Genomic DNA, 56,733 nt, shown 5'->3' on the forward strand with positions numbered 1-56,733 from the left:
GGTGGGCGGGGGTGGTGGGCGGGGGGATATATCTGGGCGCGCGCCTCGTAGCCCGGTACGGGTGTGTGGCACAAGCGAACCCGTAGCACCGTCCCGCCCTCCTGACGACGTGTCGGATCGGAGCAGACACGGGCCACACGCTCGCCGAGCGCAGGGCGTGTTTCACGTGAAACACCCTGCTCAGCCCGAGAGTTGACGGCGAGGGAGCGGATCACCCCGGCCGGCCGTTGCGGACCGCCTGCAGCACCAGCACCGACAGATCGTCTTCCACCGGCCCCGTACCGAAGTCGTGCGCCGCGCGCCGTACGTGCTCCGCGAGCGCCTTGGCGCCCAGCCCCATTCCGTCCCGGAGGATTCCGGCGAGGCCGTCGTTGTCGTCCAGCTGCCAGTTGCCGCAGCGGCGTTCGGTGACGCCGTCGGTGACACAGAGCAGGCTTTCGCCGGGGGCGAGGTCGAAGGCGCTGGCCTGGAATTCCGTGCCCTCGTCGATGCCGAGGAGCATCTGGGGTTCGGAGGCGGGCTCGACCGCGCCGTCGGCGAAGAGGTGCAGGGGCGGCGGATGGCCGGCGGTGGCGACCGTGCAGTGGGCGCCGGACATACCGGGGTCGACCTCGAGCTCACCGTAGAGCAGGCTCAGAAAGCGGGAGCTGGCCTGTTCGCCGCTGAGTTCCACGGCCTCGGCGCTGTCCTCCGCCATCGCGACGTTCAGCTTGCCGAGCACCGACTCGACGCCGTGCCCCTCGCGGGCCAGCAGCCGTACCAGATGACGGGCGAGCCCGGTGACCGACATCGCCTCCGGGTCCTTGCCCTGGACGTCGCCGAGCAGGAAGCACCAGCGGTGCTCGCCCGTCGGGAAGATGTCGTAGAAGTCGCCGCCCACGGTCAGCCCCTCGCCGTGCGGCTCGTAGACGATGGCCGTGTCGACGCCCTCGATACTGGCCAGCGACGTGGGCAGCTGGCGGCGCTGCAGTGCCTGGCTGATGGTGGTCTGGCGGGTGTACTGGCGGGCGGTGAACACGGCCTGGGCGACCCGCCGGGCCACGTCCTCCACCATCCGTACGACGGTGTCGGTCATCTGCAGATGCCCCGCCCGGCCGAGCAGCAGGACGCCCTGCTCGGTGTCCCGCGTCATCAGGGGGAACGCCAGCGCCGAGCCGCCCGTGCGCTGCGCACCCGCGCTCTCCGGCCAGGGCCAGGGGGTGCCCGCGGTGCGCAGGCCGAGGGACGGGTTCTCCCGCTCCAGCTCCGCGCGCAGCGGCGGGATCCGCCGCTCGTCGACATGCCAGACCCGGGACAGCCTCATACCGGTGCCCTCGGTGTTCAGCCAGATGGCACACCAGTCGGCGAGGCGGGGGACGAGCAGCTGTGCGGCCAGCGCGGTGACCATTTCCTGGTCGAGCTGCCCGGCCAGGAGGTCGCTGGTCTCGGCCAGAAAGGAGGGTCCGCCGCGGTCGGCCCATTCGGCGGCGTGCGCATGGGCGAGGGCACCCGGGTGGGCCTGCGGGGCATGGACGGGGGGCTCGGCGACGCGCGTCCGGGCGGGCGGCGGCGGGCCCGGGACCTCGGGCTCGCCCTCCCTCGCCACCAGGCGGAACCACACCGTCTTCTCGGACTGCCGGTAGGTCACGCCCCAGGACTCGGCCACCGCGCTCACCAGCTGGAGGCCGTAGCCGGGCTCACCGCTGCGTGCGTCCACCCCGCCGTGCACACCCCGGGAGGGATGGCGGTCGGCCACCTCCACTACGACGCCCATGGTGGCGGGGCCGTCGTCCGGGCCATCGGCCGCTTCCTCATCCGAGCCGTTGCCGTCTCCGCCTTCCCCGCCCCCCTTCCCGCCGTTCCGCTCCCGGCCCGGCTCCAGGCGGCAGGTCACATCGATCTCCGTACCGGCATACATGACGGCGTTGGTCACGAGTTCGCTGACCAGGAGGAGGACGTCGTCGATGAACCGGTCGGTGAGGGCGGCCGACCCGGGGGTCGCCGGGCGCCGCCGGGCCCGTTCGGTCAGCACCGTACGGACGAATTTCCGGGCACCGGCGGGCGCGAGCTGATTTGCCGGGAGTCCCCTCCGGGACACGGCTTCCGTCGCGGGTGCGGACAACGGCCCCACTGCGCCCCCTGGGTGCGCCTGGGAAGAAGTAATTGCGAGCGCTTTATACTATGACATATCTGCCCAAATGGATCACTGGATCACTGGGGGGATGGCACGCCATGGCCCGCGACCCGACCCCGCCCGACGCTGCTTCTCCTGCTTCTCCGCCGCACTCCGGAACTTCCCCATCCCCTGCCCGCACCGGCCTCGCGTCCGATGGGCAGGCGGTGCGTACGGGTGCCCCGCAGCAGGTGCCGGATGACGTCCAGCAGATCCGTACGGCGGATCTGCGGCAGCTGCTGGCGGCGATGAACGCCCTGTGCGAGGGGGATTTCACGGCCCACGCGGACGGCGTCCAGAACGGTGTGCTGGCCGATATCGCGGGGGTCTTCCACCAGATCGTGGCCCGTAACGCGCATCTGGCCGGTGAGCTGCAACGCATCCGCCGCGAGATCGTCCGGCAGGGCCGGCTGGACGAACGGATCACGGCGAGCCCCGGCCAGGGCGGCTGGACGACCAATGTGGACGCGGCCAATACGGTCCTCGAGGCGCTGGTCGTCCCGGTCTCGAAGGCCACCCGGGTGCTGGACGCGGTGGCCGACGGCGATCTGACCCAGCACGTCGATCTGCACGACGGCAACCGCCAGCTCCGCGGCGACCTGCGCCGCCTGGGCAGCGGAGTCAACCGCATGGTGGACCAGCTGTCGCTGTTCACCGGCGAGGTGACCCGGGTGGCCCGGGAGGTCGGCACCGAGGGACGGCTGGGCGGCCGGGCCAAGGCCCAGGGCCTCTCCGGTGACTGGCTGCATGTGACCGAGGCGGTCAACACCATGGCGTCGCGGCTGACGGCGCAGGTGCGGGACATCGCGGTGGTCACCACGGCGGTGGCACGCGGCGATCTGACCCAGCAGGTGACGGTCGAGGCCACCGGTGAGCTGCTCGAGCTGAAGCTGACCGTGAACACGATGGTCGACCAGCTGCGGGCGTTCGCGGACGAGGTCACCCGCGTGGCCCGCGAGGTCGGCACCGAAGGCCAGCTGGGCGGCCGCGCCCAGGTCAGGGGCGTATCCGGGGTCTGGAAGGACCTCACCGACAACGTCAACTTCATGGCGTCCAACCTGACCTGGCAGGTGCGCAACATCGCCCAGGTGACCACGGCGGTGGCCAACGGCGACCTGAGCCAGAAGATCACGGTGGACGCCCGGGGCGAGATCCTGGAGCTGAAGTCGACGATCAACACCATGGTGGACCAGCTCTCCGCCTTCGCCGACGAGGTCACCCGCGTCGCCCGCGAGGTCGGCACCGAAGGGCGAGATCCTGGAGCTGAAGTCGACGATCAACACCATGGTGGACCAGCTCTCCGCCTTCGCCGACGAGGTCACCCGCGTCGCCCGCGAGGTCGGCACGCGACCTGTCGAAGAAGATCGACGTGGACGCCCGGGGCGAGATCCTGGAGCTCAAGGACACCGTCAACACCATGGTCCAGCAGCTGCGGGCGTTCGCCGACGAGGTCACCCGGGTGGCCCGCGAGGTCGGCACCGAGGGCCGGCTGGGCGGCCGGGCTCAGGTCCACGGCGTCTCCGGGGTCTGGAAGAACCTCACCGACAACGTCAACTCGATGGCCGACAACCTGACCTCCCAGGTCCGCAACATCGCCCAGGTCGCCACCGCCGTGGCCAAGGGCGACCTGTCGAAGAAGATCGACGTGGACGCGCGCGGCGAGATCCTGGAGCTCAAGACCACCATCAACACCATGGTCGACACCCTGTCGTCGTTCTCCTCCGAGGTGACGCGGGTGGCGCGCGAGGTGGGCAGCGAGGGCCAGCTGGGCGGCCAGGCCCGGGTCGAGGGCGTCTACGGGACCTGGAAGAAGCTCACCACCAGCGTGAACGAGCTGGCGCTGAACCTGACCACGCAGGTGCGGGCGATCGCCGAGGTCGCCAGCGCGGTCACCCAGGGCGATATGTCCGGCTCCATCTCCGTGGAGGCCCAGGGCGAGGTCGCCGCGCTGAAGAACAACGTCAACCTGATGGTGGCGAACCTGCGCGAGACCACCCGCGCCAAGGACTGGCTGGAGTCCAACCTGACCCGTATCGCGGGACTCATGCAGGGCCACCGCGATCTGGTCGAGGTCGCCGATCTGATCCTGCGCGAGCTGACACCGCTGGTGAACGCGCAGTTCGGCGCGTTCTTCCTGGCCGAGGCGGGCGCCGAGCCGGGCGAAGGGCTGGAGCTGATCGCCGGTTACGGCACCGGCCAGCCCGAAGGCCGCCACTCGCTGCCCCGGCTCCGCATGGGCACCCCCGGGTGGGGGCTGATCACCCAGGCCGCCATCGAGAAGAAGCGCATCCTCGTCGACGCCGTCCCCCCGGACTACATCACCATCAGCTCCGGCCTCGGCGCCTCGGCCCCCGTGAGCATCGTCATCCTGCCCGTCCTCTTCGAGGACCAGGTGCTGGGCGTCATCGAACTGGCGTCGTTCAGCAGGTTCAGCGAAGTGCACCTCGCCTTCATCGACCAGTTCGTGAACACCATCGGCGTCTCCATCAACACCATCATCGCCAACTCCCGTACCGAGTCGCTCCTTTCGGAATCCCAGCGGCTGACCGCGGAGCTGCGCCAGCGCTCCGACGAGCTCCAGCTCACCAACGCCGAGCTGGAGGAGAAGGCGGCACTCCTGGCCACCTCCTCGCAGTACAAGTCCGAGTTCCTGGCCAATATGTCGCACGAGCTGCGCACCCCCCTCAATTCCCTGCTCGTGCTCTCCCGCCTGCTCGCCGACAACCCCGACGGCCGGCTCTCCGCACAGGAAGTGGAGTTCGCGGTCACCATCCACCGCGCGGGCTCCGACCTCCTCCAGCTCATCAACGACATCCTCGACCTGTCGAAGATCGAGGCGGGCCGGATGGACGTCCACCCCAAGGCCCTCCCCCTGGACAAGCTCCTCGACTACGTCCGGGCGACCTTCCGGCCGCTCACCGTCGACCGCGGCCTCTCCTTCGACGTCAAGGTCGGCGAGCAGGTCCCCCGAGAGCTGTTCTCCGACGAACAGCGCCTCCAGCAGATCCTGCGCAACCTCCTTTCCAACGCCGTGAAGTTCACCGCGACCGGCGGCGTCGAGCTCAGCGTCGAACGCGCCCCCGCCACCGGCTTCACGGAGGAGTCCCTGCGCAACGCCGATGTCGTCATCGCCTTCGCGGTCAAGGACACCGGGATCGGCATCCCCGCGGAGAAACTCGACGGCATCTTCGAGGCGTTCCAGCAGTCCGACGGCACCACCAACCGCAAGTACGGCGGCACCGGCCTCGGCCTCTCCATCAGCCGCGACATGGCCTCCCTGCTCGGCGGCCGGATCACCGCCGAGAGCGAGCCCGGCGTCGGCTCGACCTTCACCCTCTACGTCCCCGCCCGCTACACCGGCGCCACCCCCCTCTCCGGCCCCCCGACCCCGACGACCGCACCGTCGCCCACTCTTCGTGAGAACGTGCCCACCGTCGGTGAAGTTCCCGTCGCCCCGGCCGGACGCGTCCCCCAGCTCCGCGCCGAAACGGCCGCGCCCGCCGCCCCCGCGACCGGCACCGAAGCGGGCCCCGAACCCGCGCCCGAACCGGACACCGACATCTACGCCGAGCTGTCCGGCGACGTCTTCGACACCCCGCAGGCCCCGGCCCGTACGGGCGACCACTCCGCCTTCCGGTCCGACGGCTCGGACGTCACCTGGCCGGAGACCACCCGGCTCCGCGAATGGCTCAGCGGGCGCCCCGGCCGGGTGCTGGCAAACCGCCGCATCCTCATCGTCGACGACGACATCCGCAACGTCTTCGCCCTCACCCATGTCCTGGGCCGGGTCGGCATCAGCGTGAAGTACGCGGAGAACGGCCGCGAGGGCCTCGAGGTCCTGGACCGGACACCCGATGTGTCGCTGGTCCTGATGGACATCATGATGCCTGAAATGGATGGTTACGAGATGATCAGGGCGATCCGTCATGCACCCCGCTTCGCGGACCTGCCGGTCATCGCGCTCACCGCGAAGGCCATGCCGGGCGACCGCGAGAAGGCGATCGAGAGCGGGGCCGACGACTACATCCCCAAGCCGGTCGACGTCGACCAGCTGCTGGCGGTGATCTGCCGCCTCCTGGATCCCCAGGACCGTGCGGGGGGCGCACGGCCCGAGCCCCGCGGGGACGACACGGCCGCCGGGGCGGCAGCCTCGCCGGGCGCCGGCCCGGCACCCGGCGCGGACGACACCCGCGGCACCCCGCCCGACGGAGATCCGCCCGGCGACACGACGGGGGAGGCCACATGACCGCCACACCCGACAGCACCGCGAGCATCCTCATCGTCGACGACATGGAGGAGAACCTCGTCGCCCTCGAGGCCGTCCTCGGCTCGCTCAGCCAGCACGTCGTCCGCGCCCGCTCCGGCGAGGAAGCGCTGAAGGCGATGCTGCGCGAGGAGTTCGCCGTCGTCCTCATCGACGTCCTGATGCCGGGCATGAACGGCTTCGAGACCGCCGCCAACATCAAGGGCCTCGACCAGACCAAGGACGTCCCGGTCATCCTCCTGACCGGCGCCTCCGTGGATCCCAACTACGCCTACCGCGGCTACACGGTCGGCGCGGCCGACTTCCTCATCAAGCCCTTCGATCCCTGGCTGCTGCGCACCAAGGTCAATGTCTTCCTGGAGCTGCACCGCAAGAATCGCCAACTGGCCGCCCAGGCAGAGCAGTTGAAACGGCTGCTGACCTCGGAGGAGGTCATGGGGGAGGTGGCCACGGCCACCGCGGAACCGCCGGAGCATGCCGGGCCGCCGGCCCCCGAGACCGCAGAACTCCCGGAGGCTCCCCTGCCACCGAAGCCGCCGGAGCACCCGGCGCCCCCGAAACCTCCCGTGCTCTCAGAGGTCGCGGCGGCCTCCGAGCCCATGCCGCCGCCGGTCACGGACCTCCCCCGCGACCAGAACGCCCTGCTCACCACGGGCCCCGGCGAGGCCGCCCGCCTCGCCGAGATCGTCGGCCAACTCACCGAGATCGAGGTCCTGTTGCGCGATGCGGAGGGCAGCCAGGCCACCGGCCTCGCCGACCGCATCGCAGGACTGGAGCAGGCCGTGGGCAGACTCCTGGTGAGCCGGGGCACATAAGCCGGGAACGGACGCCGGGGAACGGAACCAGCGGAACCAGCGTGGTAGTGCCGTTCGGGATGCGAGTCCGGCAGGCCCAGGTGCAGGTCTGCGCTCAGCGACAGCAGGCCATGACCGGCGAAGTACACCAGGAAGGCGTCCGTGGCCTCGGCCGCGGCGGTGTGCACCACGTCGAGGACGTCGCCGGGGGATCCGGGGTCGGACAGGACCACTGGACTACGGCCGACTGCGGCACGAGCTGGTGCATGTGTGCCCGGCCGTCAGCCGGCTGGTCATCCTGGACTGCTGCTACAGCGGACGCGCCTTCAGGGGGCATCTGGGTGCGCTCCGCCACCATCTGCTGGACGAGGGGCGCGGCGACCGGGAGCAGGAGGTGTTCCTGCGCGAGTGGACCGCGGCCCGCCGTCCTCCTGCACGGCTTCCACCGCCGTCCGCTCGGCAGCAGCAAACGGACGCCGTTCCCGGCGGCCGGGATCGAGCGCGCGCCGCGCTCCGCTAGCCGATCATCGCCAGCTCCGGATCCTCCCGGAGCTTGGCCAGGGCACGGGACACGGCGCTCTTGACCGTGCCGACCGAGACCTCCATGATCTCGGCGGTCTGCGCCTCGCTGAGGTCCTCGTAATAGCGCAGCACGACCATGGCCCGCTGCCGGGCGGGCAGCCGCATCACCGCGCGCCACATCGCATCCCGCAGGCCCTGGAGCTCGGCGGGGTCGGGGACCGGCGTGGGATCCGGCTCGGGGAGCTCGTCGCAGGCGAACTCCTCGACCTTGCGCTTGCGCCACTGGGAGGTGCGGGTGTTGATCAGCGCGCGGCGGACATAGCCGTCCAGGGCGCGGTGGTCCTCGATCCGCTCCCAGGCCACGAAGGTCTTGGTGAGCGCGGTCTGGAGCAGGTCCTCGGCGTCGTTCGGGTTGGCGGACAGCGACCGCGCGGCGCGCAGCAGGACCGGCCCCCGGGCCCGTACATAGGACGAGAACGTCGGGAACACAGCGGCGGTCGAAGCGCCCTTGCACACTGGCGTGGTCATGTGTTCCACGCTAGAAGCGGAGCCGCGTCCAGGGATCGGCCCCAGGTGCCGAAGACCCCTCCCTCTCAAGTTGTACGGACGGTGCGGGCTCCACCTCCTTAGGGGGGACGGGGCGGCCGGTTCCCCTGGGGGATCTCAGGGATGGCAGGGACCGCCGTCGCCCGGGCACCCGCGCACGGCGGCCGTCAGCCGTCCCGGCCCAGCACCAGCCCCGACGTCGGCACCCCGGTGCCCGCCGTCACCACCACCCGCCCCGCCTCCGGGACTTGGTTCACGGAGGTGCCGCGGATCTGCCGCACCGCCTCCGCGATGCCGTTCATGCCGTGCAGATACGCCTCGCCGAGCTGCCCGCCGTGGGTGTTGAGCGGCAGCGCGTCCGCGGCGACGAAATCCGCCGCCTCGCCCGGTCCGCAGAAGCCGAATTCCTCCAGCTGCATCAGGACGAAGGGCGTGAAGTGGTCGTAGAGGATCGCGACGTCGATATCGGCCGGGGTGAGTCCGGAGGTGCGCCACAGCTGCCGGGCGACGACGTTCGTTTCGGGCAGGCCGGTCAGATCGTCCCGGTAGAAGCTGGTCATCTGTTCCTGGGCGCGGCCGGCGCCCTGCGCCGCGGCCGTGATCAGCGCGGGCGGTTGCCGCAGATCGCGGGCCCGTTCCGGCGAGGTCACCACGATCGCCTGGCCGCCGTCCGTCTCCTGGCAGCAGTCCAGCAGCCGCAGCGGCTCCACGATCCACCGGGAGGCGGCATGGTCGGCGAGCGTGATGGGCCTGCCGTGGAAGTGGGCGGCCGGGTTGCGGGCCGCATGCCGGCGGCCGGTGACGGCGACATGGCCGAAGGCGTCCGGCGTCAGTCCGTAGGTGTGGAGATAGCGCTGGGCGGCCATGGCGACCCAGGAGGCGGGGGTGAGCAGGCCGAAGGGGAGGTTCCAGCCGAGCGCCGTGCCCTCGGCGGACGGTTCGCGCCGCTGGACGCCGGAACCGAACCGGCGGCCCGAACGTTCATTGAACGCGCGGTAGCAGACGACGACCTCGGCGATGCCGGTGGCGACGGCCATGGCCGCCTGCTGGACAGTGGCGCAGGCCGCACCGCCCCCGTAGTGGATGCGGGAGAAGAAGGACAGCTCGCCGATGCCGGCCGCCTGCGCCAGGGTGATTTCGGGGGTGGTGTCCATGGTGAAGGTGACCAGCCCGTCGACGTCAGCCAGGGCCAGCCCGGCGTCGTCGAGGGCGGCGTGGACGGCCTCGACGGCGAGCTTGAGTTCGCTGCGGCCGGAGTCCTTGGAGAATGCGGTGGCGCCGATACCGGCGATGGCGGCGCGGCCGGAGAGGGCGTCGGGGCGGCGAAGGCTCATCGGGCGGCCCCCAGGTGGACGGTGACCGTGCCGGTGACGTGGTTGCCGAGCCCGTTCGCGCCGGTGACCCGTATCCGGGCCGTTGTGCCGTCGACGGCGGTGACCGTACCGCTCAGCACCATGGTGTCTCCGGGGTAGTTGGGTGCCCCGAGCCGTATCGCCACCTTGCGGAGCACGGCGGTGGGCCCGAAGTGGTCGGTGATGTACCGGCCGACCAGGCCGTTGGTGGTGAGGATGTTCATGAAGATGTCCGGCGCGCCCTTCTGCCTGGCGAGCTCGGCGTCGTGGTGCACGTCCTGGTAGTCGCGGGAGGCGAGGGCGCCGGCGACGATCAGGGTGCGGGTGATGGGGATGGTGAGCTTTGGCAGCTCGTCGCCGGCCCGCACGTCCGGACCGCTGTCGCCGGCTTTCATACCTGGCCCTCCTTGGTCAGCAACTCCCCCAGTTCTTCGAGGAGTTGGGCTCCAGATCCCAGATACGCGGCCAGCTGACGGCCCCAGAGGAAGTGGCGGTGGACGGGATGGTCGACGTCGGCGCCGATTCCGCCGTGCAGATGCTGGCCCGCGTGCACCACGCGGGTGCCCGCCTCACCGGCCCACCAGGCGGCGGTCAGCGCATGCGGGGCGGCGTCCAGCCCCTCGTCGCGCCGCCAGGCCGCCTCGTAGACGGTGACCCGGATCGCCTCGGTGTCCATATGGGCGTCGGCGGCGCGCAGCAGCACGCCCTGGTTGGTGGAGAGGGGACGCCCGAACTGCTCGCGGGTGGTGGTGTGGCCGACCGCGCGGGCCAGGGAGCCCGCGCACACTCCGGCCTGAAGGGCGGCGAAGGCGGTACGGGCGGCGGCCAGGACGTCGGCGTACGCACCGGAGGGGCCGTCGTACGCACCGGAGGGGCCGCCCGCCCCGCCCAGCCGCTCGCCGGGCGCCCCGTCCAGGCGGAGCCGCCCCGCCGCCCACGGTGCGGTGGTCTCCACCGGATCCCGCCGCACCCCGGGCCCGTCGGTCCGTACGAGCCACAGCGCCCGCCGGGCGTCCGGCACCAGGACATGGGTGGCGTCGCGCAGCCACGGCACCACCGGGACCACCCCGGTCAGCCGCCCCGCCCCGCCCGGCCGCTCCTCGGCCCGTACCCCGGCGTGCGCCGGAAACGCCCCGGTCGCCACGTGGCCGCCGTCCCGCAGGCCGGGCAGCAGCCGCGCCCGCTGCTCGTCCGTACCGTGCCGGACGACGGCCAGCACGCCGTACACACAGCTCGCGGCGAACGGCACCTGTGCCGTCGTGCGCCCCTGCTCCTCCAGCAGCAGGACGAGCCCCAGCAGCCCGGTCTCCTCGACCGCACCCGGCAGCCCGGCCGCACACAGCGCCTTCCACAGCTCGGCGTCCGTGCCGGTGCCGGCCGCGGCAAGCCGTTCGTGCGTGGCGAGATCGCCGAAGATCCGCGCCGCCAGCCCTTGGGCCGCGGTCTGCTCCTCCGTGGGGGTGAAGTCCATCAGCCGCCGCTCCCCGTCAGCCCGTTGCCTGCCTGCCGCCCGTTGCTCGCCGGCCCTGCGTGGAACACCGGCAGCTCCCACTCCTCGTCCACCCGCAGGAATTCCAGCCGCACCGGCATCCCGATCCGCACCTCGTCGTACGGCACCCCGACCACATTGCTGACCATCCGCACCCCTTCGGCGAGCTCGAGCAGAGCGACGGCATAGGGCGGGGCGAAGGCCGGGAAGGGCGGATGGTGCATCACCACGTACGAGAAGACGGTGGCCGCACCGCTCGCCTCCACCGTGTCCCACTTTGCCGATCCGCAGGCCCGGCACCCGGGCAGCCAGGGGAAGCGCAGCGCCGCACACCCGCCGCACCGCTGGATCAGCAGCCGGTGTTCCGCCACGCCCTCCCAGAACCCGGCGTTGTCCCGGTTGATGACGGGGCGGGGGCGGCGCGGCGCCGGCTCCTGGCGCTCCTGGCGCTCCGGGGGTGCCGCCGGAGCGTCGCCGGGGACCGGAGCCTCGGTGCGGACCGGGGCGTATTTGAGGATCCGGAACCGATGCGTCCCCACCGGTTCCGGGTCCCCGTCCACCCGGACCTCCATCCGCGTCGTCACGAAGTGCCCGGTCCCCAGCTTCGTCGTCTTGCACTCCGATACGGACTCGATCACCGAGTCGTAGACGATCCGGTCCCCGGGCCGCAGCGGACGCAGATACTCCTGCTCACAGTCGGTGGCGACGACCGAGGTGTACCCGGCGCCGTCCAGCAGCGCGAACAGTTCGTCGTGTGCCGCGAAGCGGCCGGTGTGCCCGGAGAGCCCGCCCATCGTCCAGGCCTGGAGCATGGTCGGCGGGGCGATCGCGTCCGGGCCCCGGTAGGCGGGGTGGGCGTCGCCCATCGCCTCGCACCAGTGCCGGATCATCGCCTCGTTGACCGGGTCCTTGCCGGCCCCGGTGGCGGCCGCGGTCCGCCCCTCGAACGCCTTGAGCCGCTCGTACGGGATCCCGCTCACCGCCGCCCCCTCCGCATCCCCAGTCGCATCGTCGCCACGATCTCCCTCTGGACCTCGCTCACGCCGCCCCCGAAGGTGTTGATCTGCGCCGCACGGTTCAGCCGCTCCAGCTCGCCGTCCCAGAAGGCGCCCGGTGACCCGGCCCGCACCAGGGCGGCGTCGCCGGCCACCTCCTGGCACATCCGGTAGACCTCGACGGCGCTCTCCGTACCGGCGAACTTGACGCCGCTGGCGTCCCCCGGGCCGAGCGTGCCGGCGCCCACGTCACCGACCATCCGCCAGTTCAGCAGCCGGGTGGCGGCCAGCCGGGCGTGCGCCTCGGCGAGCCGGGACCGCACCCAGGGCCGGTCCGCCGGGCGCTCGCCGGTCTCCGGGTCCGGCGTACGCGCGTGAGCCAGCGCCGCCTCGAAGGAGTCCTCGGCCTGCATCCCGATCGCCGCCAGCGCGACCCGCTCGTGATTGAGCTGATGGGTGATCAGCTGCCAGCCGGCGTTCTCCTCGCCGACCAGGTTGCCGGCCGGGACGCGTACGCCGTCGTAGTACGTGGCGGTGGTCATCAGCCCGCCGACGGTCTCGATCGGCGTCCAGGAGAAGCCCGGCGCGTCGGTGGGCACCAGGACGATCGAGATGCCCCGGTGCTTGGGCGCGGCGGGGTCGGTGCGGCAGGCGAGCCAGATCCAGTCGGCCTGGTGGGCGTTGCTGGTGAAGCTCTTGCCGCCGTCGATCAGCCAGTCGGGGCCCTGCCGTACGGCACGCGTGGACAGGGCGGCGAGATCCGTGCCCGCCGCGGGCTCCGTGTAGCCGATCGCGAAGACGATCTCGCCGCTGAGGATGCGCGGCAGGAAGAAGTCCTTCTGCCGCTGCGTTCCGTACTTCATCAGGGTCGGGCCGACGGTGTTGAGGGTGACCATCGATACGGGCGCGCCCGCGCGATAGGCCTCGTCGAAGAAGACGAACTGCTCGTCGGCGCCGCGGCCCCGGCCTCCGTACGCGGTCGGCCAGCCCAGGCCCAGCAGGCCGTCGGCGCCGATCCGGCGGAGTACCGCGCGCTGTCCGGCGGTGTCCCCGGGCGGTCCGTCGGGCAGCAGTTCCCGGAAGTAGTCGCGGAGTTCGGTGCGCAACCGCTGCTGTCGCGCGGTGGGGGCGAGGTGCACGTCGGCGGCCTCCCCTTCTGGTGGCCGTACGTCCGGTGCGCGGGGATCCGGGCATACGAACGAGCGAGCGGGTTTCTGACTGTCCGTCAGAAACCCGCTCGCTGTCAAGGTCGGCGCAGTGACCCCCGGCGCAGCCCGCACCTGCAGCGCCGACCCCGACATATCACCCACCGGATCACCGTCCGGTCGGCCGCCGCTCCCCAGGGCGGCCGCGAAGACCCCGCTCGGAGCGCGGGGAAGGGGTCAGCCGATGTTGTTCCCGAAGCTGACGGTGTCGTTGCTCTGGTCGACGTCCGTGAAGCCGGAGCCGTTCACACTCGCGGTGTTGTTCTGGTTGGAGGCGCCGGCGCCGTTGGCAACCTGCTGTCCGGTGGTCGAGTTTCCGTGGTTGTGACCGGCGACGCCGGTCCCGGTCTGGCTCGTGGCCGCCGCACTGGACCCGTTGTTCGCAAGGCCGCCGTTGTCGGCGTGCGCCACACCGCTGAAGAGCACGGCCGCGAAGGGCAGGGCGGCGGCGACAGCGATGACGCGGGCGGTACGGGTGCTTGCCATGTCTATTCCTCCTACGGAACACAACTACTGGATCTGACTGGAACTGACCTGCTCGACCGGCCTGTTGGCCGACCACTCGGCCGACCGGCCCGGCTGCCGGATCCGGTCCGTATGACCTACCGGACCCGATCCACTCGCCAACTCCGTTCGATCACTGGGCAGTTGGCCGACCACCCAGCACGTGCCTCGACGTCGCGACCTCAGGATTGCCCACCGAATCCCCGGCGAACCCGTCATGAAGGGTCGATTCCCTCGCAAGCATGAGGAACATCGGATAAACCATCTCCGCGCCCCAGCGCCCCCGCATGGCCACCCAAGCCGTTGTGACCTGGCATTTCCCCCCTTCCCGCCGCCCCTCACCCCCTTCCTTTCTTCGAACATTCATACGAAAATAGATCCATGGGCACGCACCGCAGCACTGCCGCCGGATCTCCGCACATCGGCCCCCCTCCGGGGCTCCCCACCGGGCCCGGCCCCTCCCGGTACGCACCGTCCCGGCACGCACCGTCCCGCCCGCACCCGGACGCCCACTCCGCCGCCCTCGCCCACGCCCTTCAGGCCGCCGAGCGCGGTTACGCCGTCATCCCGCTGACCCGCACCAAGCACCCCGCCGTCCGCTCCCCGCACCGCGGCCACCCGGAGCAGCCACCCTGCCGCGGCGCCTGCGGCCGGATCGGGCACGGCGTCCACGACGCGAGCCGCGATCCGCTCGACATCCGCCGCATGTTCGCCGCGGCCCCCTGGGCCACCGGGTACGGCATCGCCTGCGGCCTGCCGCCGTACCACCTCATCGGCATCGACCTCGACACCAAGAACGGCGCCGACGCCCTCACCGCCCTCCGCTTCCTCGCCGAAGCGCACCACTTCCCGCTGCCGCCGACGGTGACGGTCCGCACCCCGAGCGGCGGCCGCCATCTCTGGTTCACCGGCCCGCCGTCGCCCCCCGTCCCCAACTCCGCCGGACGCCTCGCCCCGGGCATCGACATCCGCGGGGCCGGCGGCTATCTGGTCGGCCCCGGCTCCCTGACGGCTCGCGGCCGCTATGTCCTGGCGACCGGCGCACCCCTCGTACCGGCCCCCGCCCCGCACGCCCTGCTCGCCCTGCTCACGCCCCCGCCTCCGCACCACGAGGCCCCGCCCGCCGGCTCCCCACATCCCGCCTCGGCCCTCGTACGCTTCGTCCGCACCTCTCCCCAAGGCCAGCGCAACGCCCGCCTCTTCTGGGCCGCCTGCCGCGCCCACGAAGCCGGCCTGGCCCAGGAGCTGGCCGCCCGGCTGATCGAGGCCGCCTGCCATACGGGGCTCTCCGAGCAGGAGGCACGGGCGACCGTCGCATCGGCGGGGCGGCGACCGGGACGGCAGTAGGGGCGACCAGGGGCGGCTACGCGACGGGTTTGCGCGCCTCGATCAGGAACCGCGTCGTCTGCGCCACGAACGCACCCTCCCGCCGGATCAACTCGTCCAGCTCCCGCAGCCGCTCCCGATAGCGGTCCACGCTGAAGTCCGGCACCATCCAGATCACTTTCCGCAGAAAGTAGGCAACCGCCCCGATATCGAAGAATTCGGTCCGCAGCGACTCGGCGCGCAGATCGACCACCTCCAGGCCGGCCGCCTCCGCATCCCGGCGGGCGTCCTCGGGGTGACGGGCACGCCGTACGCTCTCCGGCTGCGGCCCCAGGAAATACTCCACCAGCTCGAACACACTGGCCGGACCGACCTGTTGGGAGAAGTACGTGCCTCCCGGACGCAGCACGCGTGCGATGTCCTCCCACCACACCGTCACCGGATGACGGCTGGTCACCAGGTCGAACGCGGCATCGGCGAACGGCAGCGGCGGCTCGTCCGCATCGGCCACCACCACGGCGCCAAGCGGATGCAGCAGTGCGGTGGCCTTGGCGACATTCGGCGGCCAGGATTCCGTGGCGACCATCACTGGCGGCATTTTCTCCGCTGCGGCGAGCACTTCCCCGCCGCCCGTCTGAATGTCCAACGCCGCCGACGCCCGCGCCAGCCGTCCGCTCATCGCCCGCTGATACCCCCAGGACGGCCGCTCCTCCGTAGCGCGCCCGTCCAGCCACGAGAAGTCCCAGCCCGCGACCGACACGGCCGCCGCCTCGGCCACCAGATCGTCAAACGTACGCGATGCCTCACCCATACCGTCATCATCCCGGCAATTTCCGGCATCCACCAACGATTTTCCCTGGCCGGACGGGCCGCCCCGGCCAACCCGCCGCGACTGTCAGTGCCATGCGCTTCACTCGTCACCGAGACACCAACGCAACACGCGCGCACGCGCCACGACCCGGACGTCACACCGCAGGAGGGGCTCATGCCGGACGAGACCACCGCCACCACCGCCATCACCACCACCGACGACACCCCCATCGACATGGACACCGACACCGCCGCCCTGCTGGCCGCGGCCAAGGCACCGACGGCCGAGTGGCTGGAGTCCTGCTTCGGGGCGGGCTCACTGTGGCGCCCGACGGAAGCCGAGCTGCCCGAGCGGCTGGAGGACGGGGAATCGCGCACGTTCCTGACGACCATCGGCTTCCCGGCCGTCCACCTGGCGTTCGTCGACTTCGACTCCACTCACCTTCGCGAGAAGGGCCTGTGGGAGGAAGATCCCGCCGAACTCTTCGGCGAGCGCCGCCCGGACGACGACTCTCCCCCGGAGCGCTACGCCTACGGCCTGGGCGAGCAGTACGCCATCAACCTGATGCTGATGGGCGACACCGGCTCCATCCGGCTCTACGACCCCAACGGCTGGGACCACGCCGCCGGGTATGCGGGATGGGCAGCCGATGACCTGCCCACCATCACCGGCGCTCTGGCCCTGCTCGCCCGGTACGAGGACCGGCTGACCGGGGACGACGCGGCGGCTGCCCTGGAGGAGTTCCGCTCCCTCCTCACCGCGCTCGAGCCCGCCCTCGAGCCCTCCCGTTTCTGGGACAACATCTTCGACGTCATCGAGGACGAGTACCTCCACTGACCCCCTGCCCCACGAGGCCTACCCCACGCGGCCTACCCCACGGGGATCGCGAGCTCCGGCCGATCCCACATCACCACCGGCGGCCTCGCCCACTCCGTTCCGGTCCGCTGGGCGCCGATGCTCCGGTAGAACCCCTCGGCAGGCGGATGCGCCACCACCCGCACACTCTCGATCCTCGCCCGCCGCGCCTCGGCCCGCATATGTTCCACTAGCAGCCGCCCGATACCGGCCCCCTGCGCATGATCCGCCACAAACATCAGATCCAGCTCCGGCGGATCGACGATCAACGCATAGAAGCCGAGCACCCTGCCCTCGTCCGCGCCGTCCCCTTCCACCGCCACGAACACCCGGTGCGCCGCTATGTAATCGGCCCCCACCCGATACCCCGCCACCATCGAGGCATAGGGCCCCTCGTACGCCCTGGAACTCCGCACCATCCGCCCGAGCCGCCGGGCATCACGGGCCTCGGCCCGCCGAATCCTCACCATCGCCGCCCCACCCCACCATCTCCCGCCGCACCCGCTCAATGCGGTAACCACAACACTGACGACCTAACGACCTAACGACATTACCGACCGTACCGCATCAATCCAACGGCCGGAATTTCCGGCCGGACGACTGCCACCGGGAGGAATTCCAAGGAATCCGAGTCGGACAACAACTCACCCCCTCATCGCGGAATACTCCATTCCGTCCGCCCGGGCCCATACACCCGCAGACCCGCCTACCCTGACCCCAAGAATTCGCCTGACCAGCACATATCCCACTGAACCAACGCGGCTGGATAAGGGATGAACAAGGGATGGATAAACGACTACGCACCCCTCGAGTTCACCCTCCCTCTCCCCCTCCCGGCCCGGAAAACATCCCCGCGCGATCACAAAAGAGAATAGGGTGCCGCGAGTGAAACGACACGTGGAATTCGAGCGCCTGCACAACTTCCGTGACCTGGGCGGCTATCGCAGCCAGGACGGCCGTACCGTGCGCTGGGGTCGTCTGTACCGGTCCGACTCGCTCTCCACACTCCAGGGCGCCGACTGGGACCTTTTCCTTTCGCTGGGCGTGCGCACGGTGATCGATCTGCGCTACCCATGGGAGATCGAAGCCAAGGGCCGGGCGCCCGGCGCCGAAGGGCTCGCCTACATCAACCTCAGCGTGGAGCACCGCCCTTACGACCAGGCGGAGATCGACCCGGCCCTGGACCCCTGGCGTTACCTCGCCGATCGGTACGCGGAGGTCGCCCACGACGGCGCCGAGGAGCTCCGCCAGGCACTCGAGGTGATCGCGTCCGAGAGCACCCCGCAGGTCTTCCACTGCGCATCGGGCAAGGACCGCACGGGCCTGCTGGCCGGACTGGTTCTCTCCCTCATAGGCGTGGACGAGGACACCATCGCCGCCGACTTCGCCCTCACCGAACTGGCCACCGAGCGGCTGATCGCGGACTGGAAAGCGGCCCACCCGGACCGGGCGCTGAAGTGGCCCGGCTACGGGCGCGCACCGGAAGCGGTCATGCGGCTGTTCCTGGCCGACCTGACCGCCGCCCACGGCTCCGTACACGACTACGCCGTCAAGCACCTCGGCGCCGACGAATCCCTGATCTCCCGGCTCCGCACCCGACTCCTTGTCTGAGCCTCCGAATCAGGAAGCCGGGCCTGTGTGTTCCTGCCTGGCCTCCTGCTCGGCGTCCTACTCGACGTCCTGCTCGACGTCCGGGTTGAGACACTGTGCCCGGTGTGCGGGGCGCACCGGGTCGCTGGGGAGTGGTTCGATGCCGCGGATTCGCATGGCCACGACGTCGACAATGACGCGGGAATGCCGGCCCCGTAGGGTCGCCAGCCGCCATCGATGGCGAGGCGCCACGTCCTTCGCCGGTAGGTCTTCGACGGCCAGATAGACCCATCGGTCGTAGTTGGTGGGGTAGTGCCTGACCATGGCCCCGCAATCACGACAGGTCGGCGGCTCGCACCAGGTGACGTCGTCCGGATCGGGTTGGGCCTTGGGAGGGGCCGTGGCGCCCTCCTCCAGGGCAAGTTGGTTGGCGTAGACGTTCCAACAGGGATCGCACAGCACGGCCATGAGGCTGACGCGGCCACGTTCCCTCACGGTAGGGCCGCCTGTGTGGCAGCCCTGGCATATCTGGCTGGTTTCCTCAATCGCCCCCATGGGGTGGAGAGTGAGCGCACAGGTTCAGGGGACAACAGGGCGCAATTGGGTCGCATCGGCGCATACACAGCGACCAGGCACGGGCCACTGCCCCAACCACCACCACTGCCACTGCCACTGCCACACCGCACTAGGCACCAAGTCGCCGATCAACCGGCGGACAGTCGTCCATCCACGCGGCCCGAAGGCCCGCTCGCGCGGATGCGAGCGGGCCTTCGGGCGGATGAGGTACCGACCGGCGGCCGGGCTCGGCATCGGCTTACTCGGTGCTGATGACCACCGTGCGCATGACCTTGTCCGCGAAGGTCTGGCCCTTCGCGTCCCACGCCGGCCACAGGTAGCCGATGCTGCACGCCGCGCTGTCCAGCCCGTGGCAGATCCGGCGCAGCAGGGCCATACCGAAGCCGAGCGGCCGCCCGGTCTCCTCGCGGATGAGCCGGATCTTCATGACCTTCTTGCCCGGCGACGCGCCCTTGCCCTCCTTGACGAGGATGAAGATGTTGGCCGCGACGAACCACAGGAGGGCAACCACCAACAGGCCGATGATGATGGGGACTCGTACCTTCTCCCTGGCCACGTAACACTCGTGGTCCATGAAGCAGCCCGACTTCATGGTGCCCTCGAGGACGACCGCGGCGATGACCGCAATCACCGGCACCAGACCGGCGACCAGGAAGTCGATCAGAAAGGCACCGAAACGGCTGCCCCAACTCGCGTACACCCCGGGCCCGACGGGCATTCCGGGCTGCTGGGGCTGGCCGTAGCCCGGCGCGGCCTGCTGGGGGTATCCGTACGGGGCCGGCTGCTGCGGAGCTCCGTACTGGGCCTGTGGCGGTTGCTGGCCGTAGGGGTTGTTCGGGCTGCCGAAGCTCATCTGTGGTTTTCCTCCGATGTGTCAGGGTGACGACGCGGCGTGCCTCGGAGGTAAAACAGGTTTCACCGGCCCGCCCCCCGACGATGCCTGCGGCACTGCCCGACGATCCTTCTAGCTGCGGCTTGACTCTGTCCAGTCAAGGACTGGCAGGTGTCGGCAAGGTGTGTGCCTGGCAGGCTCGGATTCTGGTGACCGTGCGGCATCCGTCGCTGAGGTCGATTCGGGGCCCGATCTGACAGCAGCCCGCGACCGCGGCCTTCCTGCGTTGGCGGGGCACGGTCTTGGCCTTGGCCTTGGCCTTGTCGAGGTGCCCGTACACCGTCGACCACAGCACTCCGAACATTCCGTGACCTCGATGACGTACGGTGCCGACCACCGCCAGGTCGCCGGAGCGGCTGAGACGGCCTCTACGATGCGGTCGATCACCGAACCGGGGAGGGGACATGACCGAGGGCCGGGAAACGGACGCGGTCGCCGAGAGACCGGTGGAGCTGGCCTACCGGCCGACCGTCGGCGAATGGGCGTCCGCGCTGCGGGCACGCGCGAGGAGCACCGGCGCGGGACGCTTTCAGCGTCGGGCTCTGGTCTGGACGGTGGCGGTCTCGACCGTCGGCGCCCTGCTGTCGGCGGCCGGCTCCGGCCACCGGGACACACGGTGGCCGCTGTATGTGGGAGCGTTGGCCTTCGTCGCCTTCATGACTGCGGCGCCGTCGTTGCAGGCGCGCCGCCTCCACCGGCTCGCCGAACGGCACGGGGACATCCGCGGGACGGTCGACGACACCGGGCTCCGGCTCGCCACCGCGCACAGCTCGGCCAGTCACGACTGGCACCTCTACTCGCGCTATGCCGAGACGCCGGAGCTGTTCGTGCTGCTCAGCGCCGACAAGTCCGCCGTCGGCTTCGTCGTCCTGCCCAAGCGGGCCGTGGCGGACCCGGAGGAGGTGGACCGGCTGCGGGCGGTCCTCGACCGGCGGCTCGTGCGCGCGGACGCCGCCGAGGCGCCCGGAAGCCCGCAGAGCCGGGGGCGGGCCGTCGGCCGCGGGGCTGGCTCCGTCGGACTGTTGCTGCTGGGGCTGTTGCTGTTCTTCTTCGCCTTCGCCGCCGTCCAACGGGCCGCGCACCCGGACCGCTTTCCCGGAATCCAGAACAACACCGCCCCGATATCGGCCGTCATGCTGGGGCTGGGGGCACTTGCGGTCGCCGGGGCTTGGTGGCTCGTACGGCGGATGACGACCATGCGGACCGTGACCATCGTGCTCGCCGTCCTTGTCCTGCTGGCCGGTGGCGCCGCCCTGTACCGCGTGGGGCCGATGCTCCACTGCTGGGGCTCGGACCGGATCGCCCGCGGGCCCGAGGGCGCCTACGTCTGCTACGGCTTCTGAGCGAGCCACGGTCTCCGAGCGGGCCCGGAGATCATCTCTCGACGGCGGCCTGCAGAAACCGCGCAGGCAGCAGGCAGCAGACCACCAGCCGCAATCGAAGCTCTCAAGGCCACTGGTTACCTTGCGGCCGGCGTCAGCCAACGCAGTCGGAGCGGGCCCGGATCACTCCGGAACCCGCTCCGACCTGCATGTTTGTCTACCTCGGCGGAGGCTGTGGGATTTGAACCCACGGTGAGGGGTTACCTCACGACAGTTTTCAAGACTAGGTCCGCAAGCGGAACAACACTGCTCCTGGCCTGCACATTCAGGCTCACGTAGTGCGGTACCGCCTCCACTCGTCCACGTCTCGTCCACAGGCACCCAGACCTGCGACAGTCCGAGCGTGTCGATGGCGCTGCCTGGCAGCAGGGAGGCGAGCACACTGTGCCCGAGTGCGTCGAACTTGTCTGCGACTAAGTGTCGACTCCAGTTGTGGTCCTGGAACCAGACCCCTGGGCCGTTGAAGTAATGAAGGTGCTGCACAGGCTGACGGGACTGAGTTTGTGGCATAGCAAGATCCTGACCAGGGACGTGCCAGCAGACGTCCTGGAAGAAGTTTCGGAGGAGTCGGCAACCGCTTCGACGACGATGCTGCGCGATGCAGGCGCCCTGGCCGAAGTAAGGCGGCAGCCAACGTCACCAGGCCAATAGTTCCGACCTGGGGTTTCACCGGAGCCGATTTCGGGATTTCGAACCACCATCCACCCATTGGGCGATGTCCGATCTCGGACCGCAGCCGCCCGAGACTCCCCGTTAGCGGGGCATCAGGCAGGCCCCCTGGTACGCCTTTGAGCGGGAACAGACTTCAGCATTTTCCCAATAAGCTCACAATTCTCGCGGCTCCAATATCCAAGATCGGATAGAAGTGGATGGTATCGATTGAAATCAACTCCGGGGTTATCCTCGATAATCGACCAAGACTTGAGAAGCGCCAATTGTGCGGCTTGGGCCTGCCGCATGAAGAAATGAATCTTTTCCCTCATCGGGTCGTCAGGGGTAGGATAAGTCTCCGGGATTGCCAGATCGAATTGCGCCATAGTCCCCTTAGTGCGCGCCCCTTCGAGTACGAGCGGAACATAAACGCAGCCCGCACTATCGCGCCGCAATGCATCCATGACCTTCAGATGCTCAGGGCGGAACTCGGTGCATATCCAGACTGCATGACTGGCGTTCACCTCAGCTGCACAGCTGATCAACCTGCCCAAATGATCCGCATCCGACCTTTCAAGTTGATTCTCAATAACCACAAATCGATCCATGGGCCCGATTCGGGTTTTCGCGAGAACGTCTATCCTATAGCCCCCAATTTTCTGCTCAGTACCAACCAGAGTCAGCGGATTCTCCATCCTAGCCGCTCTCTGCACATCTACCAACGTTTCCGCGATATAGGGCGTCAGGTCAGCCGCTTCATGCGGAAAGTAATCGCGGAAATTGGTAACTCCTCTCAGCCAGAGGAGCCGTTCTTCATCCACCCCCTCCGGCTCCTCCGCATCAACAATCTCTAGCCCAGTTGGTTCATCTGCCCTGGCTGCGTGAAGGAAATCGTTCGCTTCGAATTCCGAGTAGGCGGAGGCAAACGCCTGTCCCAAGCTCGCCCAGTCCAGGGCAGGAGTTGAATCAATCATCACGTCCGGAACCGTACCTTCCGCCACTGACAATGCCGCTGGACGAGTCTCGCAGGAACCACTCACGCGTAGAACTTCAACGGCAGTGCGAAGCCATCGAAGCCCACCGCGCCTTCATCGCCCGCCGCCGCGCACTACGCCCCAGCACCGAGTACCGCCCCCCCCCACCACCAACGAGGAATGGGTCGCCTTCCTCGGACACTTCGAACGCCGCAAACTCTCCATCGGAACCTGCGCCCGCGCCTTCGGAACTCCCTGCATCCACGAACACGCCTGCTTATCCGAACTACCGACCCTGAAATAACGTGGGGGAGGTGGAGCCGTGTGCGGACGGTAACGGAAAGAAAATCTCGCTGGAGGCAATCAGTCGAGCGTGTCGCGGGCGACTGGCCAACCCGGTGACCGTCCCGCTCACCGGGTGCCGGAGCGTCGATCCACGCGCCGGAGGATGTCCTCGCTGAGCTGCCACCGGTCGGTGTCGCGGCGGAAGCGAGCCCCTCGCTGGGACCTGATGACTTCGGCCAGTTGCCTTAGCTGCGTCGCGTCAAGGTCGTCAATCATCTGCGCAGTGAGCAGCATCGCGTGGTACTGCTCGAATGGACTGCGAGAGTGCTCGATAGCCGCGAGTGCGGCCTCGAAATTTCGCAGTTCACGGCTGGCTTGCATCATGGCTAGGGCAGTGACGCGTTCCTCGTCGCTTCCCTCCTGCAGCCAGCGCAGGACTTCAGCTGGCTCGAACGGCTGCTCCTCTGAGAGACGGCGAGCTCGGGAAACAACCTCTTCCATTGCGCGGGTGCGCTCGGGACTGGGGCGCATCGAGCCACGCACCGACTGGTAGTCGGCCGCAATGGGCCCCGCAGCGTCCAGCAGGGCCTGTGCCTCCGCACGCAGCTGGCCGGCCGTGGTGGTATCCCCCTGACGTTCGGCCTCCTCTGCTAGTGCGAATCTCTCCGCTGCGGCCGCACGGAGCCTAAGCGTGGCTCCACCGAATTCGAAGCTCTCGATGTGGTTACCGAGCAGAGCGAGAACAAGCAAGACGCCGCCGAAGGCAAGCAACACCCCTGTGCCGGTCCCGTTCTGGGTCACGAATACCGCGTACACCCCCGTTCCGAAAGACGCTGCACCCAGCAAGCCCGTGAGCACACGCAGGACGGGCGTGAACGGGGACGACCTTAAGCGACGTTCCATCGACTTCTCTCCTTCGTTTCGGATGGCAGGTAGCTACCGCGAGCAGCGTGCCCCAGTTCGTAAGACCTCGATATCAGGGCGTCAGGCATCCATAGTGGATCGCCCCGTCGAGGACCGGAAGTCGGGCATGCCGAGATGAACGGTGGAGGGCTTCGCTGCGCGGTCGCGCATGGCTTCCAGTTTTTGCGCGGCGGCGGCCATGGTGGTCTCGATCGCGGCGACCTCGCCGAGCCAGCCCTGGCCCTTGGCCTCCTGGAGGCGGTCGATGAGGTTGGCGTGGATCTCCTGATCGAGAACGCTGGCCCACGCATCGCCCACTAGTGCCGGAAGACGCCGCCCGCGGAAACGTTGCCAGCGGTCGTGCAGCCTCACAGAGCAGCGTGGCGCACTTCCCACAAGGCAAGCAGGCCTTTTGGCCCCCATGGACAGCGATGGTGCGCACAGAGAAGTCAGGCCACACTGGGCTTGCTCCGGCGCCGGAGCAGGCTGCTATCCCCCGCCGGCTGCTCCTATCGACCCGGCGGCGTCCATGCTGGCGGGCCGGTCAACCGCACCGGATCCTGTCCAGGGACCGTCGCCTCGGCGACGGTGATGGGGCGGCTGCCGCTGAAGTACTGGACTTGGACGGACGGCGGCCGGGCGTCAGTGGGCCCCCGGCGGAGATGCCTCTGAGGGCGCAGGGCTTTGAACTTCGACAGCAACGTCAGAACGCGCAGTTCTTCTGAAGGCCGCACGCGGGCCAATTCCACAAGCCAGCGCTGGGCAAGGCCCGGGTCCACGCTGCATGCCTGCAGCATGGCCACCAGGATGTTGGAGGTCACCGGCCGACTGCCGCGCAGAACGGCCCAGTAGGTGTGGTGGGAGTAGCCGTCGCTGCGGCGCTCCAGGTCACGGAAGCTCAGGCCGCGGAATCGTCGCATGTGGTCCAGGAGCCGGGCCAGCTCTGCCTCGTTCTTTATCTGCGGCGGGGTGATCCGCTGCGTGCTGGCCCACCGCCTCATGAGGGCAGCGTGGGTGGTATCCACAAGTGAGGTCTCCTGCGCGAGCCGGAGGTCATCCCACTTGCCGCGCCATGCCGTGGCGTCGGCGCCACAGGCGTGGACGTATCCGTGCACCGTGCGCCAGGTGGGCAGTTTGTGGCCGCTGTGTGCTTCGGAAAGCGCGGCGGTGCAGACGCCTGAGCGCCGAGACATCTCGGTCAGGCTCGGTTCACCTGCCCTCTCTCTCAGAGAGCGCAGGGCAGAGGCGAAGTTCACCAGTCGGCGGTCGTGAGTGTCGCCGACGGGCAGGGAGTTCATGGGGCGGGCCACCGCAGTCCTTTCGTCAGCCCGCGGCCCGGGGCATTGCTGCCCCGGGCCGGGGGATGGTCAGGTCTGGGTGAAGCGACGGCGCAGTTCGGCGCTGACAAGCCCGGCGATGCCCACGATGGTCACGGCCTCCGGGAGCTTTACCCCACAGGCGAGAAGTGCGATAAGCGCGCCCAGCACCACGACCAGAAGGACCAGGTCAACCCAGGACAGCCGGGAGCGTGTGCCCGCAGGCTCGGGCTGGGAGGTACCGGAGTTCTCAGGAAGGATCAGGGACAAGAAGACTCCAAATTCGGGAGACGGCGGATTGCTGTGGACTGGCCCGCCCGGTTGCAGCCGGAAGGTAGGGCCGTGGTCACGCTACTTCTGTCAACGCACATGCATGGGACGGCAGTTGCCGTACCCAGCACACCTCTCCCTACGGTTCCAGAGCTGCGACATGCCTCGCACGCTGCATCGTCAGCAAGATTGCGTAGATTCGCCGGAAAACTGGTTGCAGCGCAAGAGCAACAGGGGTTTCCGCAGGTCAAGGGGCGGCCCCGTCGAGGCGGAGAGAAATCTTGGAATTCGTTGACAGAACACAAAAAACCAACCGCGCTCCGCTTCCGGGTTATTTGCTTCCCGTCGCGTAGGTGTCGCGAATAAACCAGAACGACTTCTCTCATCAGGAGTAGGTTTCCGCAGGTCAGAGCGGATTATTGTTCGAGCAGTGTAATTTCCGAACAACTGCAGTTGCTTTTACTCGCGCTCCCGGAGAGACTCTTACCCGTTGAGCCCAGCGCGACGAGATTTGCGCGGGCCCCGGGCGACGATCCGTATTGCTGTGGACGCACCAGGGACAACTCAAGGGGACCTTCGTTGCAGCGGAGCCCCACCAACTTCTCGGCACGCACGCGTAGCGCGCAGCAGAGGAATCGAAACGTGTGGCCCGGCCGATCGGCCGGGCCACACGTGCGTCCGGCGCTGGCGCCACAACCAGCACCTTGCCTCAACTGTGACCACAACGGCGGCACAAAGTCGCCCCGCTATGGTCGACGTACGGGGCGACGGCGGCGAGGACCAGACGCTGAAGCTCGGCGGGCCACCCAATGCACCTGGTCAGCAAGCTGCGCCACGGCACGGATCGCCGTTTCCTGCTCTGTCATGGGCTCTCCTTCCGTGTCCTCTGAAGTTCCCTCGTTTTTTAGGACCAGTCGCCGAGAAAGTCGACCTCCGGCACGAGGCGTATGCCGGTCCGCTCCATGACCCGCCGGGCCACGGTGCCAATGGCTTCGGTGAACGATGCCGAGCTCGAACCCTCGCCGGCGACCAGCGTGTGGTGCAGGTGCGAGATGCGTACGCCCTCGGCAACTGGGCTGCCGAGAGCGAAGTCCGCCCGCCGCATCAGCCAGCTCGCGCTCACCCTGGTCATGCCGTCGGGAAAACGGTTGAGCGACGCGCCCTCGTCCTGCAACCACCTAGCCTGGGCTGACGTCACTTCGGGGCTGTAGAAGACACTGCCGACCGTCCGGCGGTCGGCGCCGGGACACCCCAGCACCATGCCCTTGCCCCTCCGGACGGCCAGCACCGCCTCGGCCGCCTCGGCTGGCGGCACCCGGCTGCCGACCGGCACATCGAGCTGGTCAGCGACCAGGCGGTAGGTGATCGGGGTACTGAGCGCGGACTTCTGCAGCGCGAAAACCACCGTCAGCAAGGTCCAGCGGCTGGAGCCCTTGAAGATGCTGGTGCGATGCCCCAGCCCGCACGCCGCCGCGTCCAGGGTGACGCGTCGGCGCGACACCCAGTCCCAGGCCGTCACTTCGACCAGGGTGTCGGAGATCTCCTGGCCGTACGCGCCGACGTTCTGGACCGGCGTAGCGCCGACGGTCCCGGGGACGCCCGCGAGCATCTCCATGCCGATCAGCCCGTGGCTGAGGACCGTGTCGACCAGGTCAGACAGGGGATGGCCAGCCTGCACCTCGACCAGGGTCCGGCCGTCGGCCGCCTCCCCCACGAACCGCACGCCCTTCGTGTTCATCCGCAGCACAGGCGACGAACAGCCCGCGTCAGCGACCAGTGCATTGCTGCCGGCCCCCAGGCAGGTCGGCGCACCTGGAAAGGATTCGGCGAGTGAGACGAACTCGGGGAAGTCGGCAAGGTCTTGAAGGTCGGCGTACACCGCCGCCGGGCCTCCGATGCCCAGGGTCGTCTTCTTCGCAAGCGGTAAGCCGTGCGTCACTCGCATTGACGTCGTATCCCCTCGATGGTGATGAGCGTTCCCCGGGTGGGCTGGCCAGTCATGCCGCGTGCTGAGCCTCACGCCCGTGCTCCAGATACGCCACGTCTCCCGCGTTCCTGGCCTGGACGGCTGCCTCGATCCGGCGTGCGAGCCGAGGAATCGTGAGGTCCGCCAGGGCGGAAGCAGGGTGGAAGTCGTACGAGCCGATCTCCGACGACTGCAGCTGGATCCGCCCCCGCAGCTCTGGCGTCAGGACGCCGCCGTCGAAGATGTAGAGGACCTTGTCGCCCTCCTTCGGGCTGGGGGCCCAGTCCACCGCGAGGAGTCGCCCAATCTCTGGCTCGATGCCCAGTTCCTCGCGTACTTCCCGGATGCACGCCTGGCGCGGAGACTCGCCGGTCTCGACGTAGCCTCCCGGGATCTCCCGGTAGTCCTTGTACGTCGGCTCAAGCATCATGATCCGACCCTGATCATCAAAGAACAGCGCACCCGAGGCCATTCTCGGGCGCGCCATCTTCGCCTCGTGCTCGTTGTCGCTCATGCGAACGAGCCTAACCAGCTCACACCACGCGCAGCCTCTCCGCCAGGTCGGCAACCGGCTGGCTCGGGCGCCCTCGGGTGCCGCGGACCCATCCGAGGACAAGATCTCGGCTCATGTAGTGGTGTCTGACCTGTTCGGGCGCGAGCTGCTCGGCTTCCAGCACTGCGGCGAGAGCCTCGTCCGTACGGTTCCACGCGCTGAGGGCCCGTGCGACCTCCAGGTTGTGCCGCACGCGCCGTTCCACCGGAAGGCCCCTGGTGTCCACCTCGGGCCCGAGTTCCGCCGCGATCTGCATATCGCCCAGTTCGCCGGCCGTAGCTACCCGGTGGATCGCCACGTTCGTCGGGCCAAAGGCCGTCCACATGTGATTGGCGTCGGCTCCGAGCCGAGACGCTGCGCTCTCGGCTTCCCGCAGGAACTCCTGAGTGGTCGCTCGGTCCTCCGCTCGGGCCGCCGCCATGGCCCCGGTCAGGAACAGCGTCCCGTACACGGAGAGGTAGGCCGGCGTCGGCTCGCCGAGTCCCGGTTCGAGGAACCCAGCAGCATCCCTCACGAGCTGCGCAGCCGTCTCGAAGCGCCCCGTGGAGAGCAGGCAGTGCGTCACGGATCGGAACAGCGACCCAATGATCACGTTGTTGCCGCTCAGCTGCGCCGCGGCAAGCCCCCGGTCTGCTGCCATCCATGCCAGCTCGTTCTCGCCGAGCTTGCCGAGCACCATGGCGGCGCCCTGGTAGGTCATGGCGAGCAGACCGTTCGCTTCCTCGCGTTCGCCGTCGGCACAGGTGCGGGCCACGAGCAGGGCGTCGGCCAGGAGTGGCGGGAGCTGACGGGCTGCGAATCCGTAACGCGAGTCCTGGTAGGCATCCCAGACTTCGCCCACGTCCGAACGCAGCGCCGCCAGCGTCGGAGGTTCGCCGTCCGCCGGCGTACCGATCAACGGGGTGAGGAGCCGGTAGTCCATGAGCGCTTCGCGAAGGGCGGGCACGGTTCGCTGACCGCTGTCCTTGGACCACTCCAGTAGGGTCGGCTCGCCGATCAGGTCTCCGATGGACACGTCCAGCGCGTGGGCGAGCGCCCGGATCACCGAAAGGCGATCGAGTTCGATGCGGTTGTTCTCCGCTTTCCCGAGCCAGTCAGCCGTGCGGCCGACGAGTCCAGCCAGTACGTCCTGAGACAGGCCACGGCGATGGCGGTACCAGGCAACGCGCTCGCCGGTCGTTAGGTGCTGCGTCATTCCTCGCATGGCTTCAGCCTCAGCTCAGTTCGGAAGGTGACCCCGGAAGGATTTTCCGGGGTCACCCGGGACCCGCGCCATAGCGTCGAAGGCGTACAGAGTGAGACGCATTGAGACAGCAACAAGGGGGCACGGTCGTGGGTCTGACGGCACGTGAATGGCAAGCGGTGAAGGCTGCGATCAGCGAACTATCCGGCGAGGTGAACGCGTTGTCTGAGCGGGCGCACGATCTCTCGACGACGTTCACGCAGAGCCCCGCTACCGCTCCAGCTGGTTCAGACGGTCATCGAGGCGAGCCAGATGAGCCCGAATGCCCTCAATCTCCTGCATGATCGCCACGAACTCCGGGCTGGGCTTGCTGCCCTCTGGCTCCTCGGTCTGGCTCCTCACGAAGTAGCCACGCGTCGAGTCCGGGCGTGCGAGACCTCGCTGCACGAGCAGCTTCAGCGCCTTCGTCGCAGTGCCCGGGGCTACGTCAAACTTCTCCACGATCGAGCGGACCGCCGGCAGCTTCGCACCCGCCTTGAGCTTGCCTGACTCGATGTCCTTCTGAAGGGCATCCGCGATCTGCTCGTTCACTCGGCGCGAGTCATCAGCGGTTGGCGTCATACGGCGATGCTATCCGCCCCTTCCACCAGCCCAACAGGCACGCACAGCACAACTCATTGTGCTGCTTGTAGCAGTCGTGCTAGAACAGTCTCAGTGCCGGTCATCCCGTTCGGGACGACAGAGAGCAGCGCGACATTGCTTTGACCTGCACGAATGCGCGATCTGCGCCGCCCGGAGGGCCCCGTGGCACGGGTCCGAAGGAAGCGGTCGTTCCTTGAGTACTCAACAGCGCGACAAATCAACGGGGCACAAGTCCCCGTCCCCGCAACGGCCCGGGTAATGGCCGCCGGCGGCCACTTAGCGGCAGGCGAACCTGTCCTGCCCCGCGAACCAGCTCTGGAGAACAGCCTCGGGGATCATCCCGTCATCACTGGCGGGCACCCCCTTCGCTGCCACCTGGTACGCGCCGCCCTGCTGGCGTCAGAGCAGCAACGATGACGCACCCGATTCTGCCCGGCTCGGGACCGGTGCACCGCGGCAACGGCGCACCGGTAAAAGCCGTGTCCCTGCTTCCTGCGGGAGGTCGGTGTGAACCGACGACATACCCAGGCGCCGCCCTGATGGACCGGCCGGCGGCGCCTGCGCAACTTCCGGTCCACCTCTACCTGGACCCGCAGCGCTTGGCACTGCGGCCGGTTGCCTCCTCCGCCCGTCCGAGCGGTTCCCACGCGGGAGCCGCTCGTACGGGCGGGGCTGAGGGGAGCCGGATAGTCCGGCGGGTGCGGGCCCCGGGGCCGCAATCCCCGAGACCCGCGCACAGGCCACCTGAGATGGAGGCAGTCCTGTGAAGGACAGTTTCGCATTCCTGATCGTCACTGCGTCGGGCGATCGGGAGATGGATGAGTTCCTGCGTCGCGCCCGGCAGGCCGACGGCAAGCGCTCCGGCGGTGGTTCCCGGTGAGTGAAAGCGCCGAGAAACAGGCCGCGGCCGCGCTCGACGCGTTCAGTCGCCAGCACATGGAGGAAGCCGAACGCGCAAGGGCCGCAGCCGAGGCTGCGGCGGCTCAGGCGGCTCAGCTCCGGGGCGATGCCCGATGAGTGAGCCCGAACCCCAGCACGACCGCGTACCTGACAGCGCCGAGCCGAAGCTGCCGCTGCCCAGGCGTGAACCCGGCGGATCGCTCTAACGCCTCCCGCCCGGGGCGCCCGCACGGCACCTACCGCGCGGGCGCCCCGGGCCCCCTTCCATGGACTCGGAGTACTGCTGATGACGACACACTTCGGCCGCCGACAGGCGGCCGCCGACACCGATTACCTGGACTACGCCCCCGCCCTGGCTGTTCTGACCAGCTCTACCCAGCAGATCACGGTGGCGCACGACGCGCTGCGGACGGCGGTGGCTGCATGAGCAAGACCAGGACCCCCGCCGCACACATGCAGGCAGCATCCGAAGCGGTGCGCCAGCACAACCACGCCGCCATGAACGGCGGGTACGACAGCACGCCTGAGGTCAGCCGCTCCGTCATCGCCATGGTGGAGATGTGCGCGCGGTTGCAGCAGGCCATCGCCCACATGGATGGGCGTGTGCTCCGCGACCTGGCAGCCGGAAGGCTCGACCCGGATGACGGGACGGAGCCTGCGGAGCACGCGTACGGCGCCGAGCTGGCGTTCGGGGATGCCCGCCTGGCCCTGGCCACTCTGCTCGACCTCCTCCGGGAAGCGAGCAGCCACCTGTGGCATCTGGGCATGGTCTACGAGCCCGAGGAGAGCGAGGCATGAGCTACGAGGACACCGCGCTCACCGCCGCTCACGCCGAGGTCAAGGCAGAGTTGGCCCGTACCGACACCAAGGCGTCGCTATTGCTGGCGTTCATCGGCGCGATGATGGCCGGCGCCTGGACCGTAGCCACGAGTGTCCATCTGCCGGTTGCGTCCGTGGCGTTCGGCGCCGTGGGGGTGGCTGTGCTGTTGGCGGCTGCGGCGTTGCTGCTGCTGACGGTCCGGCCCCACCTTGGCGGGGGTCGTCCGGCTGGCTTTCCGAAGTGGGCCACGCTCACCCCTGCCGAGATGCGCGAGGCGCTCGGTGAGGATGACCGGCCGGTGCACATCGTGAACCTGTCGCGGATCGCGGTGCGCAAGTTCGTCCGGCTGCGTCGGGCCATCGACCTGACGTGCACGGCCGGCGGGCTGCTGGTGATTGCGGCGGTTGCCGCCTGGGGTGGTGGAGCATGATGACCGCACCGAAGCCACTGTCCAAAGCCCAGCGGATCGTTCTCACCACCGCGTTCGTCCCCATGCTCGCGACCGGCATCGCCGGCGGGATGGGGACGTTCAGCAACATCAGCCGCGCCTACGGCGACGGCACCGCGTTGGGCGCGGTGGCCGCCGGTGAGGGTGCGACCGCTGTTCTGGCCCTGGTGCTGCTGGGGCTGACGATGCTCGGCCAGGCCTCGCCGCTGGTGATCCGGGCGGGCCTGTGGGCCCTTCCGGCGGCGGCCTCGGTGATGGCGGCGATGGCGGCCGACGATCCGGGCCGCACCGTCATCTACGCCGTGACGCCGATGGGCATGTGCGTGAGCGCGGAAGGCATGGCGTTCCTGGCCCGCCGCATCGTGGTCCACACCGACGGCCGCGACGCCGACGCCGACCGCAGGGCAGCCAACGTCGTCCAGGCGCTGGCGTACCACCGCGCACGCTCTGCCCACCACCCCGACGGCAACGTACGGAAGCGGTCGGAGCGCAAGTCCTGGCGCCTGGCCAAGCGTGTTGGTGTCGGGGATGTGTCGCTGGGGGCGCAGCTGCTGGACATCCAGCGTGATCGCGTCACAGCAGGCGCCGACGCCGCCCTGGCCGACATGTTCACCGTGACGCGCCCCATCACAGGTCCCGTCACACCCGATGAGCCCACAGCCGTCGGCCCTGCCGTGCGGCCGGAGCTGGAGAGCGTCACACCCTCGCGTGACGCTGAAGACACGCAGGTCAACGCCGTCGAGACAAACCCTGTCACACCCAACGTGACGTCCGTGACGCCTCGACCCGTCACGCCCGTGACGGCGGAGGACGACGCGGACACGGGCGGGACCGATGCGGCTGGCCTGGAGGAGGAGCCTTCCTCTGGTGAGGCGGCCGTGACGCTGGAGGAGATCGCGTCCGTGGCGGGTGTGCCGGTGCCTGTGCCAGGGGAGCGGCTGGCGGACAAGCAGCTCGATGCCGTGCTGAGGCACCTGCGCTACTCCGCCGACCCGCCGCTGTCCTACCGCCAGGCCGTCACGGCCTTCCGCAACGCCGGATACGTCGGTGGGGAAGAGCGGGTGCGCAAGGCGTGGGGGCAGCTGATGTCCCACGAGGAGACCGACACCGTCACCGACGCCGCCGAGGCTGGCCCGAGCGAGAGCGATGGAGAGGAGGACGAGGAGGCTGGCTCACGCCCGTAGTCCGGCACCACCAGTGATGGCCAGCCCGCCTCGTACGGGCTGGCCGTTGCTGCAACTGCCGGAAGCCGACACCACAGCGCAGTGCAGACCCGGCGAGCGGCCCGTGAGTGACCCGGTGAGCGGACCTGTCCGCAGACCCGGTGAGCAGATGCGGCAGCAGACCCGGCGAGCAGTGCCCGATGGACCACCCGGCACGACGCCGTGCTCCCAGCCCGCTTTCCAGGGCCTGGCCAGGAGCACGGCCTTTCCACGGACCGAGTCGCCGGCCGCTTTCCAGGGCCTGCCGGCCGACCGGTCACCGCCCCATGACGAGGAGCTGTACCAGCATGGCATTGCGCCGTATCTCCATCGCGCCCGCAACCCGCCCCGACCCCCGGTACGAGACGACGTACCAGGCCTCGCGCGGCGGCTGGTTCAGGGCTGAGCCCAAGCCGGTCCCCGGCACCCCCAAGACCAACAAGGCCAAAGGGGAGCGGTGATGGCGTTCTTCGGGCTGTTCGGCAACGACCGCACGATGGCCGACACCACCTACAGCGACCGCGAGTCGGCCTCCGAGAAGGCCTCGCGCAAGCGGCGCGAGGCCCACCACCGCAACGCGCGGGCCGCGGACCGGCAGAGCCAGGCATGGGAGGACACCGAGCGCCGCCGCCAGGACCGCTGGGGCCGGTGCGGCCGATGAGCCGTGACCTGAAGACCGAGCTGGCCCTCGAGGAGCAGCGCACGCTTGAGGCGGTCCGCAGTGTCCGCAGCGGCTTTCACGGTGTTGCCGCGTGCTGGCAGGAGGCCAAGGCGCCGCTGTTCGACGCCGCCGGCAGCGGCCGCACCCCGACCGAAGCCCGTGAGGAAGCCGCCGCCGTGTGCGACCGCTGCCCTCTCGTCGATACCTGCGGTTTCCGTATCGCGATGCCGGGTCTGCGCTCGCGTGCGCGTGCCCGCCGCCGTCCCTGATCTCACCCGTCGCAGCCCGCACCCGCCTGGGGGCGGGCTGCCTGTCCACGGAGTGTGCCGTGATCTCTTTCCGCCTGATCCGCCGCCCGCGCCGCCTGCGTCATCTGCGGCGCCTCGCCGCCAGCACCGCTCCCACCACCCGCCTCTACCTGCCGGGCCGCCGCCCCGTCGGCACACGGCCCAAGGTCGCGATGCCGCCCTCGCTGCCGCCCGGCTTCTACCCCGCCACGCAGGCCCAGCCGCGCCTCGCTGCGCCGGACGGCGACGAACTCAACGTCCAGGCCCTCCTGCAGACCCTCATCGACGGCCCGGCCGCGGGCCTGCCAACGGAGGTCCGCGATGGCTGACAGTCCTTACTCGTTCGCCAAGGCGGACAGCGGCAGTTGGCCACTCGGCCGGCCAGAGGACGACTGCTGCACCGGGTGCCCGATCCGTGAGGGCTGCGCCCTCGCCGCCGACACCTACGTTGTCTGCCCCATCACTGGCAGCACCCCGCCCCCGCCCCCTCCGGCCCACGTTCCCGCGGCCGATGCCTTCACCGACGAGCCCGCCGCGCGACGGTTCGACATCACGGACGTCGCCTCCCGCGGCGTCGAAGCCGCCCTCAGCGGGGCCTTCGGCTTCGGCTGGACCGACGTGGCCACCGCCCTGATCGAACGCAGCGCCGTATGGGACTCCGACGGCAACCGGGTCGACTGGGCACGGCTGCAGATCAAGCGCAACCTGCTGTGCATCGCGGTCGCCACCGCGGCCCCGATCGGCGACCACACCGCGACCGTCTGGATCGCCAATGCCCTGCGCACCTACAGCATCAGTGCTGTGTTCGTGCCTGCTGGTATGGCCCTGGGCGTCGTAATGCCGGTCATTGTCGGCCAGTTCGTCCCCGGCATCGGCGGCCTGTGCCGCGCCGCTGTCGGCGTCACCGCATTCGTCGGCCGCGCCACCTGGCGCTTCCTCACCTCGCGCATGGGCTGGGTCGTCACCCGCCCCGCCATCTGGGCCGTCATCTGCGGACTGGCCACCGCCACCTGGCGATTCGTCGTCTACCGCCTGACAGGAGCCGTCTGACCATGAACATCTTCGACAACCCCGGGGCCAACGCAGGCTTCGGGTCCCTCGCCTTCGCCGCCATCGGCACCGTCGTCGTCATCGCCGGATTCAAGTTCAAGTGGCTTCGGGCCAAATCCACGGTGATCCTCGTCGGCCTGTTCGTCCTGCTGGTCACCGTCAACTCAGGTGGCATCCTCGGCGAGATCGCAGGCGCCCTGCGCCTCGGCCTGAACGCCGGCGGGGAGGCGGCCGTCCACGGGGTGTCCGGGACGACGGTCACCCCGCACGCTCCCCGGACCGCCATCACCCCCGTCTCCGCCGGTGGCGCCCTGGTCGGGCTGTGCGGGATCGCCTGGTACGGCGTAAAGCTCTTCGCCGCCAAGGGCCGCGCCAAGGACCTCAAGGAAATGGTCATCGGCGTCAGCGTCGGCGTTTGCTACGGAACCGGTCTCGGCTTCACCGGCTACTTCGTCGCCGGTGCGGTCCTGGCCGCCAACAACGTCGGCCTGTGGGCCTTCGGCGGCTGACCGGGCCGCGACGGTCCCCCACACCCCAGCGGGTGTGGCGGGCCGCCCCGGCCCGGACCGCCGACGGAGGACACATGAGCACCCACCACACCACCGAAGTCGCCCCCTACGAAGGCGAATACGTATGGGCCGAGATCGTCGACGACGACGCCCCCGACCCCCAGCAGGAAAAGCCCGCGACCAGCCGCGGCCCGACAGCTACCCGCGTCGCCCGGTGTGCGGCTGCCGCCCTGCGGGCCATCGCCGGAGGCACGCTTCCGGGCATACGCCACGCCTGGGCCGCCACCGCTCACTGGACGACCCTCACCTACATGTCCGACGAGGAAATCCGGCGTCGCATGGTCAAACGGCACCTGGACACCTACCTCGAGCAGCGCGAGGACGTCGCCGCGGACATCAACCGTCTCGGTAAGAAGACCCAGAAGCTGGCGCGCGACGCCGTGGACTTCGGTCTGACTGCCGAAGACGGGAACCGCCTGAAGGACCTCAGCACTCAGCTGAAGCTGCGCCGCACTGCAGGCGCTGCCCTGGCGCAGCTGCCCTTCAATCTTGCCGGGGCCCAGCCCACGCGTGAGCAGATCCGCCGGTACCGCTCCGTACGGGCCTTCGGCAGGTTCATTGGCGTGCTACTGCCCGCTGGAGCCACCGCTCTCGGCGCCCTCCTTGCCGCGCCGACCGCGGGTCTGGTGGCGGTGCCGGTACTGGCCGGAGCCGCCTGGTGGCTGGGCCGACACCCGCTCGCGCTGACGCAGCGAGCCCTGCCCGCAGACCTTGTCGGCCCCCAGGAGCTGGAACGGCCCAGCATGCCGACGGCCGGCCTCGCCGACGAAGTCCTTCAGGAGAAGCTCAAGCCGTTCCCGATCCGAGACGTGACCAGCCGCGAGGACGCCCAGGAGGCACTGTGGCGCGCCCTGGTAGCACAGGGCTGCGACATCGAAGAGATCACAGATGTGGTGCGCGAGCCGTGGGGCTGGACGGCCCGCGTCATCTTCAGCTCCGGCAGCCCGGAAGAACTCGCCGAGACCGACACCTACCGGCGGCTGATCACGCTGCTGAAGCTGCGCCGCGACGGCCTGCTGGTGGAGACCGACCCCGATCACGGCGACACCTGCACCGTCCGGATGATCCTTACCGACCCCTTCACACCGGAGCTGGTCGGCACAGTCCCGTACCGGGCTCCGCTGTCGATGTCGATCACCGACCTCGCCGACTACGGGGTCGCGATGGACGCAACCCCCCTCACGTTCACCCTGGCCGGGCTGATGCTGCTGATGGTGGCCGACTCCGGCGGCGGGAAGTCCGGCGTCATGCTCGCCATGGCCGAGGTCGCCACTGCCTGCTACGACGCCGCGACCATCAATCTGGACCCGGCCGGCACTGGCATCGGTGACCTGGAGCAGGCCCTCATCCTGAGCGCTTGCATGGACGACGATGCGATCTGCGCCGTGCTTGAGTTCCTCCTCGCCTGGTGCTCGGCTCGCGCCCGCCAGCGCGCCCGCTACGGCTGGGGCAACAAATGGCGTGTCTCCCGCGAGCATCCAGCGATCTGCGTGTTCGGCGACGAATGGCCGCAACTCTCGGAACGGGCCAAGAAGCTCCTGGTCCGGCTACTGCTCCTCGGCCGCAAGGAGGCCATCTGGGTCTATGCCGGATCCCAGTTCGGCACGAAGGACTACCTCGGCGAAGCCATCGGCCCCAAGCTCTCCGCCAAGCTCCTCGGCGCCTGCCGCCGCGTCGACATCACCGAGCTGCTCGGCCCCGGCGCGGTCGCCGAGGGCTACCGCGCCGATCTCCTCCAGGCCGCCACCCACACCCAGGTCAACGACGCCGGACAGATCTACGGCGTCGGGTTGCCCGGCATGCCCAACAAGCCCATGCGCTACCAGGTCCGTGAAATCACCCCCGAATACGCCGCACGCGTCGCCACCGAGCGACACAAGGCGGGTCTGGTGGATGTGACTCACACCCTGACCGAAGCCGGCCTCCTCGACGAGTGGCATGCGCTACAAGAACTCTGCGCCGCCGCCGGCACCGGAAGCAGTGCAAGCGCGCCCGGTCCTGTTCCGTCGATCCTTCAGCTCCTGCGGGACATCTTCACCGCCGAGGACGACCCGGCCTACCTGACCATGGGCCAGATCCACTGCCATCTGCGCACCGCCGACCCCGACCGATGGGGCGCGTGGGACGAGCGCGACGAACACAGCCGACTCCGCGAACTCGGCAAAGCCCTCAGCCGCGCCCTCCGAGACGCGGGTGTGGAGCTGTTCTCGGAGCGGCTCAGGGAACTGGACGGGCAGCCCCGCGGCTACCGCCTGTCCGGCGTCCAGGACGCGGTCGACGCCGCCTCCTGACCTTCCTCCGGCATCGGTCCCGGATCGGTCGGCCATTGGCCCCGAACGACTGACGAAACCGATCGCCGCCAATGCCCAGCCAATCACCAAGCCATTGGTGACCTGCGAAAACCGATCAGTCCAATCAACCCCCGACACCCCCCTCTCAGCCCACGATCCGGCCCTTCCTGGCATCTCCGGGGAGGGCCAACCCATTCCCTCACCAAAGGACGTGATCATGCGCAGATACCTCTACCGCTGCCCGGTCTGCCGCACCACCAGCCCTGTCTGCCGGAACCGTGCCGAGCTGACGAGCGAGAGCGACCGCCACCGCGGAATCCTCCACGGTGGCCACTACCCCGACGGTGAGAAGGCCGGCGGAGTCGACCGCCGCGGCCGCTGGTACGCCGATCTTGGCCTCGTCGCCGCGGCGCACGCATGCCTCGCCGACGCCTACGCCGACATACCGGATCCGGGCGGCATGGGCCGTCGACTGTGGGCCGAAGCCCTGTCCTGGCTCACCCTCACAGCCACCGCACTCGGCGCGCTGTGGGCCACCGCCGCCGCCCTCCAGCCCTGACCCCGCCACCGGCCTCTTCGGTACTAGGGCGGGCCGCCTCTCGCCAAAGACCGCGGCCCGCCCTGTCTCCACTCCTCAACAGACCTGTGGAGGTCTCCAGCATGACCCAACCGACATCCGATCCGCATGCCCATGGCGCCGAGTTCGCGACCATCCACACTTTGCGAGCCGGGCCTCACGACCAAGCCATCGAAGCTGAACACGCAGCACTCGGCGCGATGCTGCTGTCTCCCGCTGTGATTCCGGAGATCACCGCCATTCTCGATCCGGCGGACTACTACCGCCCCGCCCACGAGACCATCCACCGTGCCATCACCACCCTGCACGAGCGGGATGAGCCAGTGGATCCCATCACCGTCGCCGCCTACCTGGCCCAGACCGGTGACCTGAACCGCATCGGCGGAGCCTCCTACCTCCATCACCTGGTTCAGCAGGTGCCCACCACCAGCAACGGCGAGTACTACGCAGCCATCGCCCGCGACGCGGCCGACAACCGCCGCCTCGACGCCACCGGCATGCGTCTCAGCCAGAGCGCACGCACCGGCGAACTCACTGCCGACGCCACCCGCGCCGAAGCCTTGGCGGCACTGGAGGCGGCCGAGCAACGCGCCTGGAGCGAGCCCACCCCCCTTGGTGAAGGGGGCACACTGCCCAGCTTCCCGGTCAACGTCCTGCCGTGCTGGATGCGTGACCAGGTCGTGGCACTGGCGGAGTTCACCCAGACTCCCCCGGATATGGCTGCCACCATGGGCCTGGCCGCGCTGTCCACGACCGCCGGCGGCCGGGTTCATTTCCAGATCCGCCCCGGCTGGGTCGAACAGTCCAACCTCTACTTGGTGTGCGCGATGCCGCCGGCCTCCCGCAAGTCGGACGTCTTCGCCCCCATGACCGCCCCGATCTACCGGATCGAGGAGGAACTGGCCCAGCAGGCGAAGCCCGCCATCATCGAGGCTCAGACCGCCAAGGAAACCGCCGAGGCCGAGGTTGATGCCCTACTGGCCAAGGCTCGCAAGGGCGACCCCATCGATCGCCAGCAGCTCGTCGCTGAAGCCTCCGCGGCCCGCATGCTCGCCGACGAAATCCACGTACCGCCCACGCCGCGGCTGACGGTCTCCGGAGACATCACCCCCGAACCGCTCACCCATCTGCTTGCCACGCACCGATGCCTCGCCGCGCTCTCTCCCGAGGGCGACCTGTTCGACATCATCGCCGGCCGCTACAGCACCCGCCCCAACCTCGGTGTCTTCCTCCAGGCCCACAAGGGCGAACGCCTCCAGACCGACCGCATCACCCGCGACCAGCCCACCATCGACCGCCCAGCGCTGACGATCGGCGTCACACCCCAGCCCGCCGTGCTGCACGACCTGGCTTCCGCCCCTGGTGCACGCGACCGCGGTCTCCTCGCCCGCTTCTTGTACTCCCTCCCGCCGTCGAACCTCGGCTACCGCAGGATCCGCACGCAGCCCGTGCCCGACAGCGTCAGCCGTACGTACGACGCCCGTCTGGAAGCGATGGTGCGCACGTTCACCGACCTGCCCGATCCCGTCACCATCCCGCTGTCCGCCCAGGCCGACGCCGTCGTCGAACGCCTTCAGGAGGAAGTCGAGTTCAAGCTGAGGCCCGACCAATCGCTGTCCCACGTAAAGGACTGGGCCGGGAAGCTCGTCGGCGCCACCATCCGTATCGCCGGCCTTCTCCATCTTGCTGACCGCATCAGCACCGGCTGGGGCGAACCCGTCAACGCCGAGTGCGTTGAACGCGCGGCGGCCATCGCTGAGTACTACACGGCGCACGCCCTGGCGGTCTTCGATCTCATCGCCGCCGACCCGGCCACTGACGACGCCGTGCACATCCTCGACTGGCTCCGCCGCCCCAAGCAGAACGGCACGCACCGGACCACCGTCAAGCGCCGCGACGTCGTCGCCTCCCTACGTCGCTTCCGTGGACGTACCGACACCATCGACCCCGCCCTTAGCCTCCTGGAAGAACACGGCTACCTCCGCGCTGACAGGCCGCCTTCCCCTGGCGGAAGAGGCCGCGCAGCGACGATCACGTTCCGTGTCCACCCTGCCCTGAAGGACCCGCAGAACGCTCCGTAGGGCTGCAGAACGTCAGCAGTGTCAGCAAAAATCGCTGACCTGGTCTTTTCCTTTGCTGACACGCGCCAGCAGGTGTCAGCACTGTCAGCAGACAGCGCCATTTTGCTGACACTGCTGACAACCGCTGACACCCCCGCCAACACCATCTCCGCAGGTCAGCGGTTTTTGCTGACATTGCTGACACTTTTCTCCCCGCAACAGCGTCCGGCACCTCCTTGCCCTAACGCCGCGTCAGCACGTGGCGTACAAGACCGCCTCGAAGGAGACAGCAACGTGCCCAGCCCCAAGATGCTCAAGCTCCCCGAAGTTCTCTCCGAACTCAATATGTCCCGCGCGTCCTTCTACCGGATGAGGGCCCGTGGACAGGCCCCCAGGATCGTCAAGCTCCCGAGCGGCCAGCTCCGCATCCGCCGCGCGGATCTCGACAACTGGCTTTCTCAACAGGAAGAACAGCCTGCCGCCTGATCCCTCTGTCGTTCAGCGGGCCCGGCCTTGCCGGGCCCGCTCGCATTTCTGGAGTCACCCTGCTGACCTTCGAGTTCAAGATGTACGAGATCCGCGTACGGCCGCAGTACCCGAAGCCCTACCAGGTCCGCTGGGTAGTCGGGCCCAAGTCACACGCTAAGAGCTTCCATACCAAGACCCTGGCCGACGGCCGGCGGTCCCAGCTGATGGCCGCTGCTCAAAAGGGCGAGCAATTCGACATCGAGACGGGTCTCCCAAAGTCCGAACTGGCCGCGCTCCAGCCCCAGGTGACGTGGTTCGAGCACGCCAAGGACTACGCAGAGATGAAGTGGTCCGCGGCCGCATCGGCGAAGGGCCGGGCCACACGTGCAGACGCCCTTGCGGTCATCACCGCCGCTCTGGTCAAGGACACGAAAGGGGCACCCGCACCGGCAGTACTGCGAAGGGCGCTGACCGGCTACGCGTTCAACTTCTCCAAGCACCGCACGCCGCCGCCCGACCACCTCTCCGCCGCGCTCACGTGGCTATCTGCAAAAGCTCTTTCCATGTCCGCACTGGAGGACGATTCCGAAAAGGTCCGCGCCGCGCTGAAGGCGTTGAGCACGCGGCTCAATGGGAAGCGGGCGGCAGCGACCACCATCACGAACCGCCGGACGGTCTTCAACAACGCCCTCCGGTACGCCGTGGAGCGCAAACGCCTCACGGCCAACCCGCTGCCGTCTGTCGACTGGTCTCCTCCGCCGACAGACGACGAGATCGACTTCCGGTACGTCCCGAACCCTCGGCAAGCAGAGGAACTCATCGACGCCGTCGGAACGCTCGGCCCTCGCGGCGAACATCTCCAGGCGTTCTTCGCGTGCATCTACTACGCGGCCACTCGGCCGGCCGAGGCAATGAATCTCAGGGCGAGCGACTGCACCCTGCCCGAGACGGGGTGGGGTGTCCTGCTGCTCTCCGGTAGCGCATCCCGGGTGGGATCCGCCTGGACGGACGACGGTAAGCCCTACGAAGAACGCGGGCTGAAGCGTCGGGCCCGCTCGTCCGTGCGCGACGTACCGATCCCGCCGAAACTGGTGAGGATGCTGCGTGCCCATATCGACCGGTACGGCGTGGCGTCGGACAGGCGGCTGTTCCGAGCGGCCCAGGGCGGGGTCGTGCTCAGCAAGGAGTACACGGATCTCTGGCAGGAGGCGCGTAAAGCAGCGCTCACCCCTGAGCAGGTCCTCCACCACTTCGCGGAAGCGCCGTACACCGGGCGGAAGGCCGGCATCTCGCTCTGGATCACCTCAGGCGTCGCTCCCACCGAGGTGGCCCGCCGCGCCGGCCACAGCGTGGCCGTCCTCTACAAGTTCTACGCCAAGGTGCTGGACGGGCAGCGTGACCAGGCCAATGCGCTGATCGAGCGTGCGATGCGGGCCGAGGAACAGCGGACTGCAGAGCCCTGATTCCCGTCCACGTCCCGTCCACACAGGCTGGTCAGCGGTGCGCCAGACCGCAGCAGGGTGAGACAGGAAAACAGGTGGGCGGGGGTCCCGGAACGTTCCGGGACCCCCGCCCACCTGCATGTTTTCTGACCTGTGCGGAGGCTGTGGGATTTGAACCCACGGTGAGGGGTTACCTCACGACAGTTTTCAAGACTGTTCCCTTAGGCCGCTCGGGCAAGCCTCCCCGCGGCACCGGTGTGCGGTGTCGCGGGGATCAGACTAGCGCGTCACTTGTCGCCCGTGCGCTGGCCCAGGGTGACTTGGGCCGTGTGCTCCTTGCCGCCGCGCAGGTAGGTGAGGGTGACGTGGTCGCCGGGCCTGTGCTGCCAGATTTCGCTGATCAGGGTGGGGCCGCTGTCGATCACGGTGTTGTCGAGCTTGGTGATGGTGTCGCCGGGGCGCAGGCCGGCCTTGTCGGCGGGGCCGCCCGGGGTGACCGAGTCGGAGCCGTTGTTGCCGGTCTGGGCGATGGTGGCGCCGTCGCCGGTGTCCTTCATGCCGACCTGGACGCCTATCTGCGGGTAGACCGGGCGGCCGGACCTGATCAGGTCCTGGGCCACCCGCTTGGCCTGGTCGATGGGGATGGCGAAGCCCAGGCCGATGCTGCCGGACTGCTGCGACTCGGGGCCCATGCCGCCGCCGTTGCCGGCCGACTGGATGGCGGAGTTGATGCCGATGACGTTCCCGCTGGCGTCCATCAGGGGGCCACCGGAGTTACCGGGGTTTATCGAGGCGTCCGTCTGGAGGGCGCTCATGTACGAGGCGCTGGCGCCGTCGCCGTCGCTGGAGGCCACCGGGCGGTCCTTGGCGCTGATGATGCCGGTGGTTACCGTGCCGGACAGGCCGAACGGGGCGCCGATCGCGATCGTGGCGTCACCCACCTGGACATGGGAGGACCTGCCGAGCGGGAGCGGGTTGAGCGGGGCGCCCGAGGCGTTCTTGAGCTTGACCACGGCGACGTCGTAGCCCTGGGCGCGGCCGATGACCTCGGCGTCGTACTTCTTGCCGTTGGAGAACGTCGCGGTGAGCTTGCCCCCGTCGGCCGCGCTGGAGACGACGTGGTTGTTGGTGAGGATGTGGCCCTGCTTGTCGTAGACGAAGCCGGTGCCGGTGCCGCCCTCGCCGGTCGCGCCCTGCGCCTCGATCGTCACCACACTGGGCAGCGCCCGCTGCGCTATCCCGGAGACCGAGGTGGGCTTGCGGTTCAGCGCCTCGGGGTTGCCGGCCGCGGTGACCGTCGTCGAGCCGGTGTCGTTCTGGCCCGCGGCCCAGAAGCCGATGCCGCCGCCGATACCGCCCGCGACCAGCGCGGCCACCAGGACGGCGGCGATCAGACCGCCGTTACGCCGCTTGGGTGCCGGGCCGCCGCCCGGCGCACCCCAGGGGCCGCCGCCACCGCCGCCTCCGTGGGAGCCCCAGCCGGCGGCGGAGGAGCCATGGCCGGCGGTCGCGTATGCGGGGATCTGGGCGGTCTGCTCGGGCTGCGACGGGCCCGGTCCGCCGGGGGCGTGGGACTGCTCCCAGGGGCTGCCGCCCGGGACCGGGGGTGCCGCGGGGGCGGGCGGGACGTCCGGAGTCTGGGCGCCGGAGGCGGACGCGGGGGCGCTGTCCGGCGCCTGCGGCCCGGTCGGCGGCGTGGCCTCCGACGGGACGTTGGCTCCCTCGTTCTCGGTGCTCACAGATCTCTCCTCAGCTTTACGACTGTGCCGGACCGGCCGCGGGGACCCGGAGTCCGAGGCCCCACACCTCGGACTCCGGGCCCAAGCCCCGACCCCAGCATCAAGGATGCCGCCGATATGGGCCATACGGGCACAGGGTCCGCACCTGCAGGTACGAGCAGCACAAGCAGAACGGGCAGCACGCACCGCTACGACCCCGCATCCAGCTTTTCCCACCGCGCGTCAGGGCGCCGTAAGGCGAGGCTGTGACTGTTCCCTCATCCTTTATCTCGGACATTTCGGCGCGCTCGATAAAGATCGTCCGGTGTCATCCGGATTCATCCGGATCCGGACGGATCCGTCCAGCGCCGCCCCGCGCCGTCCGTCGCCCTCCATTACGGCCCGCCGGGATTGCCCTGCCGCCCCTCGCGCACCGCTCGCCCCTCGCGCACCGCTCGCGCACCGCGCACCCGGCCCCGCGGCAGCGGATGGCACGATGACTCGGTGAAGTCTGCACGCCCCATCCGGCACAGTCGTTCGAATCCGCCGGCCATTTCCGTCATCGCCCACCGCGGCGCCTCCGAGGACGCCCCGGAGCACACGCTGGCCGCCTACCGGAAGGCGATCGAGGACGGGGCCGACGCGCTGGAGTGCGATGTCCGGCTGACCGCCGACGGACATCTGGTGTGTGTGCACGACCGGCGGGTGAACCGCACCTCGAACGGGCGCGGCGCCGTCTCCACCCTGGAGCTGGCCGATCTCGCCACGCTCGACTTCGGGTCGTGGAAGGACGAGGCGTACGGGAACGAAGCGCCGGACCGGCAGCTCGAGGATCCCGAGCGGACGTCCGTACTGACCCTGGAGCGGCTGCTGGAACTGGTCGCCGACGCCGACCGCCGGGTCGAGCTGGCCATCGAGACCAAACATCCGACCCGCTGGGCCGGACAGGTGGAAGAGCGGCTGGTCGAGCTTCTCGATCGGTTCGGGCACATAAAACCGGCCAGGGCGGGCGAATGGACGCCGTCGGTCCGGGTGATGAGCTTCTCGGCGCGCTCACTGCACCGCGTACAGGCCGCGGCGCCCGGCATCCCCGGCGTCTACCTCATGCAATTCCTCACCCCTCGGCACCGCGACGGCCGGCTGCCCCCCGGCGTCGGCATCGCGGGCCCGGGCATCCGGATCCTGCGCGCACACCCGGAGTACGTCGCCAAGGCGCATCGCGCGGGCCATCAGGTCCACGTATGGACCGTCAACGAGGCATCGGATGTCGAATTGTGCCGCGAGCTGGGAGTGGATGCCGTGATTACAAACCGCCCCAAACAGGTGCGAAACCAACTCGGCCTTGCCTAAAGCCCTTCACAGGGTGTGCACCGGCGCACTCGGCCCGTATACGAGAGTGTCGAGTGCGTCACTGTATGCCGCTTGGCCGGTTTCCGGTCCAGTCCATTGGGGCATTCAACCCGTGGCGTGGGGCAAAGGAGGTCTCGGGGGTGGCGTTGGTGGTGGCACAAGAGGTGCCGACGTCGTCGATCATGGCCGTACCCCATGGTCCAGCGGGTGTGGGCATGGCCAGACGGCGCATGCGTGACGAGCTGTTGGCAAGTGGAGTTCAGGACACAGTCGTCGATGACGCGGTACTCATTCTTTCGGAGCTGCTGAGCAACTCGTGTCGGCATGCGCGTCCGATATACGACAACGGAGCACCGGTGTACGGAAATGGCTCGCCGGTCGGCGGCAGCCTGGACGCGGCGCGGGGCGCGCTGCGGGAATCCGTACGGGCCTCCTGGCGCATCGACGGCCAGGGCCGGCTGACCATCTCGGTCACGGACGGCGGCGGGCCGACCCGCCCGCTTCCGGCCACTCCCTCGGTCACCGCGCACGGCGGCCGCGGCCTGGCGATCATCCGGCAGCTGGCCAAGGACTGGGGCGTCCGCGACACGGCGCACGGCGAGGTGACGGTCTGGGCGATCCTGTCGGCTCAGGATTCCTTTGCTACGCGCGTGGACCTGCCCGCCGACCCCCCGCTCACGGGCGGATTCGGCGGCGGCCTGCCACCAGGGCTGTCCTTCGCGGACTTTGACGAGCCGTAGGGCCGTCGAGGGACCGGCCGGGGAACGTCCCGGCGGCGCCCCAGGCCCGTAAGCGGCGCATTTTCGGACGCTCTCCTCTAGGCTCGCGCCGAAACGCGTCCGCGCATGTCCCGGCCTGTGCCGGCCTGTCTTGGCATGACCCCGGACGCATCCGGATGCCCAGGAACGACCAGGAGACACCGCCGCCATGGCCAAGAAGCGCCGTCCTCAGCCCCAGGCCGCAGCACCGAAGACGAAGGGCGGCGAGGTGCCGGTCGTCGGCGCCCGCGAGCCCTGCCCGTGTGGTTCGGGCCGCCGGTACAAGGCATGCCACGGCCGGCAGGCGGCGCACGCCGTCACCGAGCTGGTGCAGCGCCCCTTCGAAGGGCTCCAGGGGGAGTGCGACTGGGTGGCGCTGCGGGAGCTGGTGCCCGCCGCCACCGTCGAGTTGACCCTCAAGGGCGGGCTGCCCGAGGGCGTGCCCTCGGTGACGCTGGCGACCGTGCTGCCGATGGCCTGGCCCGCGCTGCGCCGCGACAACGGCGCGGTGCTGATCGGTCTGCAGAACGACACCGCCTCCGGCGACGTCAGCCGCGATCTGGCCGACACCCTCCAGCGCGCGCTGGAGGCCGAGCCCGGCAGCCCGGTCGCCGCCGGACGGCCCGCCGCCGACGGCCCCCGGCTGCAGGATCTGCTCGACCCCGAGGCGCCGTTCGAGCCGGAGGTCCACACCGGCTTCGAGTTCTGGGTGGAGAACGCCGAGAGCGCCACCGGCGAGGTCGCCGCCTCTCTGGAGCGGGCCAACGCCGCGGCCATCCCGACCGCCCGGATCCCCGGCCTGGAGGGCGCCTACTGGTGCGAGGCCCCGGAGAAGAACCATCTGCGCTGGGTCACCGCACACCCCGAGGAGAAGCTGCTGGACGCGCTCGCCCGGCTGCACGCGGCGGGCACCTCCTCGCTCGGCGAAGGCACCCGCCTGGTCGGCTCGTTCCGGGCGCACGGCCTGGTCGTCCCGGTCTGGGACCTGCCGTCCTCGATGAGCGCCGACGACGTGGCGAAGCCCGCCGCGGAGTTCGCCGAGCGGCTGGCGGAGGCCCTGGCCTCGGACGCCCCGCTCACCCCGGAGGAGCGCCGGGCGCGCGGCGGCCTCACCAACCGGCAGATCACGCTGAGCTGAACCGGGACGGACCGCGCTCAACCATGACGCCTCGGACGCCCCTTCGGACTCGGCCGTGACACCAGTCACAACCGCCCCCGTGCACGGGTGAAGAGGCGTCCGGAAATCCACGATCGAATTTGCGAACCGCCGATCTCTTGTTACGGTTCTAAAAGCCCGGTCGCTGGTGCATCCCCCGTCGCCAGCGACCGGGCGCTTCCATGTCCGGACCCGGACGGCGTCCGGGCGGCGCTCAGCCGCCCCGCCGATTCTTCCGCCGCAGGTCCGAACTCCCTTTGCTCGGCGCCGAGTTGCCGCCGGAGCGCAGCAGCAGCCGCTCCCCCGCCAGATCCGAGATCTCCGCCACCGCGTCGTACGGCGCGCGGCCCCGGCGCCCGGTCGCCCCGGTAGGCGTCTCACACACCCCTGGCTCGTCCGTGGCGGCCACCTCGCAGTGCACCTGGACGGTCCGGCCGTCCGGCCGCAGGAGCGTCAGCACGGCCCGCAGCGGGGCGCCGGTGGGATTGCGGTAGTACGTCCGCGCCCAGGTCAGGCCCCGTTCGGCGAGGACGCAGGTCTGGGCCTCGATCCCCTGGGGAGAGGCGAGTTCGGGCCCGCAGCGGGAGGTGCGGCCGCCTTCCGACAGGAGGGGGAGCCCCAGGGCGGCGAGCGGGTCTCCGGAATTCCCCCCGCTACGCCTATTTTCGGCCTCATCGGCGGCTTTTTCGGACTTCTTGGGAGACCGTTCACCGGACACGGCTCCGGACTTGGCACCCGGCTCGGCACGCGCGTCATCGGTCCGCCGGGCGGTGTCCGCCGTACCGGCCGCCGCGGCGGCCAGCGGTACGGCGACGGCTAGCGCCGCGGTGCCCGCGAGCGAGATCAGGCGGATTTTCGGCGCACGCTGCATGAGTCACCTGCGGAGCGAGAAGGAAGGGGACGCCGGGGCGACGGAGAACCGCCCACGGCGTGACGGTCCCGCGAACCTACCGGGCCGCAGGGGCGCCCCCGGCCGTCCGGACACCCGTTTCCCGTAGTCGGGCGCACCGCTCACACCCGTACGGGTGAACCGGCGCGGCGTTCTTTCCGGCCACCTGCCGGAGGGGCCGGCCGCCGACTCCTCGGTCTCCCGCGGCACTGCCGCCTAATAGGCGAGCCGGCTGCCGCCGTCCGGCGTACCGGTGCTCGCCGTCACCAGGGCGTCGACGATCGAGGTCACCGTCGGCAGCCAGGGCCCCGCCGGGCATGGGGGTCCCCCCTGCTCGAACGGAGTCGAGAGCTTGGGGGAGGCCGGCGGCCGCTCCCAGCGCACCTTCCCGGCGCCGGTCCCCGACGGCGGGAGCACCACATAGCCGCCCTCGCCGTGGAACCGCAGCGAGCTGGGCACCCAGTCCTGGGAGTGCAGCAGCTCACCCAACTCCGCCAGGTCGTACGGCGATACGAGCAGCGACCAGCGGGTGGGCGTGGCCACCACCGGGCCGACGCGGACGCCGAAGTGGTCCAGCGCCGCCAGCGCCCGCGCCCCGGCGACGGCCGGCAGGCTCACCGCGCACGGCGCCCGGCCGCCGGTGGCCAGCACGACCGGGGCGTCCGGGCGGTTCGTCCACCACCAGCGCACCATCCGCCCGTCGGTCGTGGCCGCCAGCAGCCCGGGGTCGAAGGGGTGCGCGCCGGGCACCACACAGTCGGGGTCGGGACAGCTGCACCGCCGGGTGCCCCGGCCACTGGAGCGCAGGCCGACACCCGGGAGTACGGGCCATCGCCACTCGGCGGCGTACTGGAGCGCCGCACCGAGCGGTGCCGACCTCCCGCCGCGCCGAAACAGGAGCTTGCGTCGCCTTCCGAGGATCTCGCGCATGAGCGCTCGTTCCTTTCCGTTAACGCCGAGGGCTGTGTCCGTCGCACTTGCGTCGCACTACGTGCTGGTCGTGCCGCCGCACTTGTGCCGCTTCACGCTCGCTCACGTGCTGCTTCACGCATGCCGCTGGGTGGCGCGCGGGTGGCCCGGGGGGCCGATGACGCCATGTGGATCTTTTGTCACCGCTGTACAAGGCAGCGCATCACGCCGTACGTCGAGCGTGGAACGTGGCGGGGGGTGGCGCACGCATGGCGCTTGCGGTTCGGTGGAGCAATCCCGCCACTTGGGAGTGCGTCGCGGTCGTCGCCGTATGAGACGCCCGCGCCCGCTGGAGGGTTCCGGCGCGGGCTCAACTGCCCCCGCACCTTTCCGAGTAGGTACCCGCCATCGTGCATATGACGCGCTGTCGATGGCCGCCAGTCGACCTCAAATTGACGCCTGGGGGGCAATTTTCAGGCCAATCTACAGACCTCGTTGACACCACAAACCCCATCGGGACAATGCTGGACATCACATCGCTGGTGCGTGTACATGTGGAGGCATTAATAGCGGAGCAGCATGACATGGGGGTTTGCGATGCTATTGAGGAAATTGAGCGGGCCCACATACCGCACAGCATCACTCAACAAAATGCCGCACTCCCTAACAAACTGCGGCCTGACCTGGGATAACGGCAGGCGCGACATGAGTTGCCTGCCATGAGCGTCCCCCACGTACCGAAAGTGGCTGGAATCGAACCAGCACTCCCCGCCCCGGCGCACACTGCCGATCCGCTCACGCCGAAGGCCTCCCCGGAGCCCTCCCCGGACACCTCCTCCGACTCCGACGATTCCTCCGATTCCCCCGACTCCGCCGACTCCTGCGACTCCCGCCAGGACAGCTGCCCGGACGGCTCCCGCGACATCTCCCCCGTCGACCGCATCGCCGCCGTCCAGGACCGGCTCGCCGGCTGGATCTCGGACCTCAGCACCCTGCACGACCTCACCGAACAGCTCGCGGGCACCCGTACGTTGGACGAGGCGCTGCACGAACTCCTGCGGGCCGGCGCCGCCCTGGTCGGCGCACGCCGCGGACTGGTCGTCCTGGCGCCGGCCGACGGACTCGGCCCGGAGACCACCATCGGCCTCGGTCTCGGCCACGCCGACATCGGCCATATCGAGACCGTTCCACGCCGCGCCCTGTCGTACGCCCGGATACTGGACGGCCTCCCGGAGCCCGGTGCCTGCGACGACCCGCCCAAGGGAAGCGCCCGGGACGCGGACGCGCGCACCGAGATCTCCGAGCCCGACATCCCCGGGGAAAAGGACCTCGACCCCCGTCTGCGCGAGGTCGCCGCCCGGCTCGGCTATGCCGCCAGTTACGCCGTTCCGCTCATCGCCGACCCGATCGGCAGAACCGGCGCCGCGGTCTGGCTCTACGACGAACCCGCCGCACCCACCGAGCGCCAGCGCCATCTCATCGGCCTCTACCGCGCGCACGCCGCCGCGCACCTCGCCCGCCTCCTGGAGCTCCACCGCGCACAACAGGACACCGTCACCCTGCGCGAGGAACTGCTGCCCAGCCGGCTGCCGCGGGTGCCCGGCGTACGGCTCGCGGTGCGGCACAGCACCGGCCCGCGCGGCGGCGGCGACTGGTACGACGCGCTGCCGCTGCCGGACGGCGCGCTGGGGCTGGCCGTCGGGTCGGTCACCGGCTCCGGGCCGAGCGTGGTGGCGGCGATGGGGCGGCTGCGGGCGTCGCTGCGCGCGTACGCCGTGATGGAAGGGGAAGACCCGGTCGCGGTGCTCTCCGACCTCGAGCTGCTGCTGCGGCTCACCGAGCCCGCCCGCAGCGCCACGGCGCTCTTCGCCTTCACCGAGCCGCCGCCCGGCGCACCGGGCGGGCCGCCCGCGCCCCCCATGCCGGCCGGTCTCGACGACCCGTTCCCCCGCAAGCTGCTGCTCGCCGGGGCCGGCCACTGTCCCCCCTTGTTGATGGGCGAACTGCGAACCGAGTTCGTGGAGACCACGCTGTCCGCGCCGCTGGGCATGCTCGCCTGCTGGGAAGCGCCGAGCGTGGAGATCGAGCTCGCCCCCGGCGAGACCCTGCTCTTCTACAGCGACGGGCTGCTGCACCGTACGGGCGAGGCCATGGACCGCGCGTTCGCCCGGCTGCACGCCGCCGCGGCGAGCGTCCCGAAGGGGAGCCGGCACGACCCGGAGGCGATCGTCGATCACATCGTGCGCACGATGCTGCCGCAGGGCGGGCTGGACGATCCGGCGTCGGAAGAGGATGTGGTGCTGCTCGCGGCGCGCTTCGAGGAATAGGAGGAACCGGCGGGCCGGGCACGGATTCCGTGCCGTAAACATCACATCTTCCTAGCCGGAGACATCACACCTTTCGTGCCGGGGAGGTCACACGTTCCGGCCTCTGGACCGTTTCTCATCCGCACATACGATGGATGACGGTTCACTCGCAAAAGGAGGCATTGTGACCGACGAGCTCACGCCGGAGACCCCGGACGAGGACGAGCAGCCGATCAAGCAGCGCAAGAACGGCCTGTACCCGGGCGTATCTGATGAGCTCGCGGAGAACATGAAGAGCGGCTGGGCCGACACCGAGCTGCGCGATCTGCAGCCGGTCGAGCAGGCCCCGAACGCCGCGCGCCGCCGCGCCGCGCTGTCCGCGCGCTTCCCGGGCGAGCGCCTGGTGATCCCGGCGGGCAACCTCAAGACCCGCTCCAACGACACCGAGTACGTCTTCCGCGCCGCGACGGAGTACGTCTACCTCACCGGCGACCAGACCGACGGCAGTGTGCTCGTCCTGGAGCCCACCGCGGGCGGCCACGAGGCGACGCTCTACCGCCTGCCCCGCTCCAACCGCGAGAACGGCGAGTTCTGGCTCAGCGGCATGGGCGAGCTGTGGGTCGGCCGCCGTCACAGCCTGACCGAGGCCGAGGTGCTGCTCGGCGTCCCCTGCAAGGACGTACGGGAGCTGGCCGGCCTGCTGAGCGAGGCCACCGGGCCGGTCCGGGTCGTCCGCGGGCACGACGCCGCCATCGAGGCCGCGCTCAACGACAAGATCACCGCAGAGCGCGACGAAGAGCTGCGGGCGTATCTGTCCGAGGCCCGGGTGATCAAGGACGAGTTCGAGATCGGCGAGCTGCAGAAGGCCGTCGACTCGACGGTGCGCGGCTTCGAGGACGTCGTGAAGGTCCTCGACAAGGCCGAGGCGACGTCCGAGCGCTACATCGAGGGCACGTTCTTCCTGCGCGCCCGCGTCGAGGGTTACGACATCGGCTACGGCTCCATCTGCGCCGCGGGCCCGAACGCCACCACCCTGCACTGGGTCCGCAACGACGGCCGGGTCCGCTCCGGCGAGCTGCTCCTCCTGGACGCGGGCGTGGAGACCCACACCCTCTACACGGCGGACGTCACCCGCACCCTCCCGATCAACGGCCGCTACACCGACCTTCAGCGCACGATCTACGACGCGGTGTACGAGGCGCAGGAGGCCGGCATCGAGGCGGTCAAGCCGGGCGCGGCCTACCGCGACTTCCACGACGCGGCGCAGCGGGTGCTCGCCGAGAAGCTCGTCGAGTGGGGCCTGGTCGAGGGCCCGGTCGAGCGCGTCCTGGAGCTGGGCCTGCAGCGCCGCTGGACCCTGCACGGCACCGGCCACATGCTCGGCCTCGACGTCCACGACTGCGCCGCGGCCCGCACCGAGGCGTATGTCGACGGCACGCTGGAGCCGGGCATGGTGCTCACCGTCGAGCCGGGTCTGTACTTCCAGGCGGACGACCTGACGGTGCCCGAGGAGTACCGCGGCATCGGCGTCCGGATCGAGGACGACATCCTGGTGACGGAGGACGGCAACCGCAATCTGTCGGCCGGGCTGCCGCGCCGGTCGGACGAGGTCGAGGCGTGGATGGCGGGGCTGCTGAAGAAGTAGCCCGCCGCGGCTCCGGCCCGGTGTGACGGCACGCACGACGGCCGGTGGCCCCCAGACAGGGTCACCGGCCGTCGTGCGTGCCGTCGGCGGTGTCCGCCTTCTTGTACGCGCCCGCGCGGACCGCCGCCCAGACCGCGGTGGCGGTGGATTCGGCCAGGGCCGGGTCGACGGCGCCGCGGGCGATCAGGAGCCGGTAGTAGAAGGGCGCGCCGAGGGCCGCCATCACCTGCTCCGGGTCCGTGTCGGCCGGCACTTCACCGCGCTCGACGGCCCGGGTCACCAGCCGGCCGTACAGCTCCGACCGCTCCGCGAAGAAGGTCCGCAGCAGCGTGGCCGCCTGCGGGTCGCGGACCGCGGCCGAGACCACCGCCTCGATCAGGCTGCGCCGGCGGTCGTCCCGGTAGAACACGGCTATCGCGCGGGACAGTACCCGCAGGTCCTCGGGGAGCGTGCCGGTGTCGGGCAGCGGCACATCGGCGCTCAGCCCGGTCAGCAGATCGCAGACCAGGCCCTCGACGCCGCGCCAGCGCCGGTAGAGCGTCGCGAGGTGGATCCCCGACCGCTGGGCGATCTTCTCCATGGTGAGCGCGGCGAAGCCGCCCTCACCCAACTCCTCGAAAACGGCGGCCAGTACGGCCTGCCGGGTCCGTGCCGTACGTCCCCCGGGGCGGGTCTCCCCCGAAGCCTGCGCAGTGGTCACGGCGCCTCCGTATTGCAGTGTGGGATCACGCCAAGTATTGTCCAGGAAAGGTTAACGCGAGCAACTTCGCGTTAATCGTGGTGCACGCCGGTCTCGCAGGGACATGGGGACGCCGCGGGGGAGGTCCTCACGCTGCGAGACGGCGCTGCACAGCATCACGCGGGGGCGATTCCCGGCCAGGTAGCCGGGTTTTGACGGACGCCCGATTTGACAGGGCAGCGGTGCGTTTGACCCGCGTTCGCCCCGTGCGCAGCGTTCCGCCCTCGATGCCTGGAACACGAGCCCCCGTTGCCGCGCTCCCTGCGATGCCGACGGGCGCCTTTGCCCCGGACTCTGACCGGGTTGACTTCCACACGATGGCTACTTAGGTTCACCTCACCTTACTTTCGACCGAAAGTTTTCAGCCATGCCCAGACCCTCGTCGCGCTCCCTCGCGCGCACCGTGGACCCCGAACCGGAGAACTGACCGGTGGCCCCGACGTCCAACCTGCCGGTGACCGCTCCGCTGCCCCGGCCCGCCGGGGTGCCCGGGTGGGCGGCGCCCGCCGACGGAGCCGCCACGGGCGACGCCCCGCTCACACCGGCCTGGGCGCTCGCCGCCCTGGGCGTCCTGAGCTGCGCCGCCCTGGCGGCCGCCTGCTGGCTGGCCGGTCATGTTCACGCGGACGTGCCGCTGCAGATCGCCGCTCGCTTCCTCCATCTTGTGGCGCTGGTCGTCGGGCTGGGCTCCGTACTCGCCGTCGACTGGTTCGCCGTCCTGTGGATGCTCGGCCGTCGGCGGCTGGCCGAGGTCCTGCGCACCGCCCGCACCCTGCAGGGCCCGATCTGGCTGGGGCTGGGCGGCCTGGTCGTCACCGGACTCTTCCTCCGGCCGGACCTGGAATCGCCGCTGACCGGGATCAAGTTGGGACTCGTACTGGCCATCACCCTCAACGGCCTTTACGCCCATCGGCTCGGGCAGCGCCTCGACCGGTGCGGGGGCGGCCGGGTGCCGCGCCGGCTGCGCGTCCGGTCCGGCGTCGCCGCAGCCGTCAGCCAGCTCGGCTGGTGGGGCGCCGGCCTGATCGGCTTCCTCAACAGCCACTCCTGACCTGACGGCGACGGGTCCGCCCCGGCTGCGTAACGGCCCGTCGCCGCATCCGGCGCGGTTACAGCCGCTTGGCGCTGCGCAGCGTGCGCGGGTGGTCGCCGCTGCCGTCGGGGCGGGAGGTGCCGTTCTCGTCGCCGAGGGTCGGGCCGTTCGCTTCCTTGCGGCTGGAGAGGAAGATCTGTTGGCCGTCGGCGTCGTGGCCCAGATAGATGCCCACGTGGTCGACGCGGTGCTTGGCGTGGGCGTCCAGTTTGAAGAAGGCCAGGTCACCGGGTTGGAGAAGGTCGGCCGACCGGGGACGGTGGGCCGGGCCGACGCCCTTCAGCGGGATGATGTCGGCGCCGATCCGGGAGCGGGCCATGCCGTTGGCGGTGCGGGGCAGGCCGCCGCCCGCGGTGTCGGACGCGGCCAGCGGGTAGTGGGCGCGCCGGCCCCAGACCAGCCGCTGGTAGCCCGAGGCGTCGAGGGAGCGTGCCTGCTCCTTGTCCGGGATGCCCTCGCCGTTCTTCTTGGCCGGCACACCCTGGACGTACTGGAAGGCCATGGCGAAGACGTCGTCCGCCCTGCTGCCGTAGTTCTTCGCGAACCAGTCCTTGAACCACCGCTCGTTCTCGGCGCCCTTGCGCCAGGGTTCCGGCATGAGCCGCACCCAGTCCTCGGTCACCACCCGGGACGTGGTCGCGGCGGGCTCGGCGAAGGTGCGGCTGGGGCCGGTGAGGGTGGCGGTGCGGGCGTTGTCGGTGAAGGTGGCGAGGACTTGGCCGTCCTTGTCGCGCAGCACCGTACGGTCGGGGTTCTGCAGCCGCTCCCAGATCTGCTTGCCGGTGTGCCGCGGGGCGCCCACGGACTGGACGCCCGGGGCGCCGGCCTGCTCCTCCTTGCGGAGCTCCACGGTCAGATAGGCGCTGGCGGCGAGCAGCGTGATCACCGTCGCCGCGTGCACGGCGGACCTGGTCTTCGATTTCTTCTTCGCACTCATGAGGTCTGCTCCGGCGGGGGTCAGGCGGTCGGCATGACGCCGAGGAGGATTCCGGCGCTGAGGACGACATAGGCCATGAGGGTCACCGAGCCCGTGGCGACCAGCGTGGGGCCCTTGGGCTGGCGGACCAGCTGGTAGGCGATCAGGCCCGGGACGATGAAGCCGAGGGTCTGGTTGCTGTACATCAGGGGGAACTGCAGCGAGAGCACGATCATCACCGTGGCCTGCAGCAGCACGCCGGTGAGCACCACGGCGGCGAACAGCCGCTTGCCGTACAGGATCACAAAGCGCTGCAGCAGCAGGGTGCAGACGTAGGTGAGGACGGTGACGCCGACGACCATCGCGGCGCGCTGCATGTCCTCGATGAAGGTGAGCGCCAGCCAGCCCGGGGTGATCATGCCGCCCGGCGACAGATTCGTCGTCAGATAGCAGACGAGGGAGAAGAGCAGGCCCAGGGCGA

Annotated in this window: 55 protein-coding genes, 1 tRNA gene and 2 pseudogenes (1 of these 58 only partly in view); 30 read left to right on the forward strand and 28 right to left on the reverse strand. The window is 69.7% G+C overall.

Annotation, left to right across the window (positions count from 1 at the left end):
• Nucleotides 1–211: 211 nt before the first annotated feature.
• A complete protein-coding gene (locus ADL29_RS25020) occupies nt 212–2,077 on the reverse strand; it encodes a SpoIIE family protein phosphatase (RefSeq protein WP_078971267.1) in 1,866 nt (621 codons plus the stop codon).
• 323 nt (nt 2,078–2,400) lie between these two features.
• Between ADL29_RS25020 and ADL29_RS46680 the strand changes: the two are divergent.
• The 4 genes and pseudogenes from ADL29_RS46680 to ADL29_RS25035 all read left to right on the forward strand — a co-directional run.
• Nucleotides 2,401–3,291, forward strand: a pseudogene (locus ADL29_RS46680) (HAMP domain-containing protein); the annotation flags it as partial.
• 230 nt (nt 3,292–3,521) lie between these two features.
• A complete protein-coding gene (locus ADL29_RS25025) occupies nt 3,522–6,398 on the forward strand; it encodes an ATP-binding protein (RefSeq protein ID WP_425424279.1) in 2,877 nt (958 codons plus the stop codon).
• Nucleotides 6,395–7,231 carry a response regulator gene (locus ADL29_RS25030; RefSeq protein ID WP_053925851.1) on the forward strand — a complete coding sequence of 279 codons (837 nt, stop codon included), beginning with the start codon at nt 6,395–6,397 and terminating at the stop codon, nt 7,229–7,231. Before ADL29_RS25025 ends, ADL29_RS25030 begins: the two co-directional genes overlap by 4 nt.
• A gap of 241 nt (nt 7,232–7,472) precedes the next feature.
• Entirely contained in the window at nt 7,473–7,730 is a 258-nt protein-coding gene (locus tag ADL29_RS25035) for a hypothetical protein (RefSeq protein WP_053925852.1), read from the forward strand.
• Here ADL29_RS25035 and ADL29_RS25040 read toward each other — a convergent pair.
• The 7 genes from ADL29_RS25040 to ADL29_RS25070 all read right to left on the reverse strand — a co-directional run bounded on the left by ADL29_RS25040 (nt 7,727) and on the right by ADL29_RS25070 (nt 13,805).
• Nucleotides 7,727–8,260 (reverse strand): SigE family RNA polymerase sigma factor, encoded by a 534-nt coding sequence (locus tag ADL29_RS25040; RefSeq protein ID WP_053925853.1) that lies wholly within the window; start codon nt 8,258–8,260, stop codon nt 7,727–7,729. The genes ADL29_RS25035 and ADL29_RS25040 overlap by 4 nt on opposite strands.
• Nucleotides 8,261–8,445: 185 nt before the next feature.
• Nucleotides 8,446–9,612: a lipid-transfer protein gene (locus ADL29_RS25045; RefSeq protein ID WP_053925854.1), complete on the reverse strand. Its 1,167-nt coding sequence runs from the start codon at nt 9,610–9,612 to the stop codon at nt 8,446–8,448.
• Nucleotides 9,609–9,998 (reverse strand): MaoC family dehydratase, encoded by a 390-nt coding sequence (locus ADL29_RS25050; protein ID WP_211274387.1) that lies wholly within the window; start codon nt 9,996–9,998, stop codon nt 9,609–9,611. The genes ADL29_RS25045 and ADL29_RS25050 overlap by 4 nt, the downstream gene beginning before the upstream one ends.
• Before the next feature lie 23 nt (nt 9,999–10,021).
• Complete coding sequence (locus ADL29_RS25055; protein ID WP_053925856.1) at nt 10,022–11,101, reverse strand: acyl-CoA dehydrogenase family protein; 1,080 nt, start codon at nt 11,099–11,101, stop codon at nt 10,022–10,024.
• The gene (locus ADL29_RS25060) at nt 11,101–12,099 is read right to left on the reverse strand and encodes a bifunctional MaoC family dehydratase N-terminal/OB-fold nucleic acid binding domain-containing protein (RefSeq protein WP_053925857.1); all 999 of its coding nucleotides are present in this window, start codon (nt 12,097–12,099) and stop codon (nt 11,101–11,103) included. Before ADL29_RS25060 ends, ADL29_RS25055 begins: the two co-directional genes overlap by 1 nt.
• A complete protein-coding gene (locus tag ADL29_RS25065) occupies nt 12,096–13,253 on the reverse strand; it encodes an acyl-CoA dehydrogenase family protein (RefSeq protein ID WP_053925858.1) in 1,158 nt (385 codons plus the stop codon). The genes ADL29_RS25060 and ADL29_RS25065 overlap by 4 nt, the downstream gene beginning before the upstream one ends.
• 243 nt (nt 13,254–13,496) lie before the next feature.
• Nucleotides 13,497–13,805, reverse strand: coding sequence for a hypothetical protein (locus tag ADL29_RS25070; RefSeq protein ID WP_053925859.1), 309 nt, complete (start codon nt 13,803–13,805; stop codon nt 13,497–13,499).
• A 399-nt stretch (nt 13,806–14,204) separates the two neighbouring features.
• Between ADL29_RS25070 and ADL29_RS25075 the strand changes: the two genes are divergently transcribed.
• Nucleotides 14,205–15,170, forward strand: coding sequence for a bifunctional DNA primase/polymerase (locus tag ADL29_RS25075; protein WP_053925860.1), 966 nt, complete (start codon nt 14,205–14,207; stop codon nt 15,168–15,170).
• Nucleotides 15,171–15,186: 16 nt separating this feature from the next.
• On the opposite strand, the gene ADL29_RS25080 is transcribed toward ADL29_RS25075, so the two are convergent.
• Nucleotides 15,187–15,960, reverse strand: a complete 774-nt coding sequence (locus ADL29_RS25080; protein ID WP_053925861.1) for a class I SAM-dependent methyltransferase — start codon at nt 15,958–15,960, stop codon at nt 15,187–15,189.
• A 174-nt stretch (nt 15,961–16,134) separates the two neighbouring features.
• Between ADL29_RS25080 and ADL29_RS25085 the strand changes: the two genes are divergently transcribed.
• The gene (locus ADL29_RS25085; protein WP_245689622.1) at nt 16,135–16,797 is read left to right on the forward strand and encodes an SUKH-4 family immunity protein; all 663 of its coding nucleotides are present in this window, start codon (nt 16,135–16,137) and stop codon (nt 16,795–16,797) included.
• A gap of 32 nt (nt 16,798–16,829) precedes the next feature.
• Here ADL29_RS25085 and ADL29_RS25090 read toward each other — a convergent pair whose 3' ends face one another.
• Nucleotides 16,830–17,285 (reverse strand): GNAT family N-acetyltransferase, encoded by a 456-nt coding sequence (locus ADL29_RS25090; RefSeq protein ID WP_053925862.1) that lies wholly within the window; start codon nt 17,283–17,285, stop codon nt 16,830–16,832.
• A gap of 415 nt (nt 17,286–17,700) precedes the next feature.
• On the opposite strand from ADL29_RS25090, the gene ADL29_RS25095 reads away from it, so the two are divergent.
• On the forward strand, nt 17,701–18,426 hold the full coding sequence (locus ADL29_RS25095) for a tyrosine-protein phosphatase (protein ID WP_053925863.1): 726 nt from the start codon (nt 17,701–17,703) through the stop codon (nt 18,424–18,426).
• 57 nt (nt 18,427–18,483) lie between these two features.
• Here the strand turns inward: ADL29_RS25095 and ADL29_RS44635 are convergent, their stop codons facing one another.
• Nucleotides 18,484–18,900: a DUF6083 domain-containing protein gene (locus ADL29_RS44635; protein WP_245689623.1), complete on the reverse strand. Its 417-nt coding sequence runs from the start codon at nt 18,898–18,900 to the stop codon at nt 18,484–18,486.
• Between the two features lie 319 nt (nt 18,901–19,219).
• Entirely contained in the window at nt 19,220–19,834 is a 615-nt protein-coding gene (locus ADL29_RS25100) for an RDD family protein (RefSeq protein ID WP_053925864.1), read from the reverse strand.
• Between the two features lie 443 nt (nt 19,835–20,277).
• Between ADL29_RS25100 and ADL29_RS25105 the strand changes: the two genes are divergently transcribed.
• Together ADL29_RS25105 and ADL29_RS41535 are read left to right on the forward strand one after the other, a co-directional pair.
• The gene (locus ADL29_RS25105; RefSeq protein ID WP_053925865.1) at nt 20,278–21,216 is read left to right on the forward strand and encodes a YcxB family protein; all 939 of its coding nucleotides are present in this window, start codon (nt 20,278–20,280) and stop codon (nt 21,214–21,216) included.
• 471 nt (nt 21,217–21,687) lie between these two features.
• Nucleotides 21,688–21,906, forward strand: a complete 219-nt coding sequence (locus ADL29_RS41535; RefSeq protein WP_281181951.1) for a ribosomal protein L7/L12 — start codon at nt 21,688–21,690, stop codon at nt 21,904–21,906.
• A 113-nt stretch (nt 21,907–22,019) separates the two neighbouring features.
• On the opposite strand, the gene ADL29_RS43660 is transcribed toward ADL29_RS41535, so the two are convergent.
• The 9 genes and pseudogenes from ADL29_RS43660 to ADL29_RS25145 form a co-directional block, all read right to left on the reverse strand.
• Nucleotides 22,020–22,883 (reverse strand): hypothetical protein, encoded by an 864-nt coding sequence (locus ADL29_RS43660; RefSeq protein ID WP_157878571.1) that lies wholly within the window; start codon nt 22,881–22,883, stop codon nt 22,020–22,022.
• A gap of 408 nt (nt 22,884–23,291) precedes the next feature.
• On the reverse strand, nt 23,292–23,966 hold the full coding sequence (locus ADL29_RS25110) for a hypothetical protein (protein ID WP_157878572.1): 675 nt from the start codon (nt 23,964–23,966) through the stop codon (nt 23,292–23,294).
• 183 nt (nt 23,967–24,149) lie between these two features.
• A complete protein-coding gene (locus ADL29_RS44205; protein WP_169795262.1) occupies nt 24,150–24,440 on the reverse strand; it encodes a hypothetical protein in 291 nt (96 codons plus the stop codon).
• Nucleotides 24,441–24,883: 443 nt separating this feature from the next.
• Nucleotides 24,884–25,366: pseudogene (locus ADL29_RS46685) on the reverse strand (hypothetical protein); the annotation flags it as partial.
• 69 nt (nt 25,367–25,435) lie between these two features.
• Nucleotides 25,436–25,654, reverse strand: coding sequence for a hypothetical protein (locus tag ADL29_RS25125; protein WP_053925869.1), 219 nt, complete (start codon nt 25,652–25,654; stop codon nt 25,436–25,438).
• A gap of 904 nt (nt 25,655–26,558) precedes the next feature.
• Entirely contained in the window at nt 26,559–27,674 is a 1,116-nt protein-coding gene (locus tag ADL29_RS25130) for a UDP-N-acetylmuramate dehydrogenase (RefSeq protein ID WP_245689624.1), read from the reverse strand.
• On the reverse strand, nt 27,652–28,134 hold the full coding sequence (locus ADL29_RS25135) for an NUDIX domain-containing protein (protein WP_053925871.1): 483 nt from the start codon (nt 28,132–28,134) through the stop codon (nt 27,652–27,654). Before ADL29_RS25135 ends, ADL29_RS25130 begins: the two co-directional genes overlap by 23 nt.
• Before the next feature lie 19 nt (nt 28,135–28,153).
• On the reverse strand, nt 28,154–29,368 hold the full coding sequence (locus ADL29_RS25140) for a helix-turn-helix domain-containing protein (protein WP_053925872.1): 1,215 nt from the start codon (nt 29,366–29,368) through the stop codon (nt 28,154–28,156).
• A gap of 258 nt (nt 29,369–29,626) precedes the next feature.
• On the reverse strand, nt 29,627–29,977 hold the full coding sequence (locus ADL29_RS25145) for a GntR family transcriptional regulator (protein ID WP_078971269.1): 351 nt from the start codon (nt 29,975–29,977) through the stop codon (nt 29,627–29,629).
• Nucleotides 29,978–31,184: 1,207 nt separating this feature from the next.
• Between ADL29_RS25145 and ADL29_RS43665 the strand changes: the two genes are divergently transcribed.
• The 15 genes from ADL29_RS43665 to ADL29_RS25210 all read left to right on the forward strand — a co-directional run bounded on the left by ADL29_RS43665 (nt 31,185) and on the right by ADL29_RS25210 (nt 42,794).
• Nucleotides 31,185–31,325, forward strand: coding sequence for a hypothetical protein (locus tag ADL29_RS43665; protein ID WP_157878573.1), 141 nt, complete (start codon nt 31,185–31,187; stop codon nt 31,323–31,325).
• Nucleotides 31,322–31,696 (forward strand): hypothetical protein, encoded by a 375-nt coding sequence (locus ADL29_RS25150; RefSeq protein ID WP_157878574.1) that lies wholly within the window; start codon nt 31,322–31,324, stop codon nt 31,694–31,696. Before ADL29_RS43665 ends, ADL29_RS25150 begins: the two co-directional genes overlap by 4 nt.
• A complete protein-coding gene (locus ADL29_RS25155) occupies nt 31,693–32,148 on the forward strand; it encodes a Pycsar system effector family protein (protein ID WP_053925875.1) in 456 nt (151 codons plus the stop codon). Before ADL29_RS25150 ends, ADL29_RS25155 begins: the two co-directional genes overlap by 4 nt.
• Complete coding sequence (locus ADL29_RS41545) at nt 32,145–33,350, forward strand: hypothetical protein (RefSeq protein ID WP_078971270.1); 1,206 nt, start codon at nt 32,145–32,147, stop codon at nt 33,348–33,350. Before ADL29_RS25155 ends, ADL29_RS41545 begins: the two co-directional genes overlap by 4 nt.
• Nucleotides 33,351–33,676: 326 nt before the next feature.
• Nucleotides 33,677–33,829 (forward strand): hypothetical protein, encoded by a 153-nt coding sequence (locus ADL29_RS43670; protein ID WP_157878575.1) that lies wholly within the window; start codon nt 33,677–33,679, stop codon nt 33,827–33,829.
• Nucleotides 33,829–34,029 carry a hypothetical protein gene (locus ADL29_RS25165; protein WP_053925876.1) on the forward strand — a complete coding sequence of 67 codons (201 nt, stop codon included), beginning with the start codon at nt 33,829–33,831 and terminating at the stop codon, nt 34,027–34,029. Before ADL29_RS43670 ends, ADL29_RS25165 begins: the two co-directional genes overlap by 1 nt.
• Nucleotides 34,026–34,298, forward strand: coding sequence for a hypothetical protein (locus ADL29_RS25170; RefSeq protein ID WP_063788531.1), 273 nt, complete (start codon nt 34,026–34,028; stop codon nt 34,296–34,298). The genes ADL29_RS25165 and ADL29_RS25170 overlap by 4 nt, the downstream gene beginning before the upstream one ends.
• A gap of 59 nt (nt 34,299–34,357) precedes the next feature.
• On the forward strand, nt 34,358–34,645 hold the full coding sequence (locus ADL29_RS25175) for a hypothetical protein (protein WP_053925878.1): 288 nt from the start codon (nt 34,358–34,360) through the stop codon (nt 34,643–34,645).
• Nucleotides 34,638–35,366: a hypothetical protein gene (locus tag ADL29_RS25180; RefSeq protein ID WP_053925879.1), complete on the forward strand. Its 729-nt coding sequence runs from the start codon at nt 34,638–34,640 to the stop codon at nt 35,364–35,366. The genes ADL29_RS25175 and ADL29_RS25180 overlap by 8 nt, the downstream gene beginning before the upstream one ends.
• Nucleotides 35,367–35,368: 2 nt before the next feature.
• Nucleotides 35,369–35,875 (forward strand): hypothetical protein, encoded by a 507-nt coding sequence (locus ADL29_RS25185; protein ID WP_053925880.1) that lies wholly within the window; start codon nt 35,369–35,371, stop codon nt 35,873–35,875.
• A gap of 74 nt (nt 35,876–35,949) precedes the next feature.
• Nucleotides 35,950–38,226, forward strand: coding sequence for a hypothetical protein (locus ADL29_RS25190; protein WP_053925881.1), 2,277 nt, complete (start codon nt 35,950–35,952; stop codon nt 38,224–38,226).
• A 217-nt stretch (nt 38,227–38,443) separates the two neighbouring features.
• Nucleotides 38,444–38,785 (forward strand): hypothetical protein, encoded by a 342-nt coding sequence (locus ADL29_RS25195; protein ID WP_053925882.1) that lies wholly within the window; start codon nt 38,444–38,446, stop codon nt 38,783–38,785.
• Nucleotides 38,786–38,886: 101 nt separating this feature from the next.
• Nucleotides 38,887–40,884: a DUF3987 domain-containing protein gene (locus ADL29_RS25200; RefSeq protein WP_078971271.1), complete on the forward strand. Its 1,998-nt coding sequence runs from the start codon at nt 38,887–38,889 to the stop codon at nt 40,882–40,884.
• A 273-nt stretch (nt 40,885–41,157) separates the two neighbouring features.
• Nucleotides 41,158–41,349 carry a helix-turn-helix transcriptional regulator gene (locus ADL29_RS25205; RefSeq protein ID WP_107095076.1) on the forward strand — a complete coding sequence of 64 codons (192 nt, stop codon included), beginning with the start codon at nt 41,158–41,160 and terminating at the stop codon, nt 41,347–41,349.
• An 80-nt stretch (nt 41,350–41,429) separates the two neighbouring features.
• Nucleotides 41,430–42,794, forward strand: coding sequence for a tyrosine-type recombinase/integrase (locus ADL29_RS25210; protein WP_053925884.1), 1,365 nt, complete (start codon nt 41,430–41,432; stop codon nt 42,792–42,794).
• 135 nt (nt 42,795–42,929) lie between these two features.
• Here ADL29_RS25210 and ADL29_RS25215 read toward each other — a convergent pair.
• Both ADL29_RS25215 and ADL29_RS25220 read right to left on the reverse strand, forming a co-directional pair.
• A tRNA-Ser gene (locus tag ADL29_RS25215) sits at nt 42,930–43,017 on the reverse strand.
• 43 nt (nt 43,018–43,060) lie between these two features.
• Entirely contained in the window at nt 43,061–44,512 is a 1,452-nt protein-coding gene (locus ADL29_RS25220; protein ID WP_053925885.1) for a S1C family serine protease, read from the reverse strand.
• Nucleotides 44,513–44,995: 483 nt separating this feature from the next.
• On the opposite strand from ADL29_RS25220, the gene ADL29_RS25225 reads away from it, so the two are divergent.
• From ADL29_RS25225 to ADL29_RS25235, 3 genes are all read left to right on the forward strand, one after another.
• Entirely contained in the window at nt 44,996–45,841 is an 846-nt protein-coding gene (locus ADL29_RS25225) for a glycerophosphodiester phosphodiesterase (RefSeq protein ID WP_053925886.1), read from the forward strand.
• 53 nt (nt 45,842–45,894) lie between these two features.
• The gene (locus tag ADL29_RS25230) at nt 45,895–46,581 is read left to right on the forward strand and encodes an ATP-binding protein (protein ID WP_425424280.1); all 687 of its coding nucleotides are present in this window, start codon (nt 45,895–45,897) and stop codon (nt 46,579–46,581) included.
• A 187-nt stretch (nt 46,582–46,768) separates the two neighbouring features.
• Nucleotides 46,769–47,737: a DUF5926 family protein gene (locus tag ADL29_RS25235; protein ID WP_053925888.1), complete on the forward strand. Its 969-nt coding sequence runs from the start codon at nt 46,769–46,771 to the stop codon at nt 47,735–47,737.
• Nucleotides 47,738–47,969: 232 nt separating this feature from the next.
• Here the strand turns inward: ADL29_RS25235 and ADL29_RS25240 are convergent, their stop codons facing one another.
• Both ADL29_RS25240 and ADL29_RS25245 read right to left on the reverse strand, forming a co-directional pair.
• Nucleotides 47,970–48,626, reverse strand: a complete 657-nt coding sequence (locus tag ADL29_RS25240) for a hypothetical protein (protein WP_053925889.1) — start codon at nt 48,624–48,626, stop codon at nt 47,970–47,972.
• 234 nt (nt 48,627–48,860) lie between these two features.
• On the reverse strand, nt 48,861–49,574 hold the full coding sequence (locus tag ADL29_RS25245; protein ID WP_053925890.1) for a bifunctional DNA primase/polymerase: 714 nt from the start codon (nt 49,572–49,574) through the stop codon (nt 48,861–48,863).
• Between the two features lie 698 nt (nt 49,575–50,272).
• Between ADL29_RS25245 and ADL29_RS25250 the strand changes: the two genes are divergently transcribed.
• On the forward strand, nt 50,273–51,880 hold the full coding sequence (locus tag ADL29_RS25250) for a PP2C family protein-serine/threonine phosphatase (protein ID WP_053925891.1): 1,608 nt from the start codon (nt 50,273–50,275) through the stop codon (nt 51,878–51,880).
• A 163-nt stretch (nt 51,881–52,043) separates the two neighbouring features.
• Complete coding sequence (locus tag ADL29_RS25255) at nt 52,044–53,504, forward strand: aminopeptidase P family protein (protein ID WP_053925892.1); 1,461 nt, start codon at nt 52,044–52,046, stop codon at nt 53,502–53,504.
• A 61-nt stretch (nt 53,505–53,565) separates the two neighbouring features.
• Here the strand turns inward: ADL29_RS25255 and ADL29_RS25260 are convergent, their stop codons facing one another.
• The gene (locus tag ADL29_RS25260) at nt 53,566–54,204 is read right to left on the reverse strand and encodes a TetR/AcrR family transcriptional regulator (RefSeq protein WP_053925893.1); all 639 of its coding nucleotides are present in this window, start codon (nt 54,202–54,204) and stop codon (nt 53,566–53,568) included.
• Nucleotides 54,205–54,673: 469 nt separating this feature from the next.
• On the opposite strand from ADL29_RS25260, the gene ADL29_RS25265 reads away from it, so the two are divergent.
• A complete protein-coding gene (locus ADL29_RS25265; RefSeq protein ID WP_053925894.1) occupies nt 54,674–55,294 on the forward strand; it encodes a hypothetical protein in 621 nt (206 codons plus the stop codon).
• A gap of 58 nt (nt 55,295–55,352) precedes the next feature.
• Here the strand turns inward: ADL29_RS25265 and ADL29_RS25270 are convergent, their stop codons facing one another.
• Complete coding sequence (locus ADL29_RS25270) at nt 55,353–56,273, reverse strand: NlpC/P60 family protein (protein WP_053925895.1); 921 nt, start codon at nt 56,271–56,273, stop codon at nt 55,353–55,355.
• Between the two features lie 20 nt (nt 56,274–56,293).
• Nucleotides 56,294–56,733 carry the 3' portion of a poly-gamma-glutamate biosynthesis protein PgsC/CapC gene (locus ADL29_RS25275; RefSeq protein WP_046931002.1) on the reverse strand. It continues 43 nt past the right edge of the window, so the window shows 440 of its 483 coding nt (coding positions 44–483); its start codon lies off the right edge, out of view; it ends in the stop codon at nt 56,294–56,296.

The organism is Streptomyces chattanoogensis (genome assembly GCF_001294335.1).
Lineage (GTDB): Bacteria > Actinomycetota > Actinomycetes > Streptomycetales > Streptomycetaceae > Streptomyces > Streptomyces chattanoogensis.

Bases quoted from the DNA above. Each gene is read 5' to 3' on its own strand.
- ADL29_RS25085 (WP_245689622.1), top strand. From the start codon at position 16,135: ATGCCGGACGAGACCACCGCCACCACCGCCATCACCACCACCGACGAC.
- ADL29_RS43665 (WP_157878573.1), top strand. From the start codon at position 31,185: ATGACGACACACTTCGGCCGCCGACAGGCGGCCGCCGACACCGATTAC.
- ADL29_RS25140 (WP_053925872.1), bottom strand. From the start codon at position 29,368: ATGACGCAGCACCTAACGACCGGCGAGCGCGTTGCCTGGTACCGCCAT.
- ADL29_RS25045 (WP_053925854.1), bottom strand. From the start codon at position 9,612: ATGAGCCTTCGCCGCCCCGACGCCCTCTCCGGCCGCGCCGCCATCGCC.
- ADL29_RS25155 (WP_053925875.1), top strand. From the start codon at position 31,693: ATGAGCTACGAGGACACCGCGCTCACCGCCGCTCACGCCGAGGTCAAG.
- ADL29_RS25270 (WP_053925895.1), bottom strand. From the start codon at position 56,273: ATGAGTGCGAAGAAGAAATCGAAGACCAGGTCCGCCGTGCACGCGGCG.
- ADL29_RS25165 (WP_053925876.1), top strand. From the start codon at position 33,829: ATGGCGTTCTTCGGGCTGTTCGGCAACGACCGCACGATGGCCGACACC.
- ADL29_RS25135 (WP_053925871.1), bottom strand. From the start codon at position 28,134: ATGAGCGACAACGAGCACGAGGCGAAGATGGCGCGCCCGAGAATGGCC.
- ADL29_RS25090 (WP_053925862.1), bottom strand. From the start codon at position 17,285: ATGGTGAGGATTCGGCGGGCCGAGGCCCGTGATGCCCGGCGGCTCGGG.
- ADL29_RS25180 (WP_053925879.1), top strand. From the start codon at position 34,638: ATGGCTGACAGTCCTTACTCGTTCGCCAAGGCGGACAGCGGCAGTTGG.
- ADL29_RS25240 (WP_053925889.1), bottom strand. From the start codon at position 48,626: ATGCAGCGTGCGCCGAAAATCCGCCTGATCTCGCTCGCGGGCACCGCG.
- ADL29_RS25055 (WP_053925856.1), bottom strand. From the start codon at position 11,101: ATGGACTTCACCCCCACGGAGGAGCAGACCGCGGCCCAAGGGCTGGCG.
- ADL29_RS25100 (WP_053925864.1), bottom strand. From the start codon at position 19,834: ATGAGCTTCGGCAGCCCGAACAACCCCTACGGCCAGCAACCGCCACAG.
- ADL29_RS43670 (WP_157878575.1), top strand. From the start codon at position 33,677: ATGGCATTGCGCCGTATCTCCATCGCGCCCGCAACCCGCCCCGACCCC.
- ADL29_RS25030 (WP_053925851.1), top strand. From the start codon at position 6,395: ATGACCGCCACACCCGACAGCACCGCGAGCATCCTCATCGTCGACGAC.
- ADL29_RS25080 (WP_053925861.1), bottom strand. From the start codon at position 15,960: ATGGGTGAGGCATCGCGTACGTTTGACGATCTGGTGGCCGAGGCGGCG.
- ADL29_RS25150 (WP_157878574.1), top strand. From the start codon at position 31,322: ATGAGCAAGACCAGGACCCCCGCCGCACACATGCAGGCAGCATCCGAA.
- ADL29_RS25195 (WP_053925882.1), top strand. From the start codon at position 38,444: ATGCGCAGATACCTCTACCGCTGCCCGGTCTGCCGCACCACCAGCCCT.
- ADL29_RS25070 (WP_053925859.1), bottom strand. From the start codon at position 13,805: ATGGCAAGCACCCGTACCGCCCGCGTCATCGCTGTCGCCGCCGCCCTG.
- ADL29_RS25040 (WP_053925853.1), bottom strand. From the start codon at position 8,260: ATGACCACGCCAGTGTGCAAGGGCGCTTCGACCGCCGCTGTGTTCCCG.
- ADL29_RS25210 (WP_053925884.1), top strand. From the start codon at position 41,430: ATGTACGAGATCCGCGTACGGCCGCAGTACCCGAAGCCCTACCAGGTC.
- ADL29_RS25235 (WP_053925888.1), top strand. From the start codon at position 46,769: ATGGCCAAGAAGCGCCGTCCTCAGCCCCAGGCCGCAGCACCGAAGACG.
- ADL29_RS25075 (WP_053925860.1), top strand. From the start codon at position 14,205: ATGGGCACGCACCGCAGCACTGCCGCCGGATCTCCGCACATCGGCCCC.
- ADL29_RS25105 (WP_053925865.1), top strand. From the start codon at position 20,278: ATGACCGAGGGCCGGGAAACGGACGCGGTCGCCGAGAGACCGGTGGAG.
- ADL29_RS25200 (WP_078971271.1), top strand. From the start codon at position 38,887: ATGACCCAACCGACATCCGATCCGCATGCCCATGGCGCCGAGTTCGCG.
- ADL29_RS25245 (WP_053925890.1), bottom strand. From the start codon at position 49,574: ATGCGCGAGATCCTCGGAAGGCGACGCAAGCTCCTGTTTCGGCGCGGC.
- ADL29_RS25250 (WP_053925891.1), top strand. From the start codon at position 50,273: ATGAGCGTCCCCCACGTACCGAAAGTGGCTGGAATCGAACCAGCACTC.
- ADL29_RS25145 (WP_078971269.1), bottom strand. From the start codon at position 29,977: ATGACGCCAACCGCTGATGACTCGCGCCGAGTGAACGAGCAGATCGCG.
- ADL29_RS41545 (WP_078971270.1), top strand. From the start codon at position 32,145: ATGATGACCGCACCGAAGCCACTGTCCAAAGCCCAGCGGATCGTTCTC.
- ADL29_RS25185 (WP_053925880.1), top strand. From the start codon at position 35,369: ATGAACATCTTCGACAACCCCGGGGCCAACGCAGGCTTCGGGTCCCTC.
- ADL29_RS25170 (WP_063788531.1), top strand. From the start codon at position 34,026: ATGAGCCGTGACCTGAAGACCGAGCTGGCCCTCGAGGAGCAGCGCACG.
- ADL29_RS25190 (WP_053925881.1), top strand. From the start codon at position 35,950: ATGAGCACCCACCACACCACCGAAGTCGCCCCCTACGAAGGCGAATAC.